The organism is Devosia sp. Z6_126, assembly GCF_058133495.1.
In genome coordinates, this window is record NZ_JBYUNO010000006.1 from 1 (window position 1) to 56,422 (window position 56,422).

Below are 56,422 nucleotides of genomic sequence, written 5' to 3' on the forward strand. Positions count from 1 at the left end.
GCAATGGACCGGCAGAAATTTCGAGCGAGTTTAATCGCGCGAGGCTGCCGAGGGTTGCTTGAAAGCCTTCAAGCGGCTGATTCAACAATGGGGGCCTACGGCTCTGCAGGCCGCGGCGCTTCTCGACGTGTCAAAGGGGCACCTGGGAGCGCATGAAGCAGGAGGGTAAGTGCAAGCCCTCAGCCAGGATCAAGTCACCCGGTCTCCGCAATGCTCGGCATCTACAAGGGGCTTCATCTGTTGATCGCCCATGACATGGCGGATCGCTGGCCCGGATTGCACAACAAAGGCACCGTACTGGGGATGAGCCCAATCGACTCCATGCTCAAAGGCGGAATCCTCCAAATGTTGCGGGCTCGGTGCTATCTCCAGGCCGCCACACGGGGTTGTGATCGGCGTTGGACGGTTGGCCGGTCGTCACAGAGGCTTTTCCCAAGATCATCCAACTGATGAGGACGGCGCGGCTGTGTTGAAGCCGCTTGTCTAGGGCGAGGATGATGATTTTGCCACGCCCAGATCGCAGTGCCCGCTGCCGCTTGGTCTGGAGGGGCAATCCAGAACCAGCGATCGAAGGGTCGCTGTAATGGCTCCGAAACTGACTCCAGGTGGCTATATCGAAGGGCAGGGTAGGGGCCGGAAGCAGACCGGCAGCTTTTGGGCATTGAGGGTGGGATAGCGGCCATCGTTCAGCCGGCTCCTTAGTGGCAGCTGCCGACCCCATTGCTGCCACTGGGGCACAGCTTCCACTGAACCAAAAGCGGTCGTCACAAGCGACAATCATGTCGCTTGTGACGTGTTGCGATGTCAGTGCCCCAAGACTTTCTCCCTGGCACCTGGCTGATCGTGGACGGCAAGCTTGTCCATAGTGGTGGCGCTGGCGTCATTCATGCCTATCACCTCGACCACCGCACCGGCTCGCCGGAACTTGAGCACGGCCATGTCGATAGCGTTTACGCCGGTCAGGTCCCAAAGGTGAGCGGTGGTGAGATCGAGACGGACCTGCTCCACACTCTCTTCGAAGTCCATGGCGGCCAAGAAGTCCTCGGCGCTGGCGAAGAACAGCTGCCCTTCCAAGCGATAGGTGCGGATACCGTCTTCCAACGTGGATGTGACACGAAAGATCTGGGAGACCTTCCAGGCGAAGAAGATGCCCGACAGCAGCACGCCGACACCGACACCGAGCGCCAGGTTGTGCGTGCCGACGACGGTCAGGACCGTCGCGAGCATGACTATGCTGGAGCGACGGGGATGATGGACGAGATCGCGCAGAGAAGACCAGCTGAAGGTGCCGATCGAGACCATGATCATGATGGCGACGAGTGCAGGCATTGGGATCAGGCCGACCCAGTCGCCAAGGACCAGGAGCATGAACAGCAGAATGGCTCCTGCAGCGAAGGTCGAGAGGCGCGTGCGCCCGCCGGACTTCACGTTGATCACCGATTGACCGATCATGGCGCAGCCGGCCATGCCACCGAAGAAGCCTGACGCGATGTTGGCGATGCCTTGGCCGATGCTCTCACGGTTCTTGTCGCTGCCCGTGTCCGTCATCTGGTCGACGATCGAGGCGGTGAGCAGGCTTTCGAGCAGACCGACCGCAGCAACGGCGATGGATGTCGGCAGGATGATCCACAGCGTTTCCAGTGTGAACGGGATGTTGGGCATCAGCAGGGACGGCAAAGCACTCGGCAGTTCGCCCAAGTTGCCGACGATCCGGGTGTCGAGATTGAAGACGATCGCCGCGACCGTAAGAACCAGGATGCAGACCAGTGGTGACGGTATCACGCGAGTGACACGGGGGAACAGGTAGATGATCGCGAGACCTGCGGCGATCATGGCATACGATTGCCAGGAGACGCCGATGATCTCGGGCAACTGCGCCATGAAGATTAGAATAGCGAGGGCGTTGACGAAGCCGGTCATCACCGATCGGGAAACGAACCGCATGATGTAGCCGACGCGAGCGAACCCGGCTCCAACCTAGATCACGCCGGCCAAGATGGAAGCGGCCAGCAGATATTCCACGCCATGCTCGCGGACCAGGGATCCGAAGAGCACGGCAGTGGCGGCCGTCGCTGCCGAGATCATGGCGGGTCGACCGCCGGTCACGGCGATGACCATGGCGATGATCACGGAGGCGTAGAGCCCGACCTTGGGATCGACCCCGGCGATGATAGAGAAGCCAATAGCCTCCGGAATGAGAGCAAGGGCTACGACGATACCTGCAAGCAGATCGCCACGAACGTTTGAGAGCCAGTCACGGCGCAATTTTTGGATGGTTGTCATTGGGGTCCAGACGACAGGATGTTGCGGTCCGCTCGGTGCGGACGGGGACATGGTGCGTTTTCTGGAGTGTCTGGCGGATTGGCGGCCAGAAGAGCCACCCGGGGTTTCACCGGGTCCATTTGAATGATGGCTCTTTGGCCTAAATCGAGGATCAAGGCAAGTCCCGTCGGCGTGGACGTGCCATGCACATCAAAGAACAACCCCCTAAGTTGTTGACGTCCTTTCCATACATCGATAATTCTCGGTTCATGGAATCCACTCACGCTATTGAAGTCTTCGCCGCCTTATCCCAGTCCACCCGTCTGGACGTGTTCCGTTTGCTGATGGAGCACGAACCCCAAGGCCTGCCTGCAGGTGAGATCGCGCGACGCATGGACGTGCCGCAGAACACTATGTCCAGCCACCTGGCCATCCTGACTCGCGCCGGCCTGATCGAATCCGAGCGCCACAGCCGCTCAATCGTCTACCGAGCCGTCGTCGATCGCGTGCGCGAGATCGCGAGCTTTCTGGTGCAGGACTGTTGCGGCGGTCGCCCGGAACTGTGCGAACCCCTAGTCGCTGAATTCACCCCGTGCTGCTCTCCGAAGGAGACGAGCCATGTCTGACCGCGTCTACAACGTCCTATTCCTCTGCACTGGCAATTCGGCCCGCTCCATCCTGGGCGAGGCTATCCTCAACCATGTAGGCAGCGGCCGCTTCCAGGCATACTCCGCCGGTTCGACGCCGAAGGGTGCCGTGCACCCGATGACGTTGGAAACCCTCTGCAAAGTGGGAATTTCAACCGATGGCCTGCGCTCAAAAGCCTGGGACGAGTTCGCGGTGCCGGGCGGGCCCAAGATGGATTTCATCTTCACAGTTTGCGACAACGCCGCCGGCGAGACCTGCCCGATCTGGCCCGGCCAGCCGATGACCGCCCACTGGGGCATCGAAGATCCTGCAGCGGTTGACGGCCCCGAGTTTAAGCAGCGCGCCGCGTTTGAGGATGCCCTGCGGTACCTTCGCAACCGCATCGGCGCCTTCATCAACCTGCCGATCGCCAGCATCGATCGCATGGCGTTGAACTCGAGGCTTGAAGGCATCGGAGCAATGGACGGCACCACCACCAAGTCGTCGAAGGCCGCGTAGAACCATGTCCATCTTCGAACGCTACCTCACTCTCTGGGTCGCGACCTGCATCGTCGTCGGCATCGCCGCCGGGCACTTCTTTCCGGCCGTGTTCCAGGGACTGGGCTCGTTCGAGTACGCTCAGGTCAACATCCCCATGGCGGTGCTGATCTGGCTCATGGTCATCCCGATGTTGGTCCGCATCGATTTCATGAGCCTGCGCCAGGTTGGCTCTTATTGGCGTGGCATAGGCATCACTGTTTTCATCAACTGGGCCATCAAGCCGTTCTCCATGGCTCTGCTCGGCTGGCTCTTCATCGGGTGGCTGTTCCAGCCGTTGCTGCCTGAGGTGCAGATCGACAGCTACATCGCCGGTCTGATCATCCTGGCGGCAGCCCCATGCACAGCCATGGTGTTCGTGTGGTCGAACCTGGTGCGGGGAGAGCCGCATTTTACCTTGTCTCAGGTTGCGCTGAACGATGCCATCATGGTCGTCGCCTTTGCTCCCATCGTCGGCCTGCTGTTGGGACTGTCGGCAATCACCGTTCCATGGGACACTTTGTTGCTCTCGGTCGGACTCTACATCGTCGTGCCGGTTATCGCCGCGCAGCTTTATCGACGCTGGCTGCTGGCCAATGGGGGCATCGACGCCATGAACCGGGTGCTGTCCGTCCTGCAGCCTATATCAATCACCTCCTTGCTGCTGACCTTGGTCATGCTCTTTGGCTTCCAGGGCGAGCAGATCATCGCACAGCCGACCGTCATCCTGCTGCTGGCCGTCCCGATTCTGATCCAGGTCTACTTCAACTCCGGCCTCGCCTATTACCTGAACCGGGTCTCCGGAGAACAGCACTGCGTCGCTGGCCCCTCCGCGCTGATCGGTGCATCCAACTTCTTCGAACTGGCCGTGGCCGCGGCCATCGCCCTGTTCGGGTTCAACTCCGGTGCAGCCCTGGCGACGGTCGTCGGCGTCCTGGTCGAGGTGCCCGTCATGCTGTCTGTCGTCTGGATCGTGAACCGCTCCAAGGGCTGGTACGAACGCGGCCCCGCCGTACGTCACAACACCGAAACGAGGGTCACCGGATGAGCGTCACCATCTATCATAATCCTGATTGCGGAACGTCCCGCAACACACTGGCGATGATCCGCCAGTCCGGCGTCGAGCCAATTGTCGTCGAGTACCTCAAGACGCCGCCGAGCCGCGACCGTATCGTGGAGCTGGTTTCCGCCGCAGGTCTCTCGCTGCGAGATGCCTTGCGCAAGAAGGATACGCCCTTTGAGGAGCTTGGGATGGCCGATCCCGCCAAGACGGATGACGAGCTTCTGGATGCCATAGGGGCAAACCCGATCCTGCTAAACCGCCCCTTCGTGGAGACGCCGATCGGCACGCGCCTCTGCCGCCCATCAGAGGTCGTGCTCGACATCTTGGAGAACCCCGACATCGGCCCGTTCACGAAGGAAGATGGCGAAGTCATCATCGACGCCGAAGGGAAACGGCTTGTCTGATCGGCCAAATATCACCAGCGGCGCCTTCGAGGTGCCGGACTTCTCCAAGCTCAATGCCCCGGTTCTGGACCACAAGCCGCGCATCCTGATGCTCTATGGCTCACTGCGGGAGCGGTCTTACAGCAGGCTTCTGACCTTCGAGGCGCAGCGTCTTCTTGAAGCCCTCGGCGCCGAGGTCCGCATCTTTCATGCCAACGGCCTGCCGTTGCCCAACGATGCGCCCGAAAACCACCCGAAGGTGCAGGAACTCCGCGACGCCATGCTGTGGTCCGAAGGCCAGGTTTGGACTTCGCCGGAACGGCACGGAGCCATGTCTGCGGTAATGAAGTCCCAGATCGACTGGATACCCCTGCCGGGCGGCGCCATCCGCCCGACTCAGGGTCGTACCCTAGCCGTTATGCAGGTCTCTGGCGGATCGCAGTCATTCAACGCCGTGAACCAGATGCGTATCCTGGGCCGCTGGATGCGGATGGTGACCATCCCGAACCAGTCCTCGGTCGCCAAGGCCTTCCAGGAGTTTGACGAAGCCGGCCGCATGAAACCGTCGTCCTTTTACGACAGGGTGGTGGACGTCATGGAAGAGCTGGTGAAGTTCACGTTGATCAACCGCGGCGTCTCCAGCTACCTGACCTCCCGCTATAGCGAGCGCAAGGAAGCAGCAGCCAAACTCGAGGAGCGGGTCGGCCTGAAGTCGATCTAGCAGACTATGGCCGATACCCAACGCTGGTGCCATCTGGGCTCTCGGCGTTACCCGAATTCACCGAGGTCTGGCGCCGCTGTCGTCCAACAAGATCAGTAGCGGCAAGCTCGTTAGTTCGCGGAAGTTGATGTCCGTAATATTTGCGTATCATCGCAAAGCGAACAATCCGTTTTCCACCCCAAAACGAAGTGGGGTAGGGCGCTGCTAACGACCCCATTCAGACCTTCGATATGACATAGCTAAATCCCAAAAACTGCCGCTCGGCAATTTGACCGTCAAGATCGCTGACGGGGGGATAACGTAAGCGATATCTCAGCAGCGGCATGCTATCGATGAAGCGGAAATGCTGTAGGCTGTGAATATCAATGGCCACTGAACAAGGGCGCGGATGACTGAGAGTTACACCATGCTCTTAGCCTCTACGGGAAGAACGATGTCGTCGACAGAATCGAATTTGACGGATGCCGAAGCCGAGGCAGCGCGCTTGGCCGCCGTGAGGCGCTACGACATACTCGACACGCCGCCGGACGGCTCGTTCGACAGGATCACCGCGCTTGCAGCTAGCCTGTTTAACGTGCCGATCTCGATCATCAGCCTAGTCGATACGGATCGGGTCTGGTTCAAGTCCCATCACGGGCTTGATGGTGTCAAGCAGATCGGCAAAGAGCCGGGACTATGCGCATCGGCGATCGTACAGGATCAGGTCTGGGTTCTCGAGAACGCGGCGACAGACGTTCGTTCCCTGGCCAATCCACTGGTCGCCGGAGAGTTCGGTCTGAGGTTCTACGCAGGCGTTCCGCTAACCACGGCAGATGGATTCAAACTTGGCACGCTCTGCGTAATCGATCGCGAGCCACGCCCGGTCACCGAAGAACAGATCAAGCAACTTCGTCATCTTGCTTCGGTTGTCATGGACCAGATGGAACTGCGCCTGGCTGCACGAAAAGCGGTTGCAGAGCTTTCCGACGCACTCGAGACAGCTCGCATGCTCGGGCAGGAAATCGACCATCGCGTGATGAACAGCCTGCAGCTGGTTTCATCCATGCTGCAGCTCCAGGCAAGGCAGGTGGAGGGCTCGCATGCCGCCGAACAGCTTCGTGTGGCGGCTCTGAGAGTTGCGTCGGTGGCCCGGGTACACCAGCATATCTTCAAGAACCAGAGTGCCGGTTCGGTGAATGCGAAGGGTTACATTGAGAATCTCATGGCAGAGCTGCAAGGTACTTTGAACGCGGATGTGCCCATTCTGGTCGATGTACAGCCTGCCTCATTGGCGGCGGACCTGCTCGTACCTCTGGGCCTGGTCCTGAACGAGCTGGTCATCAATGCAACCAAACACGGGGGCGGTCAGATCAAGGTAAGCTTCAAAGAGCCGTCACCCGGAAGGCATAGGCTTTCGGTTGCCAACTCGGGTGACCGCCTGTCCGCGGACTTCAATCCGGCGAATACGAGTGGGCTGGGCATGAAGGTCGTCGTGGCATTGGCCCGTCAACTAGGCGGGACTCTTCAGTTCGGAACTCGGGAAGACGGAGCCGGTGCCAAGTTCTGGATCGATTTTCCAGGGCTGAAAGACACCGTTCACTGACAGGTGGAACAAGATGGCGGAGTGTAGGTAAGCATCGCTTCCCTAATCCATGCATTGTCCTAACACGCCTTGCTGGAGCACGTTATGTCAGACGACTACACGCCATTTGCCTTGGTTTCGGATGACAACGTGCTCATCCGTATGGATGCGGCGCGAATTCTCGAAGACGCCGGCTTCCGGGTCTACGAGGCCGGGGAAGTTGGCGAGGCCCTGGCGATCCTTGAGGAGTCCCACGCCAGCATCCAGTTGTTGTTCACCGATGTGGAGATGCCGCCGGGTGAACTTAACGGTTTCGACCTCGCCCGCACCTGCGCGAAGAATTGGCCGGATATCGCCATCGTGGTTTCGTCAGGTCATCTGAAACCGCAGCCCGGGGACATGCCGGACGGCGCCGTCTTCATCGGGAAGCCCTTCTCGGCAGATGTCGTCTACGACCATCTCCAGGAGATTATGCCGGACGACATCATGCCGGAGCAGCTCAAGAAGGCCGCGAAGCGCGAAAGCTGAACGGCGACGGTAAAAGAGAAAGCCGCCCGCGGTGGGGGCACACCGCCTGCGGCTTTCTTAAACCGCGCTGGAGGGGTATCGTGCGCCGTTTGGCCTGATAATGAGCGACCCGGAATTCGGTTCCTAGAGCGCGTTCAAAAGAGGCTTCTCGGTATCCGTCCCCGCGTGCCGGCTATTGTTCACCTCGCGGCCGACCCGGAAGAACTCAAGCTGGCTGTCGAGATGGTTGTCGATCAGGATCGCCTTGGCATCGTCTCCATTGGCATCGCCCGACAACCAGGCATCGTAGGCGCTCTCCTCGAGGATGACCGGCATGCGGCCATGGATATCGGCGATATGCTCGACCGCCGGCGCCGTGATGATGGTGCAACTGGTGACGCCCAAGTTGTCGTTATGGGCCCACAGAAGTGCCGCATGATCATATCGTTGATCAGCTTCTGGCGCAGCGGACTGACAGAGGTGTTGGGAAGGATCGTGGTCATCGTCGGGCTCCTGGAAATGAAGGAGCCGAATGGAACGCTGGAACGCGGGGGGTGCTCAATCAGGCGATGACTTCAGGGCCTTGCCGCCATGCCACAGCGGCCACCCTCCCGCGCCAGTGGGTTCGTTCTTCCACCTCCCCCCCGTTTCTGCCCTTCCCATAGCACCTGAAGGGCAGGGTACGGGCCGAGAGTGGACGGGCTGCTAACAGACGTTATGAAGAGATAGCTGCCGCATCCAAAAGCGAGTGACGTCAGACCCTACCGCTCCTAAGGGTCTGGTTGAGATTCAGGTCCCTCTGGATGTAGCTACTCCGACACCAACAGAACGCATGGTCATCGTGCGGTGTGAGGATGGCCCGCAAGAAGGGCCGCAAACGTGCGGCTGGTCGCCGTGGCCTGCAAACTTGCCGTTGTGCTCCATGCCATGTGGACCCATGGCACCCTCTTCTGCAACGTCGAGAAGGAGGTGCTCGCCTGACGATGTGATCGCCGACCAGGAAAAACAGCTCTTCGTTGCAGTTTGTCCGGTGCGGACGAAGGAGCCGGGGCAAAGCCGCAAATGTCTGCTGCGCATCATAGCGCGTCCAAAAGCAAGGCACCCCGACCCGATCCGATCAATGCTTGTGGCAGCTCCGGCTGGCGCTGCTATGCCGACCACGAAAAGAACCGTGACCCGCCCAGGACAAAACGCAGTGGAAGAGTAGATTGGAGCTTGACCTCAATGCCCGATTAAAGAAGCGGACATTGAAGGCGGTGCCAAGACACCCTTCGATATGACGCCTCACTGCCCAAGCACGCGTCTCGTGGCACCCGGCTGGTCATAAACAGCGCTCTCTTGTCCATGATCGTGGGTCGCGGAACAGCAGGCGCACCTGCAGTGCGAGTGGGTTACCCTGGCCCCAATGGCAATTCCTGCCCATTCTCGGTGTCCCAGCGGCACCTCACTGACCGAGCCGGCCTGCAACGCCGCACGAAGGGCCCACTGGTTTCCGTTGCAACACCGCCGAGCGTCAAGGTCCGTCTGACTTCGGGACATCCGGAAAGAACAAGTGAACGGATCCGCGCCCTGCCGTCCTTGCGGAACTGATCTGTGCGCTTTAACAAACGTTAAAGGCGGGGGCCTCAATTATGATGCTAGAGAAGATTGCCGCAGATGTCCGTCCGGCTGACGCTGTTATCATCACCATATGGCACTCAGGCGGCCGCACCGTAGCCGACCTCAACTGCAGCTGCCCAGCGGCGGAAGCTTACGCCGTAGCTGAATTCCCGCGTCCTGTTCCTGTTGCCCTGGAGCGCGCTGAGCAGCTTTGCGAACGCTTCAGGCTGCAGCGCATCTGTGTGGTACTGACCGATGATGCGCTGTGGCGGAGTGACTGGGGGCAATTGGTGTCAAGGCCTCAATAGCCCGGCTATTCAGCGCGGGCAGTACAAGGGCCCCGGTGCGGACGCACCGGGGCCCTCTTGTGAGCCAGGAGGTGAGGGAGGAGGCCCTCGGCCAAGCAACAGTCCCGCGACCCCGATGTTCCACTGCAGTTAACGTAGGTGGCGGCCGGCTAATGCCCAGCATCCTGCAAAATTGCGGTGCGTCCGGTTCACCGCAACCCGGACGAACGCTCCGGGCGAGTTCGTTCCAGGTGCAGGTAGTTCGCCCGGAAGTCCGCATAGGCCCTAAGGCGCGGAACATCCAATATCTCAATTTCCGAGGATCTGAAGGTCAGCATGCCCGACTCTCGCAGTTCCCGGAGTGTGCGGTTCACGTGCACTGTCGACAGGCCCATCGTGTCGCCCAGCTCTTCCTGGGTGATCGGCACGGTAAACTTGCCATCAGACACCAGCCCGATAGAAGCCAGCCGGAGGTGGAGTTCGCAAAAAAGATGGGCCAAGCGCTTGTTGGCCTCTCGACTGCCGATATTGACGATCCATTCGCGCAAGGTGGCTTCATCAACAAGCGTTGCCCACCACATGGCCCGCGCAAGAGCGGGTCGCTCCAACAGGCTCAGAATTGTTGAGCGTGGGATAGTTGCAACGGTACAGTCGCTCAGCGTACCAAGCGCGTGATCCATGGCCTCTAGAATGAACACGTGAAGGTCACAGAAGTCACCGGGCACAAGGTATGCCATGATCTGCCGGACCCCTTCGGGGCTCACTTTATAGCGGCAGGCAAAGCCCTCCAGGATAAGGAACACTTTGTCGGGAGCATCGTCCTCTTGGATCAAGTCAGTCCGAGCTGAAACCCTGCGCGTGTTGGCCATTGCGTCAAGCAGGGCCGAGCGGTCATCATCACCAAGTGGCGCAAAATTTTCCAGCTTCCTGATCAGAACATTGATGGGCATGGTTTTCCCGTTTAACGCGCAGGAACCAAAGCGACCCGGATGTGCTGGTACTGATGGTCCCTAACTGAACAGGCTAATCCGGTGGACGTTTGTCTTCAACCGATAGAACTGCATTTCGAGAGAGAGCTTCGCCGGGCTCAGCTGCTGTTTGTCAACGGAGCACTCGCGGCTGTTTTGGTTGAGGTCTATCCCGAAGAGCATTCCACATCGCACCCGGGCAGCATGTGGTTTGTTGAAGCGGCGTTCGGTCGCTGCAAACCGGCCAGAAGCGGCACTCTGTTCGTCACGTTGGAGGATGCTTGCACATGGGCTGGCAAATGCTTCACTGCCCTGGCGAATCAGCGCTAGGCCCGTCTGGCCATATAAGAAGGCTCAATGGACCATATGTTAAGGCCGTCCCCTTGAAGCCTGTTACAAGAGGGTAGCATTCGCCGGTCTCCGGCGCCTCGGCCGAGAGACCTGATCTCATTTGCCACAACGGGAGAAGAGCGGTGTCCAGCCTCGATCAATCCAGCACATCCAATCGCCTCCTGGCAGCTTTGGCTGCCGATGACTTTGCCCGCCTGAGCCCCTACCTGGAGCCGGTCGACCTGCCTCTGCGGTTCGTTATGACCAAAGAGGACGAGGCTATAGCCTTCGTCTACTTTCCTTCTTGCGGCATCGGCTCTGTTGTGGCCTCCTCAGAGGAGCTGGTGTCCGAGATTGGTCTTTTTGGCTGGGATGGCTTCAGCCCAGTGGAAGCAGTCCTCGGTGTGGACCGCAGCAGTCATGACGTCTTCATGCAAAGCGAGGGGGCGGGACATCGGATCAGACGTCAGGACCTGGTCGCGGCCATGGCGGAGCGTCCAGCCATCCAGATCGCCCTGCTGCGCTATGTTCACTGCTTGCACCTACAAACGGCGTTTACGGCGCTATCCAACGCCGTCCATCAAATCGATGAGCGCCTGGCTCGCTGGCTGCTGATGTGTCACGACCGTTCGGAAACCGATGAGATGAAGCTCACCCACGAGTTCCTGGCGACCATGCTTGCTGTACGGCGGCCCAGCGTGACGACGGCCCTGCATGTGCTGGAGGGCAACGGCTTCATCAGAGCTGAGCGCGGTTACATCACCATCCGCCGCCGCGAAGCCATGGAGGCGTTCGCTGCTGCGGCCTATGGCAAGCCCGAGCAGGAATATCTACGCCTGCTCGGGCCGATGCGCAGAGCAACGGCTCCAGCTGGCAGGATTATGCCACGGGCTGAATTGCAAAGCTCAGCGCCAGCTGCAACACAGCTTCGCCTTGCTCGTTCCGCACCCACATCGTGATGTTCTTTTGGGGGTCCCCGCCGGGGATAAAATCCTTGGCCAACTCGGCCATGGTCAGCGAGGCCTCATTGCGGGCCGCCTGATCATCCACCAGGTCAGAGCCGACTTCATCTCTGAACAGGGTTTTACCGTCATCGGTATCGAAAAAGTACATGGGCACGGCGCACTCTCCATCAAGGCGGGAGCGCATGCGTCTCACAGTCACCGATGCCTAGTTCTAGTTGGCGGTAATTGGGTCATTGTACCTGAATTTGCTCACGTCGCCAGCTTTGCCGTTAAAAGTGATGTGCCAGCCGAGCTGAATCCTCGGCCAGCTTGGCCGGAGGTGAGCAAACACTGGGGAGCTGATTGAATCAGTCAAGTAACAGTGGTTCGACATTCGTTTGCTCCCACCAAACTACCTGTTCAACGAGGATAATCGGCGACCGCTTTGAAAGTGATCTATGCGTGCCGGCGCTGCTCCTCAGCTTGACGATGGTGAACCATCGAAGAACCAGCAAACCATAAGGTGACAACAAGCCCGCCTTGGTCATCAACCACTGTCAGTCGCCATTCGTGACCTGAGTGCCAAAAATCAGACGTCAAGCGCGCAACGGCTTCGCTGGCCACCAGCATGGCCTCGCGTTCTGCGGCTGCGTCGTCGGGGAGTTCGCTTCCTTCAGTATCGGGTTGGTAGGAGCCATCATCGATGTGGAAGAAAAAACGAGACATGGAGCTTCCAGGTGGTAGTGGGCACGTTGAAGTACGAAGAACCACGTCCGTGAGGCGTGTAGTAGCAACAGACCACGATTCAATGAGGCCGATCCTTGGTCCACCGCAACAAACGAAACCCGGAAACGATGCTGTTCCGCCGGCGTACACACGAGGTTGTGCAGTGGAGTCCGATCTAGACCGCGCCGCTCACCTACAGCTTTTGACGGTGGTTCGATCAGCGGCTTCTTGGTGGAGGCTTTGGTAGGCAGGATCGATCAATTCTGCGGACGGCGGCCGAGAAGCCATAGAACTACACCTTGCGGCACGCGTCACTCAGCTAGGCGCTGGGGGTTCAGCTTTAAGGTGATGATGGTTCCGGCCTTATCCCAGTCGTATGAGATCGATCCCTGCAGGGGTCCAGATACGCTGCGTTCCACCAGCTTGCTGCCGTAGCCCCCTGGCCCCTCGGGTGCTTCGACCTCCGGACCACCCCTTTCCGTCCACACAATAGTCACAGTGCCATTCTGGGTCGAACACGACACGTCCAGCGTGCCGGCATCTACTGAAAGCGCGCCGTACTTCACGGAGTTGGTCGCCAGTTCATGTACGATGAGTGCTAGCGTTGTGGTGGAGGTCTCCCCAACGCTCATTCGGGGTACGGATACTCTGATGCGACCGCTGAACGCCCCCAAGTCGTCATAAGGGGCGAGCAGCACCGTAAACAGGTCACCGAGGAGCGCCGCAGCGCCCTGGTCTTGACCCGGAACGGGCCGAACCAAGTCATGCGCTCGCCTCAACGCGGTCAATCTCTGGGTGAGTTCACGAGCCATGTCGGTCACCGTCGAGGTGGAGCGAGACGTTATGGCGGTGAGACCTGCGGCGATGGCGAGCAGGTTCTTGACGCGGTGGCTCATTTCTCCAGCGAGAAGCTCCCGAGCTTCCTCAGCTTGCTTCCGACCCGTTGTGTCCATGAAAATGCCGAACATGATCCGTTCGACAATGCCTTCATCGTCGCCTTTCCCACGGGCCGATATCCACCGAATATCGTCCCCCACCATGATGCGAAAGTCGAGTTCATATGGACCGAGTATAGCTCGGGTTGCGGCGAACGCAGCCCTGACCCTGTCGCGGTCAGCGGGGTGGATATGCGCGGAGAGATCTTCAAAATTGACCTCCCGACCTTGCTCCAGCCCCCACAAGTCGTAGGCCGCCTCATCCATGGTCAACGCGTCGCTATCGACGTTCCATGACCACATTGCCACCCCCGCGGCCTCAATAGCGCGGGCAAGGTTTGTTGGTCGGTGTTGACTGGAGTTTGTTTGCTTATGGGGAGGCATTTGGCTTTTCTCTCGGTGGCGAGTTCATCAGAGTTTCTCAACATCGCCGTCATGAATAGGGCGCCGGGAAAGATTGTCGACGGCGGGTTGAATGTGCTTGTTGCCCTCTTTCGACAATTCCAACGCGGCGCAGCTGTAGTACTGAGTTCATTACCTCAACTCGTCAGTCAACTTGCCCAGCGTGAAAGAAGCGCAACAAAAGGTGCAGGCTACCGTTGAGCCACTTCCCCCGGAGGAGGTATAACATGCCCAAGGCAGTTATTTTTGATGTCGACGGAACCCTGATCGATTCCAATGACCTGCATACTCAGTGCTGGGTCCAGACCTTCGGACATTTCGGCCTCGATATCCCGTATGATCAGGTGCGCGGCCAGATTGGCAAGGGCGGTGATCAGCTCCTGCCAGCCCTGCTGCCGGCGGATCTGTTTGAGCAACAGGGTGAAGCTATTTCGAGCTTCCGCAACGATCTGTTCGAGCGCGACTTCCTCTCCCGCGTCCAACCTTTCCCAGGGGTTAAGGCGTTGTTCGAGCGTATTCAGGCCGATGGTGCCGTGATCGTGCTTGCCTCTTCGGGTCTTCAGGTCGAAGTTGATCAGCACGTGGAAATGCTCGGCATCGGCGATATCATCTCTGCTGCAACGACCTCCGATGATGCCGAAAGCTCCAAGCCCGCGCCGGACATCTTCCAAGCCGCTTTGAAGCGCCTTCCCGCGGGGGCAGCAGCCGATGTTTGGGTGGTGGGCGACACCCCCTACGACGCCGAGGCCGCCGGGAAGGCGGGTCTGCGGACCATTGGCCTGCTTTGCGGCGGCTTTCCTGAATCGCTCCTGCGCGATGCCGGCTGCACGGCGATCTTTGGGAGCCCCGAACACCTGCTCGCCAACTACGAAAATTCACCGCTCGCCAAGGATACGCCCGCCTGACCGTACCGCGCTCGGCCGCAAGCGAGGCCCCCCATTGAGGAACTACCAGTGCGCTGCGCTGATCCTTGCCCTGATCGGTCCCGGTGCTCGCTATGAGCAATCATTTCAACGCCCCGGCCTCCGTCCTCCTGTCTGCCTGGGCTTGGCATCGGCCTTTGTCCCGCGACCTGCCGTATTTGTCGGCGGAGCTGTACCCACGACAGGCGGCTGGCGCAGGCGCAGCTGATCCGTTCTGGCGTGCGGAGACAAAAAGGGCCCGTTCTGCCCTTCAAAGTTCAGCGGCAAACGGGAGGTTTGTCGTGGTGGGGCCGGTAGTAGCTTTGGAGCAAATCCAAGGCCGCAGGGTCTCGTGGGACACTAGACGGCCATGGTGCCCGGCCTGGGCTGCTCCGCCGGGAAGGTGGTCCTGGCCGCCGGATCGGCCGTGAACCACTTAGCTGGCTTGCCGCTAATCGAGAAAGTAGCGCCGCATCGGCAATCAAGTCTTATGCGCTCTCGTCCTGAACGCTCAGGAGCTTGGGAATGTGCAGGTATGTGGGATCGAAGTGAGCGAGTGCCTTCAGGCCTTCCATATCGACGATGTTTACCGTTAGGCCGCGCATCTCCACGAGGTTCTTCGCCTTGAGTTCTTGAAGTTTGCAATTGACGTAGACCGAAGGTAGTCCCAGTGCGTCCCCCAGCTCTTGCTGGCTGAGCGGGAGACCGAAGGTCTTACCGTTGGCCACACCGGCTGCCTCGAGTCGCGTAGATAACTCACACAACATATGGGCCATACGTTCCAGCCCAGTAAGACGGCCGAGCGCCAGTTCCCAGGTGCGCAAGGTGGCAGCGGTGATCAGGGTGTAGCGCCAAAACAGGTCCGCGAGAGCGGGCACAGATTTGATAGTCCGACGCAGATCATCGTGAGAGATTGCGGCAACGGTGCTCGCGGTGGTGGCGGCAACCGAAAAGTCGAGCTTGTTGATGAGCAGCGTTTGCAGGTCTGGGACGTCGCCCGGCACGTGAAAGCTGACGACCTGCCTTCTTGCGTCGGGTAGCGATTTGTAGGCGTACAGGAAGCCGCTCATCACCAGCAGGCACTCCTTGGCTTCGTCGCCTTCCCGCAAAATGTCCTGACCGCGCCAGACCTCACGCTTGCGCATCGGCAGGTGCATGAGTTCATTCCGGGCGTCCGCGGTGACCGTTCCGACACTTTCGAGGCGTCGGATGAGAATGCTTGAAAGCTGCCCCCCATCCAATGTTGCCCTCTGAGCGGAGTTGGAATCATACATTGCGGTGCTCCTCCTTTGAGAGCGCAGGGTCGGCAAGAGTTTCTGTGATGGTTCTGACTTCAGGTTCAGGGCGTGTCGTCTACATATGTAGGTCGCCGAGGCTTGCGGTCATTGCCGAATTTGCTTGCGTTGCGTTGAACGCTTAAGATGCGGTAATGCCCAACATCACAGCACCTCTGATCCGGAAACTGGAAAGCCTAGGCAAACTCACCTCTGGTGAGCGCGAGAGCATTGAAGCGATGCCGTTCACGCTGAGAAAGGTGGGGAATGGGGAGGAAATCGCCCGCGAAGGTGACGAGCCTACGCACTGCTGCCTTCTCGTTGAGGGCTTCCTGCAGCGGTACAGTGTGCTGAGCAGCGGTGTTCGCCAGATACTCTCCATCCACGTGGGCGGCGACATTCCAGATCTACAGGGACTGCATCTGCAGACCATGGATCATACACTGGCCTCGGTCGGGCCTAGTACGGTTGCTCTCCTCGCCCACGCCGACATGCTGGAGGTCCTTCGTAAAGCCCCGCGTCTAGTGGGCCTCTTCTGGCGGGACAGTCTTATCGATGCTGCCGTGGCGCGAGCTTGGATAAAGGTGCTGGGTGGTCAGGAGGCGCATGACAAGTTTGCTCACCTTCTCTGCGAGATTTATGTTCGCATGGATGTAGTGGGCCTCACCAAGGATAATTCTTGTCCGTTACCCTTGACTCAAACGCAGCTCGGCGAGGCGTTAGGGATGAGCAGTGTGCATATCTTCCGAACCCTGAAGACGCTGCGGGCTGAAGGTCTCATCGAACACAAGAAGGGGCTGCTGTTCATATTGGACTGGGCTGGCCTCAAGGCCACCGCGGAGTTTGACCCAGCATATCTGAACCTCAGAGAGCCCATAGACATTGAATGAACTACCCTGATCCCCTCAGCAGTCAGCCCGCTCGGCGCTGGCACAAGAGCCTGAAACACGTCGTGGCAAGAAAGCGGTCACTGAAGCTGCATCCTGCCTGAGGCCGAGTTCTTTCCGGTCTCGGGGACCAGTCGCACGCGATGGAACAAGCCGGTCAGGTTTTCCACTGTCGCCTGCCGCTCGGGTTCCTCGCCTGCTAGCACCCGCAGATCATCGGCGAGATGTGTGAGCTTATCAAACAGCTCATCAGCTTCGCCCTCCATGATGCCGGAGGACACAAAACTCCAGGTTTTCAGCATCTGCTTGAAGTCGGCGACCTTGCCCTGGAACGGATCGGGCTCTTCGGCGGTCGTTTGCCGCCGGCTCGGCACGAAGGCAAAGCTGCTGTCCTGGCCGCGGCTCTGGAGGGATGGCGCCGAGCGCATCGGCACGGGGTTAGGCTTGCCGTCGCTCAGATGCAGGTAAGTGGGCGTGAACTCGGCCAGCGCGGCCAGCTCGTCCCATCGATGGACCGTCAGCACCCCATTGGCAAAGTCGATCAGATTGGCAGCCCGCAGCACCATCAGCGTGCGATTGACATGCACCACCGACATGCCTGTCACTTCCGCCAGATGCCGCTGCGACAGCGGGAGGGGACAGCTATTGCCTTGGGCAATGCCGGCGGCTTGCGCCCGGGTCAGCAGCTCGCAAAAAAGATGCCCGAGCTGACCCGCCGCGTTCTTGACGCTGTTGCGCAGCAGCCAAATGCGCAGGATCGAAGCCTGCACCAGGGTTTCACGCCACATGAGCCCTTGCAGGGCGGGGAAGTGCTGGAGCAGTTCGAGGAGCTCGCGCTGCGGCACCAGCCCGACAATGGAAGGCACCAGCGCGGAAAGCCCCTGATGGGCAATCGGCATCTGCAGTGTTTCAAGTCCCGGTGCATCGCCGCGCAGGTACAAACCACTAATCTGGCGGTTGCCGCGCGAATCATCGTTGTACCGCTGCAGCACGCCATCGAGAACCACGACAATGCTGGAGGGGTGCGAGCCTGCCGAGGAGATCTCTTGATTGGCGGCGAGCCGCACGGTGGAAGCGGAAAGGGCCAGCAAGGCGTTGCGCTCGGCGCTGCCGACGGAACCGAACAAGCTGAGGTGAGCCAGCAAAGCCTCGCCGGTGGTGGGCGGGCTTGATGCGTTACGAATGAGCATGCTGCTGCAATCCTTTTGCGATGGCCCCGGCCAGCTCATCGGTAGAGAACGGTTTGGCCAACACCGGCGCATTGCCGCATTGCGCCAATACGTCGGCAGCGTTGTAGCCTGTGGTGAAAACCACCGGAATCTTTCGTTCTTGGCAGGCGGCCGCGACCTGGAGGCTGGTCGTCAAACCAAGATTGATATCGAGAAGTGCAAGGTGTGGTCGGTTAGCGTCGAGAAAGGTCAGCGCGTCAGCTTCGGAATAGAGGATCCCGTCCACAACCCAGCCGAGGTCGGCCGCCATTTCCTCGATCATCATTGCAATCAAGGGCTGGTCTTCAACAATCATCAGTCCAGCCGTGGCCGTCATTGGTGATCTCCTCAGTGAACCGGCTTAGTTAACCCCGATAAACCTGCGTCTGGATTTTGGTCTTCTACCGTACGCTTGAACGACCGTGTGAGCGCGCTGTGGCTGCTGATATTCCAGCGCGAGGCGGTAACGGGAGCTTTGCCCAGGATGGGAGCACGCTCCTCGACTTCCTGCCTGAACATGGCGCTGCGCCGGGCCAGCCGCGGGAGCCTTCGTCTTCAAGGGTATCGGTAGTTCAGCGGTGCACCCGGAACCTCTCCGGACGTGCTGAGGCTTCGCGGTCTCCAGAAAGCCATCCCTTGTTTTCACGCGACAGCGGGCGGAATCCAGGCGACCCATGTCAATCATGCTAACTTGAGCTGGAGGATATCGAACGTTACCGCTCGAGTGGAACGCGCCTTTGGGTCAGAGGGCCCTTGAGCGCCAGACCAACGGCCTCGAGAGCGATGAACAACTAACTTGTGAGCCGAAAGGGTAACCTCGACTCACACGGTGCATTTGGGTCTTGCACGTGCCGCTACACGATCAACTCTGCTGCCGGTCACTTCCGACTGCGGGGCCAACAGGGAGGGTCAGGTGAAAATCTGTATTGTGGGCGGGGGCTTCGGAGGGCTTGCTTGTGCCAAAGAGTTGGGCAGCTCCGAGCACGAGGTGGTGGTCATCGACAAGAGCAACCACAACCTTTTCCAGCCACTCCTTTATCAGGTAGCCACTGGAGCGCTTTCGCCAGCAGACATCGCTGAGCCGATCCGCAAGATCCTGAAGCGCTATCGCAACATCCAGGTGTTGCTGGGAGAGGTGAACAAGATCGAGGTTGGCAAGCACGAGGTTCATCTCCTGGACGGGACATTGGTACGTTATGACCTGCTCGTGCTCGCCACTGGCGCTCGCTACATCTACTTCGGACATGACGAGTGGGCAAAGGAAGCGCCCGGACTCAAAACGATCGACAACGCTCGCACAATCCGCGGCAGGCTGCTGCGGTCGTTCGAGCTGGCGGAATTGAGCGAAGATAAGCAGGAGCAGCAGCGTCTCACCACCACTGTGGTGATTGGCGGTGGTCCAACTGGCGTCGAGATGGCTGGCGCAATTGCCGAGTTGGGTAGGTGGACACTTAAGGACGAGTTCCGCAGCATCGATCCGTCCGAGGCCCGGGTGTTGCTGGTTGAAGGCGGGGAGAGAATTCTTGGCCAGTTTCCCGAGCACCTGGCGCAGTATGCCACTGAGCAGCTGCAGCAGCTGGGGGTTACGGTTTTGACCAAGCGCCGCGTTCGTGACGTGACCTCGAGGGGGGTCATGATTGATGCAGAGTTCGTTCCTGCCGGAACCGTTGTCTGGGGAGCAGGCGTAGGTGCCACTCCGGTAGCCGAGTGGCTCGGTATTGAACCCACTGCAGGCGGGCGCATCGAGGTGGATGAGCGCCTGGCGGTGATGAATATGGAAAATGTCTACGCCATTGGGGACATTGCCGCCTTGCAGCAGGACGGACGAATGTTGCCGGGTCTGGCGCAAGTCGCCAAGCAGCAAGGAGAGTATCTGGGGCGTGCGTTACGGCAAGGACCGGATCGAGCCGCAGGGTTTCGCTTTCGTGACCGCGGCAACACAGCAGTGATTGGCCGGCACGCTGCCATCTTCGATTTTGGGCGCTTTCAGATGAGGGGGCGGCTTGCCTGGCTGCTCTGGGCCTTTGTGCATGTCTACCTTCTGGTCAGCTTCGAAAAGAGGCTGCTTGTCAGCCTGCAGTGGCTGTGGCGGTACGCAACGAGGGCACGGGGCGTGCGGCTTATTCCTTAAGTTGCAGAAAAGCAGGCAGTCCGGATTACACCCTCTTCAGGCCGGTGAACGGCCATGCAGACCGCCAAGTAACGCGCGACTGGGGCGAAATCAGTGGCTTCCACATGTTCGACCAGTTCAAGCCAGTGCTGCCCCAGTATGCCACCGAGTCGCCGCAGGCCAATTTGGGCATTGAGGCTTCCGTTACCGACCGGCAAAGCCGCAAAGCAGTAGAGCAGGCCAGCGCCTCCGGTTCCCACCAAGGCTTCCTGTCCGCAGCCTCGAGAAGGGTGCGCCACGTTCCAGGAAGTGCCAGTTGCCAGGGTGTCAGGGCTGGACCGGTCGTGGTGTCCCACCATGGCGGACCCCTCTCCGTTCATGGTCCAATCCCTGCAAGTTTGCCCGGCGGCCATGGTTCCGTCCGCGTTCGATCCGGTGAGGATGTCGTGCTGATTGGATTCATCTCCCCGTCCGCTGACCACAGCGCCGGTTTCGGTGAGGCCAGTTTCTTTCGTGATGTTGACTGTGTCACTATGAAGTTTAACCAGATCGGCGGCGATCCCTCGGGGTAGCGCCAGGGCCGTGTCTACCCCCGGCGTGGAACAAATAGCCTCCAAGGAGGATTGGTTCTGTTTCAGATGAGGTCAGCCATGCCCAATTCTCCGAAGCACACAGAGAAGAAGAAACCCGACCCCGCCCTCGCCGACGTCGAGCCTGGTAGCGATGCCGATGCGACCCCGGTTGAGGAGCCAACCAAGACGCCTCCCAATCCAAACAAGAAACCCTCGGATCCGTAGCTAGGGCTGGCGCCTGCAAGGTGACCGGGCTTCCCCGGCTGGCACCTGGCCACGTGCACCCGAGCACCGCGTTCGCGTACGCGTACGCTGTTGAGAATGTCCTGTTCTTCGCTACTTCGCAGCGGTTTCACGATAGAACGCCTCATGGATACGAAAAAACTCACCTCGTCAAAGCTGGTTTTGCTACAGGCCTTCCGGGAAGACGAGGCGGGCAAGATGGTGCCGGCGTTCGCGCCCCGTGAGATGCGGAATGAAGCAGCGGCGTACAACGCTGCCGAGCAGCTGGTGCGATCCTATCCGGCGGTGATGGCGTGGACTCAGCTGAGAGAGGCAGGCGATGGTGAGGTTGTGCAGCGGACTGTTGTATTCCGCCACGGGGATGTTCCGGGGATGAGTGAGTGATTGATCGCAGCTCTCAACAGCGAGCGGCTGACTTGATTAGCGACAAGGGACAGAGGTAGGCGGTTGAGCCGAAAGTATCGAGTTGTGGATTGTGCCCCGGCTGAGGGTGCCGCCACGGAGTTCATCCAGAAGGCGCGCTCACCTGAGGAGGCAGCGCGGCTGTCCCTTGGCCTGGATCTGCGCCGGAACGGCGTCCCTGCAAACCTGCGCGTCAAGGTTCTATCTTGAGGCGCCTTCCGGCACGGTGTCACTCTACAGGCTCTACACCGAGAGCTCGGGTGCCACATAGATAGCGCGAAACTTCGGGGCTGAGGCGCCGGTGCCCTCAAGCACATAGGAGTTGGCCATGCCCCGTTATTTCTTCGACACGGACGATGGCACCGAGCTGTTCAGGGACGAGGAAGGCTCTGAGCTTGCGAACGACCAGGCTGCTCGTGATGAGGCGTGGTTGAGCATGGCTGAGCTTGCTAAGGAGTTCATTTCTGGTGGGGTCCCGCAGGAAGCCGCCAAAGCCGCGGGTATATCTGACCCTGACTTGCTAGCAGCCGTCTGGTTTTACCGAGAGTCGCCATGGCGTAATGCCAAATCTACCAACCGCCTCTACTTCCCGAGCTTAGGACATGTCCTTGGTTTTGATGCCTTCCAACTCGTTCCGGATTTGTTGGTTCAGCCGCTCCAGGTCATCGTGGGTGGCCGCCGCGGCTCTACCGGCCAGTATGAGGCAGGCGAGCGTCTGATCGAGCTGGCGAAGGGCACCAAGGACTTCTTCGTGATCGACGGAGCCGGCAATTATGACATGTATCACCGGCCGGACTATATTGATCAAGCGGTGGAGCAGCTTGCGCTGTTCTACGGGCAGCATCTCCCCTTACGGTGAGGACGCACGCATAGCGCCACAAAGGTTGGTGTGCCGGGCTAAGTTAGTTCATTCCGGCACATCGCCGTGGCGGAAGACGACGGATCGTTCCTCAAGCTCGCCACTGGCACCATCGCTCTGCTGAGTCCACGCCATCAACTCTGGATGAACTCAGCGGCTGCGCCCTCAGATGGGCGCAATCCAGCACGGAAAGCAGGTCGCCGAGCAAAGCTGCCGCGGCGTCGGTTTGACCGGGTAATGGACGAACAAGATCATGGGCTCGTCCCAGGGCTGTCAGTCGCTGCGTCAGCTCACGCGCCATGTCGGTGACGGTGGAAGTCGATCGGGAGGTGATCGCCGTCAGACCGGTGGCAATGGCCAGCAGGTTCTTGACGCGATGGCTCATTTCACCGGCAAGGAGTTCTCGTCCTTCTTCGGCCTGTTTGCGGCCGGTGACCTCCAGAAAAACACCGAACATAACACGTTGGACGATACCCTCATCGTCTCCTTTGCCACGGGCCGAGATCCAGCGAAGCTCCTCACCAACCATGATGCGGAAGTCGATCTCATAGGGGCCGAGTATTGCCCGCGTAGCGGTGAAGGCAGCTCGGACCCGATCCCGGTCAGCAGGGTGGATATGGGCGGATAGATCCTCGAACGTGACCTGGGCGCCCCGCCCCAACCCCCATAGGTCGTAGGCCTGGTCGTCCATGGTGAGCGCGTCGCTATCAACGTTCCACGACCAGAGGGCAATTCCGGCAGCCTCCACAGCGCGTGCGAGATTCTTAACATCCCGAAGGAGCGAACTCGATGTCTCGACGGCTTCACTCATATCGCTTCTGACGCCTTTAGGACCTCACTCAGTTCGCGCGTTCTAATGGATAGGCAGCATCATCATAAAGAGCTCGAATCGTAGCGCCCTCGAAACGCTGCTCATTGACCTCGAGATAGGATCCTGCGCGTGCGGCAACAGGCAAGTCCTCGATAACAAACCGGACTGCCTCAGCTGCGGTACTGAAACGACGATACTGAGCCTGGTTGGTCTTGGCGTAACGGCGGCTGAACAGCTCTGCTCGGGCGCCGAAGTTGAAATTTTCCATGATGCGGATTTCCTTGGAAGCGTGAAAAGCCACGCGCCCGGAATGGGTGCGTGGCGTATGCCGGACTGGAATGTAGAAATATTTCCTACGCGGACGCGCTGGGTGCCTCTACCAGTGGGAGGCAAGGCGGGCCCTAATGGGCCCGACCAACGTCAGACCAAGGTCAGACCAAGGTCAGGTTGGTAGCCGAAACCTTGCCGTCGCGGCCGGTTTCGAGTTCGTAGGTAACCTTGTCGTTTTCGTACAGGCCATTGAGGCCCGAACGCTCGACAGCGGAGATATGGACGAATGCGTCCTTCTCGCCGCCTTCAGGCGAGATGAAGCCAAAACCCTTGGTCGTGTTGAAAAATTTCACGGTGCCGTTGATCATTAGATAGTCCTGAAAATGTAGCCCGGAGCTATAGCGAGCGGGCAGATGATCCAGAGGCAATATGCCAATGGATTTCTAAACGTTCGCAAAGTAGGGAGGTAGCCAGGGGCCAGAAGAACCGGCAGATCGGGCAGCCAACGGAGGCTGAAAACGTAGCTCCTTATTGCATCCCCCAGCGGGGGAGTAAAGCGCAAACTGGGTAATCACTCAATCTCTCAGAGATCACCAGGTTACGGCATTGGCCAGCGTCGTAACAATTGGGATAAGCGGCGTTGAACAGCGAGACCGATGGAACGGGTCCTGGCCAGCAGTTGATCAACATGGAAGAGCTGGTGAAAGTTCACGTTGATCAGCCGGGGCGTCTTCACCCTGCCTGGCTTCGCGCTACAGCGAGCGCAAGGAAGCGGCAGCCAAACTCGAGGAGCGGGTCCGCCCAGAAGTCTTCTTAGATTACGAAGGCAGGGTGATCCAAACGTCGAGCCCGCATCAGGAATGGCCGCTATCTGAACTTGCGGACTGCAACCGGACGGACTGTTTCCCACCCCATGGTAGTCGTTCCTGCTCAACGCCACGCCAAACCGTGTCGGTTTCACCCCAGCGATATGCCTGAACTTACAAAATGAAAAACCCCGGTTTTCCGGGGTTTTTCTATACGCTCAACGTTGAGAGCGGAACTGTTGCGTCCTTTCGTTCAACACTAACGGACGCTTCATAACCTTTGGGCGCATCTCATAATGTGAAAAGTGTGCACCCCCGGATGCGGAAACAGGCGGGGCTAATGTGGAAACTGTCCAGGAAACCACAACAGAAAATAAATGGCGTTAGTTTAACTACAACCAGTCGTCGTCCCGCAGGTATCACACTTCAAGCATGTGCCGTTTCGGACCATGGTGAAGTTGTGGCACTCGGTGCATTGGTCGCCGGTATAGCCTTTCATCTGGGCTTCGGCGCGGAGCACGCCCGTGTCCTTGGACGGGGGCGGGGTTGGGATGGGGTGGAGCTCGGCGGCGTTGAGGGCAGTCGGGGTCGGGTCGATCTTGAGGGCCGTGGCCGAGCGCAGCGTGGTCACCGTCGAGGTGGAGGCGGCCGGGGCGGCGTAGTGCGCGGCCTGGGCGGTGGGGACCAGCATCAGCGAGGCGTTCTGGGTGCGGCCACGGGTCATGCCGCGGGACACAAACTTTTCGGCTGGAACCGGTGCCGGGCTGGCGGAAGCCGAGTGGCGCGCATGGTGTTCCTCATCAACGCCACCTGAAAGCGAGGTGGGGCTGTCGGGGTTCACATGGGCGAGGTCGTCGCGGTCGAGATAGGAAACGGCGAGTTCGCGGAACACGTAATCGAGGATCGAGGTCGCGTTCTTGATCCGGTCATTGCCCATCACCATGCCAGCGGGCTCGAAGCGGGTGAAGGTAAAGGCCTCCACATATTCGTCCAGCGGCACGCCATATTGCAGGCCCAGCGAAATGGCGATGGCGAAGTTGTTCATCATGGCACGGAAGGCGGCGCCTTCCTTGTGCATGTCGATGAAGATTTCGCCCAAGCGACCATCGTCATATTCGCCGGTGCGCACATAAACCTTGTGGCCACCGACCACGGCTTTCTGGGTGTAGCCCTTGCGGCGATCGGGCATCTTTTCGCGCGAGCGCACTTCCACTTCACGCTCGATGATGCGCTCGACGATCTTTTCGGCGATCGCGGGGACGCGGGCATCGGCGTTCATGGCGACAAGGTTCTCGACGTGATCCTCGTCCTCATCCTCGTCGGCAGCGGCGAGCACGGAGGAGTTGAGCGGCTGGGAGAGCTTGGAGCCATCGCGGTAGAGCGCATTGGCCTTGAGAGCCAGGCGCCAGGACAGCATATAGGCCTGCTTGGCGTCCTCGACCGTCGCGTCATTGGGCATGTTGATGGTCTTGGAGATGGCGCCCGAGATAAAGGGCTGAGCCGCCGCCATCATCAGGATATGCGATTCCACCGACAGGTAGCGCTTGCCGATCTTGCCGCAGGGGGTGGCGCAATCGAACACGGGCAGATGTTCGTCCCTGAGGTGCGGCGCGCCTTCGAGGGTCATGGCGCCGCAAACATGGATATTGGCGGCCTCGATGTCCTTTTTGGAAAAACCAAGGAAGGGCAGCAGCTCGAAGGAGAAGTCGTTCATCTGCTGTTCGGTGACGCCGAGCGACTTGAGGAAATCGACACCCAGGGTCCACTGGTTGAAGATGAACTTGATGTCGAAGGCAGAGGCGGTCGCAGCGTTGAGCGCGGCGATCTTGTCATCGGTGAAACCCTTGGCGCGCAGCGTCGATGGGTTGACGCCCGGTGCCTGGTTCAGGTTGCCGTGGCCCACGGCATAGGCTTCCATTTCGGCAATCTGGGATTCCGAATAGCCAAGGGTGCGCAGGGCCGGGGGCACGGCACGGTTGATGATCTTGAAGTAGCCGCCGCCAGCGAGCTTCTTGAACTTTACGAGGGCGAAATCGGGCTCGATGCCGGTGGTGTCGCAATCCATGACAAGGCCGATCGTGCCGGTGGGGGCGATCACGGAAACCTGGGCATTGCGATAGCCATGGGCTTGCCCGAGTGCGAGGGCATTGTCCCAGGCGAGCTTGGCGCGTTCGCTGAGGTTCGCATCGATCAGCGAGGCATGGTCGAGCGGCACGGGGGTGATGGAGAGACCCTCATAGCCCTCGGCATTGCCATGGGCAGCGTTGCGATGGTTGCGGATGACGCGCAGCATATGGGGAGCGTTGCGCTTGTAGTCCTTGAAGGGGCCGAGCTCCTTGGCCATCTCGGCCGAGGTGGCATAGGCGACGCCGGTCAGGATGGCGGTGACGGCACCGGCAATGGCACGGCCTTCGGCGGAGTCATAGGGAATGCCCGAGGTCATCAGGAAGCCACCGATATTGGCGTAGCCGATGCCCAGCGTGCGGTATTCGAACGAGCGTTCGGCAATGGAGCGCGAGGGGAACTGCGCCATCATCACCGAGATTTCGAGCACGATGGTCCAAAGGCGGACGGTGTGCTCATAGGCCGAGGTGTTGAACGAGCTATCGGGGTTGCGATAGGGCAGCAGGTTTACCGAAGCGAGATTGCACGCGGTGTCGTCGAGGAACATGTATTCCGAGCACGGATTGGACGCGTTGATCGGGCCGGCCGCAGGCGAGGTGTGCCACTCATTAATGGTGGTGTGGTACTGGATGCCGGGATCGGCCGAAGCCCAGGCGGCATAGCCGACCTGTTCCCACAGATCGCGCGCCTTGAGGGTCTTGGTGACCTTGCCATCCTTGCGAGCGGTCAGGTTCCAGTCGCCATCGGTTTCGACAGCCTTGAGGAAGTCGTCGGTGACGCGGACGGAATTGTTGGAGTTCTGGCCCGACACAGTCAGGTAAGCCTCGGAATCCCAATCGGTGTCGTAGATGGGGAATTCGAGATCGGTATAGCCCTGCTTGGCGAACTGGATGACGCGGTAGATGTAGTTCTCGGGCACCAGCGCCTTTTTGGCGGCGCGCACTTCGCGCTTGAGGGCGGGGTTGAGGGTCACGTCAAAGCAATCGTCACCATTGCCTTCGCAATTGACGCAGGCCTTCATGATGGCCTTGAGGTGCTTGGAGACAGTCTTGGAGCCGGTCACGAGCGCCGCGACCTTCTGCTCTTCCTTGACCTTCCAGTTGATATATTCCTCGATATCGGGGTGATCGATATCGATCACCACCATCTTGGCGGCGCGACGGGTGGTGCCGCCCGACTTGATGGCGCCGGCAGCACGGTCACCGATCTTGAGGAAGCTCATCAGGCCAGAGGAGCGGCCGCCGCCCGAGAGCTTTTCGCCACCGCCCCGGAGCTTGGAGAAGTTGGTGCCGGTGCCCGAGCCATACTTGAACAGGCGCGCTTCACGCACCCAAAGATCCATGATGCCGTTGTCATTGACGAGGTCGTCATTGACCGACTGGATGAAGCAGGCATGCGGCTGGGGATGCTCGTAGGAGCTCCTGGACTGCACGAGCTTGTGGGTGAAGGGGTCCACGTAGAAGTGGCCCTGGCCGGGGCCGTCGATGCCATAAGCCCAGTGCAGCCCGGTGTTGAACCACTGCGGCGAGTTGGGGGCGACGCGCTGGGTCGCGAGCATGTAGCAGAGCTCGTCAAAAAAGGCGCGGGCATCGTCCTCGCTGTCGAAATAACCGCCCTTCCAGCCCCAATAGGTCCAGGTGCCGGCAAGGCGATCAAAGACTTGGCGCGAGTCCATTTCCGAGCCGAAGCGTTCGGCTTCCGGCAGCTTGGCGAGCGCGGCTTCGTCAGGGACGGAGCGCCACAGCCAGGACGGAACGGAGTTTTCCTCAACCTTCTTGAGCGCACGGGCTACGCCGGCCTTGCGGAAGTACTTCTGCGCAATAATGTCCGCAGCGACCTGGCTCCAGGTTGCGGGAATCGCGATGTTCTCGAGCTTGAAAACGACCGAGCCATCCGGGTTGCGAATCTCGCTCGTGGCGGAGCGGAATTCGATTGACGCGTAGCGGTCCTCGGCGGCGGCAGTGAAACGGCGATCGATCTTCATGGTGGCCTCGATTGATGCGGTTTGAGACTGGCGAGCTTAGTGGCCAGACTCCGGTGTTGGGTCATCGATACCATCTCCCGCGAAGCTGTCGACGGGAGAAAATTCGCTAGAGCTTGTGCGTGAGCTGCTGGCACTGATCTATATATAGTACCAGCCTGTGAAAAACGAGGAAAACCGGGGGTTCGCGAAACCGTTATCAAATCGTTAATGGATGATGATAAGGACGCCGCGTTCGGGCTCGATTGAGCGAAGAGTCAGGAGTCCTAAGGGCTTACCAAAATGCCGGCTGGCTGCGACTCTGGACCGCACGGGAGTCAATGGCAAAAAATCGAGCTGTGCGGAGCAGAGGGGGCCTTGTGTTTGCCGAGCGTTCTTGTTCCCCGCACGAAACCCTAGTGTCGCCATATGCAGCATGGTAAAGGCACTGCAGCCCCAACGCGGGCACAAGACTGATGTGGAACGCCCGATGAAAGACTTTCTCCTTGAGATTTTCCGTTGGTGGCACGGCCAGACCTGGGGCACCAGGCTGTGGCTGAAGCGGCACGGCGAGTTCGTGGGAACGGACCAGTTCGGCAACCGCTACTACAAGGACAAGAGGAGCAATCGGCGCTACGTGACCTATAACGGGCCAGCCGATGCCTCGACCATTCCCCCAGGCTGGTATGGCTGGATGCACGGGCGCACGGACCTGCCGCCCACCGAAGACACCTACACCCCCCATGCCTGGGAAAAGCCGCACCAGCGCAACATGACCGGCACGGCCGAGGCTTACCGTCCCGATGGCAGCCTGCTCAAATCGGGCGAGCGTCCCCGGGTGACGGGTGACTATGAAGCCTGGTCGCCTGAATAGGCCGAGACTTTGCGCTTCACTGATTTAGAGCCGCTGCGCCTTTGGCGCCGAATCGCCGTGCTCGGCACCATTCTGGTGCTCGCCGTGCCAGGGTCGGCCGTCGCCCAGCCCATCGCCAATCCGGTCGCGACCTTTGCCGGGCTCGACAAGATCACCGGGCGCATCACGCGCTTTGACGTTTATGTCGACGAAACCGTGCTGTTCGGCGCGCTCGAGATCACGCCGCGCGCCTGCTACAACCGGGCGCCAACCGAAACCCAGCAACGCACCTCTGCATTCTTGGAAGTGGACCAGCGCAGCCTGCAGGGCGTGAGCAAGCGCATTTTCACCGGCTGGATGTTTGCAGACAGCCCGGCGCTCAACGCCGTGGACCATGCGGTTTATGATGTTTGGCTGGTGGAGTGCAAAACCTCCACCGATGTACCGCCGCCAGACGCGCGCTAAGATAGAATTCCCCTGGGCTGCAATTCTTGTGGCGGGCCTGTCGGCTTGGCGGGTCCACGCGCGTCCTGTTCCTGATCAAACCAGGAGAAGATGATGCTGAGCTTGCCGCAGATCGTTGAACGACCTGAACAGGCCTATGCCTATCTACCGTTCCGGGTCCGAATGGATGAGATGAAACTCCCGGCCGACCAGGGATTTCCGAAGCTGTTCGGTTTTCTAGGCGAACAGGGCATCGCCCCCAGCTCTGCGCCCTTTTACAATTATCGCCGCATCAACATGGCCGAGACCCTCGATGTCGAGGCTGGCGTGCCCGTGGCGCAGCCCGGGCAGGAGGCAGACGGCGTAAGGTTCGGCGTGTTGCCGGCGGGGCGCTATGTGACCCTGGACTGGCACGGCCACTACGATGCACTCGAGCAGGTAACGGCCATGCTGATCGGCTGGACGAGGTTGGTGGGCCTCGAGTTCGACATGGTCGAGAAAGCCGAGGGGGATTATTTCGCCTGTCGGCTAGAGATTTACGAGACCGATCCGAGCGAGGTCCCCAACCCGGAGGATTGGGTGACCACGCTGGCGTTCAAGCTCAAGCCCTGACAGTAGTTTCGATGCTGCTGTGGCGGGCAGTCAGCAGGGGGATCACGATCTCCATTACGCCGATCAGCACATGGGGCCACCAGATCCGATCGGCGAAACCGAACAGCCATGGCGAAGCTGCCAGCAGCAGACCGCTGGCAATGTCGAGGCCCAGATGCACCGGCATGGGGATGAGCTTGGCAATACTCAGCTCGTAGCGGGTGAGCAGGCTGTAGATGAGCGCGGTAACGCCCAGGATCATCGGCACCCATTGGGCCGCCGTTCCATCGGCAAAGCCGAGAATATAGGGCGCGAGGATCAGAACAATACCGACGATATAGTCGATGACGCCATGGACGCGAGTTGGAATCATGGTCAGTTCTCCGGTTGTTTGGCGTCAACTGGAGCGGGGGACCTAAGTTCCGCAAGCAGCGCAGCGCTTAGACCATGTTATGGCAGCTGTGCTTGTTGCTTGCCGCTAGAACAGGTTGTCGAGAGCATTGTAGTAGCGGTAGCGGACCTCGTCCCATTCGGCGCCATAGCTGGCGAGGAATTGGGCGACATGTTCCTCGCCAATATTGTACTGGATGCTGCGGCAAGCTAGCGCCAGGTCCTGCCAAAGATCGGCCACGCCCAACCGAGCGCAATCAACCATGCCAGAAAAGCGCCCATCAGACGCAAGGATGTTGGGCGCGCAAGCATCGCCGTGAGTGACGATGCTGTCGCGGCTGGTGGGCTTGTTGCGGTGCAACCAGTCGAGCACAGCCCCTGCGCTCCACCCCTGCTGGTCGGGCCCGAAGTCGGTTTCGTCGACAAGGCCGGCCGCAACCCGAGCCTGCGCGGCGGCGAGGCGCTGATCGAGGCTGTGGTCGAATGGGCAGGTGCGGGGATCCAGGGCGTGCAGCCGCCGCAAGCCTTGAGCGTAGATACGAACAAACTCGGCTTTGTCCACCATCCAATGGGTAAGGTCCTGGCCGGGCACCGCAGTCATGAGCAGCCATAGCCCGCCCTGGGTCTCATCCGTGTCGACGATGCGCGGAGCCTTGAAGCCCATGCGGGTGAGCCAGCCAAGGCGGTCGATCTCCCCAGGCAGTTCCGCCAGCGGATGGTTGGACTCGCTCTTGAGAAAAACCGCGTTGCCATCGCTGAGGGCGATGCGCCAGACCCGCGCACCGGACTTGCCGATGGTGATCGGTGTCCAGTCGCGTGCGGCCAGATCGATGAATTTCGGGGGCAGGTCTGCAGGTATGGTCATTGGCGGTCAATCGCGTGCCAGTCGCCTTGCAGGAGAAGCGCATTGCCCAAGCGCTCCTCGTAATCTGCGCGCGCAATTTCGATGCCGCCGAGCGATGCCAGGTGATCGGTGACGAACTGGGTGTCGAGCAGTGTGAAGCCGCCTGCATTGAGCCGATCCACCAGATGGGCGAGGGCCATCTTGCTGGCATTGGTGGCGCGGTGAAACATGGATTCGCCAAAGAAGGCGCCGCCGATGGCGAGGCCATAAAGGCCGCCCACCAGGTCGGGCCCATCCCACACTTCCACGGTGTGGGCGATGCCGCGACGGAACAGTTCGCCATAAACCGAGCGGATGGTGGCGTTGATCCAGGTGCTGCGCCGATCCTTACCCACGGTGGCACAGCCTTCGATGATGGCGGGAAAATCGGTATCAACGCGGATGGTGAACGGGGATTTGCGGATCGCTTTGCGCAGGCTGGCGGAAAGATGAAAACCATCCAGCGGAATAATGCCGCGCATTTCCGGGCTGACCCAGAACACGTCCTTGTCGGCAGCGTCCTCCGCCATGGGAAATATGCCCGCGCGATAGGCCCGGATGATCAGCTCCGGGGTGATCTCGATGCTGAACGGGTCAGGACGGCGCGGCATTTGTGTGGCTGCAACTCCTGGAGCAGTGTGCCCGCCCCGTGGTTCGAGGCTCGTGAAGAACTCGCACCAGACCATAGCCCCTATAACAGGGCGGTAGAAAAGCCCCCATGGTCAATGCGCCACCCAGCGCTGGACCACGAGGGCTTGAAGTCTAGACCTTGTTGGCGGCGAGGTATTTTTCGAGCCAGTGGATGTCGTAGTCGCCAGCCAGGATTTCCGGCTCCTTGATCAGGCGCTGGAACAAGGGCAGGGTGGTCTTGACACCATCGATGACGAATTCATCGACGGCGCGGCGCAAGCGCTGCAGGCATTCCTCGCGGGTGCGGCCGTAAACAATGAGCTTGCCGATCAGCGAGTCGTAATAGGGCGGGATCTTGTAGCCCTGGTAAACGGCAGAATCGACGCGCACGCCCACGCCACCGGCCGGGTGGTAGAAGGTGATTGTGCCGGGCGAGGGAGCAAAGGTCTGCGGGTCCTCGGCATTGATCCGAACTTCGATGGCGTGGCCATAGAAGTTGATCTTGTCCTGCGTCATCGAGAGCGCCTCGCCCGAGGCAACTCGGATCTGCTCATAGACGATGTCGATGCCGGTGATGCGCTCGGTGACGGGGTGCTCCACCTGAAGTCGGGTGTTCATTTCGATGAAATAGAACTCGCCGTTCTCGTAGAGGAACTCGACTGTGCCTGCGCCGGAGTATTTGAGCTTGCGCATGGCGGCGGCGCAAATCTCGCCGATCCGATCGCGTTCCTCAGGCAGGATTGTCGGGCCGCCCGCTTCTTCCCAGACCTTCTGGTGGCGGCGCTGCAGCGAGCAGTCGCGCACGCCCAGATGAACGGCGTTACCCTGACCATCGCCCAGCACCTGCACTTCGATGTGGCGCGGCTTGCCCAGGTATTTTTCCATGTAAACGGAATCATTGCCGAAAGCGGCCTTAGCCTCCGAGCGGGCCGTGGACCAGGCGACCAGAAGTTCGGCTTCGCTATGGGCGACCTTCATGCCGCGCCCGCCGCCACCGGCGGTGGCCTTGATCAGCACGGGATAGCCGATTTCGGCCGCCGTGGAGATGGCGTCCTCATCGTTCTCGACGGCGCCGGCGGAACCCGGCACAACGGGAATGCCGAGCTCAACGGCGGTCTTTTTGGCCGTAATCTTGTCGCCCATGATCTCGATATGGTGCGCGGAAGGGCCAATGAAGGTGACGTTGTGCTCGGTCAAAATCTGAGCGAAGCGAGCGTTCTCGGACAAGAAGCCATAGCCGGGATGCACGGCATCGGCGCCGGTGATCTCGCAGGCGGCCATGATCGAGGGGATGTTGAGGTAGCTGTCCTTGGCCGCGGGGGGGCCAATGCAGACGCTTTCATCGGCGAGGCGCACATGCATGGCATTGGCATCGGCGGTGGAGTGAACCGCAACGGTCTGGATGCCCAGCTCCTTGCAGGCGCGCAGGATGCGCAGCGCGATCTCGCCGCGATTGGCGATCAGAACCTTCTGGAACACGGGGCCGTCTCCTATTCGATGACGACGAGCGGCTCGCCGTATTCCACCGGTTGCGCGTCCTGCACCAGGATGCGGACAACAGTGCCGGAGCGATGGGCGGGGATCTGGTTCATGGTTTTCATGGCTTCGATGATCAGCAGGGTCTGACCTTCGGTGACCTTGGCGCCCACTTCGGCAAAGGCGGGTTTGCCGGGTTCGGGAGAGCGGTAAGCGGTGCCGACCATGGGCGAAGTCAAGGTGCCGGGATTGGAGGCGAGGTCCTCAACCGCGGCGGGCGCAGCAGCCGGCACGGAGCCGGCAGGGGCCAGCGGAATGGCCACTGCTGGCGCAGGCGCATATTGCGGCGGGGCTGCGTAGGTGACCGTCTCGTTGGCATAGGACCGGGTGACGCGGACGCGGAAATCTTCTTGTTCAATCTCGATCTCGGCGAGATTTTCCTTGTTGAGGAGTTCGGCGATGGCGCGGACCAGATCCTGGTCCACTTGCGATGACTTGCTCATTCTTGTTGGTCTCCCGCGCTTGCGCGTCGATCGTTGTTTACAGTTTTTCGGCCAGTGCCTGGAGCGCCAGCTTATAGCCGAGCGCTCCAAAGCCGCAAAGCACACCCACAGCAACGGCTGAGACAAAGGAATGGTGCCGGAATGGCTCACGCTGGTGAATATTGGAAAGGTGGACTTCGGCTACCGGCAAGCCGACGGCCTTGAGGGCATCGGCAATGGCCAGGCTCGTGTGCGAATAGGCGGCCGGGTTGATCAGGATGGCATCGGCCGTGGCGCGCGCGTCCTGAATCCAGGTGACCAGCTCGCCTTCATGATTGGACTGCCGGAAATCGACGCTGAGGCCGAGTTCGGTAGCCGTATCCCGGCACAGGTTCTCAATATCCTTGAGGGTATTGGAGCCGTAGATGCCGGGCTCGCGGATGCCCAGAAGATTGAGATTGGGTCCGTTGAGTACGAGTACGCGCTTAGCCATGAAGGTCGCCTTTGCACCGGCGGTTGAGGGCCGGAAGATCGTCGGTTACACGACTCGGCGGGAAAAGGCAAAAGGCGGCGTCAGCCTTCACACTGGCTTTCACCACAAGCGCGCATGTTGCGGATGCGGCTGCGCAGCTCGTCAATGCCGATGGCGCCCGGAATGACCTCATTGCCGATGATGTAGGTGGGCGTGCCGGTGATGTTGAGCGCCTGGGCGATTTCGTAGGAGGTCTTGATCGTCTGGGCGACCGTTTCCTCGTTCATCTGCAGCTCAAGGTTGACCGGGCTGAGGCCAAGATCAGCGGCCGCAGCGAGGGCTGCGGTTTTGTCGACCTGGCCGCGCGTGGTGAAGAGGGCCTCGTGGAAGCGCCAATAATCCACATCCTCCCGGCCCACCAGAACGGCGATGCGGGCGGCATCCATCGATTCGTTGGACAGGATCGGGAATTCCTTGAGCACGACACGCAGATTAGGATCTTCGGCCAGAAGCGTGGCGAGGTCGGGCAGGGCACTGCGGCAATAACCGCAGTTGTAGTCGAAGAGCTCGACCAAGGTGACGTCGCCCTCGGGATTGCCGAGTACGACTTGGCCGGGATCGTTGAAGATGGCTTCGCGCATGCTGGCGATGGCCGTGGTGGCTTGTTCGCGCTCGGCGGTGCGCAGCTTGGTGTCGAGAGCGGTCGAGAGGCGCTGCAGGATCGTTGGGTCGCTCATCAGGTAGTTTTCAATGAGCGGGTTGAGCTGGGCAGGATCAAGCTCAGCCATAGCGGGAGCAGCGGCAGGGACCGGTGGTGGAGTTGCGGCCTCGCGCTCGGCGAGGGCCGTATCGACAATGGCGCGAACCGCGACTGCATCGGTTTGTGGAACCGGGCGGCTCCACATGGAGTAGCCCAAAGCGCCAGCCAGGACGCCGACCAGGGCAACAAGAGCAAGGGTGAGGCGAGGCATGGACGACTCCGAAGCAGGACGCTGCGCCTTTTAGCAGACACCAAGCAATATTACAGCGGCGCGTAAACGGCCCGTGGCTGGCGCATCACTTGGTTGAGAGCACGGCCAGAACAGGATAGGCCAAACCCATAGCAGGAGCTCATTCATGTCCGACCCAGCACCAGACGGCTTGATGCCGTTCCAAGCCATGGAAATTCTCAAGCGCGCCAAAGCCATGGAGGCGACGGGCCGGACGGTGTGTCACCTCGAATTGGGCGAGCCGGGCTCGCCGCCGGCGCCGAAGGTGATCGAAGCCGTCACCAAGGCCTTGCCGCAGGCGCAGGGCTATACCAATGCCAAAGGGTTGGCGGAACTGCGCGAGGGACTGTCGGCCTATTACTCGGCCCAGCATGGCCTATCCGTAGATCCGGACCTGATTCTCGCGAGCATGGGGTCATCGGCCGGGTTCATTCTGGCGTTTCACGCTGCTTTTCGGCCGGGGGCTCGCATTGCCATTACCCGGCCCGGCTATCCGGCCTATGTGAACACGCTGCTGGGGCTGGGGTTCGGGGTGGCTGAAATTCCGCTCACCGCTGCCAATGGCTGGCGCCTAACTGGTGCGGAGATTGCCGCCACCCATGCCGCGTCGCCCTTTGAGGGACTGCTGTTTGCGAGCCCTGCCAATCCGACAGGGGCAACGGTGAACCGGGAAGGGCTGCGCGACATCGTTGACACCTGCGCCCGGCTCGGCGTGCGGCTGATCTCGGACGAAATCTATCATGGGCTCGATTATCGCGGACCTTCGGTCAGCGCGCTGGAGCTGACGCGCGACGCTGTCGTGATCAACAGCTTTTCCAAATATTACTGCATGACGGGCTGGCGGATCGGCTGGATGGTGATGCCGGAGGACCTGATCCGGCGTACCGAAATCCTGCAGCAGAATCTGTTTATTTCGGCCCCGACGCTGAGTCAGATCGCCGCTACGGTCGCCTTGGGTGAGCGCGATTATTCGGAAGAGCAGAAAGCGGGTTATGCGGCCAATCGCGGACTGCTGCATGACGGCCTGAGCACGCTGGGCTTTGCCCTTGGCGAGCCCTCGGACGGGGCGTTCTATGCCTATGCAGGGATCGCCAAGTTCTCCAATGACTCCCTGGAGTTCTGCGAGCGGATGCTGGAAGAGGCCGGGGTGGCGATCACGCCGGGCATCGATTTCGACCGCGTCGGCGGACAGGGCTATGTGCGTCTGAGCTATGCCGGTAAACGCGAAAGCATCGAACTGGCGCTGGAGCGGATGGCCAAGGCACTCCGATGAGCGCTGCTATCCCGACGCTCAGGACGGAGCGGCTGTTGTTGCGGGCACCCGAGATGGCGGATTTCGCCAGCTATGCCGCCATGATGGTCTCACGGCGCTCCGTTCATATGGGTGGCCCGTTCGACGAGCGCGGAGCATGGCTATCGTTTTGCCAGGACGTGGCGATGTGGCCCTTGTTCGGGCACGGCGCGCTGATGATTGACCGGCTGGCGGATAGCCGGTGCATCGGGCAAGTGGGCATCAATCACGGCCCGCTGTTTCCCGAAAAGGAACTTGGCTGGCTGCTTTATGCCGGCTTTGAGGGACAGGGCTATGCCAGCGAAGCCGCGGCAGCGCTGCGCGACTGGGCGTTTGCGGAGCTGAAACTGCCCACATTGGTGAGCTACTGCGATCCCGCCAATACAGCATCGCAGGCTGTGGCCAGGCGCCTAGGCGGGGTGGTCGACCCTGCCGCGGCGCGTCAGGATCCGGAAGACCCTGTGTTCCGGTACCGACGGGGGATGTGAAAAAGGCGGCCCGGGGGCCGCCTTTGTTGTTTCTAGCCAAGGCCGAGGCGGCGCTGCCACCAACCGGCTTTCTTCTTTTCAGGCTGCTTGTCCGGCTCACCCTCGGGACGAGGGGTGCTCGAGGAGACTACGACGCCTTCCTCAGGCAGTTCCTTGCGCGTCCGGCGGGTGCGGGCGGGCTCGGCTGAAGCCGAAGCTTCGGGCGCTGCCTCAGCGGCGGGCTCCGGCAGTGGCTCCGCCGGGGCGGCAAGCTCGACTTCGGCCGGGGCCTCGGTCGGTGCGTCTGTTTCCGCAACGGCGACCGGCTCAAGGCCTGGCGCTTCCGATGCCGGTACAGATGGCGCTTCCGCTGCAGCTTCGGAAGCCGGCTCGGTGGCGACAACGGGAGCCGCTTCTTGCACCGTTTCGGGCTCAGCTGCTGCAGCTTCGGCCTTGGGCTTGCGGGCGCGAGGCTTGCGCTTGGGCTTTTCGGGCGCAGCCGCAGCTTCTCCGGTCGCGACGGCAGCAGGTTCAGCGCTTGCGTCGGCTTCGGCCGGCACAGGATCGCTTTCCTCGGTCTCGATGACCTTCTTGCGACGGCCGCGCTTGGGCTTTTCGGCAGGGATTTCTGCCGCCGCTTCCGCTGTTGGCTCCACCGGCACTTCAACCGGAGTTTCAGTCAGGGTCGGCTCGCCCGTGGCGATCTCTTCCTGGGCCAGGAGGGCGTCGGCGACTTCGGCAACCGCTTCCATGCTCAGTTCGGCTTCACCAGCTGGCACAGCTTCTGTGACACCGGCTTCGGCTTCCAGTTCACGCCGATTGCGGCGACCACCACGGCGGCCACGACGGCGACGCTTGCGGCGCTCTTCCTCGCTGCCCTCATCGGCCGTAAAGCCGACGGCTTCACGCACGCTCTCAGGCTCCGCCCCGGCTTCCTCGGCTTCGCTGCTTGCGGCGGAAGCGTCTTCAAGCTCGGCTTCGTCAACGGGCGCAGCCAAACGGGTTTGAGCAGGGCGACCACCATTGTCGTCGCCACGTTCACCACCGCGGCGGCGGCGACGGCGGCGCTTGCGCGAGGGCTCGCCTTCGCCAACTTCGCCAGCCGACACGGGCTGGTCTTCGACCTCGTCAGCCTCGTCCTCGATGATCTCGTCATCGGCATCGTCGATCGTGGCGGTATCGACCCGCACATGCTCGACAGCACGGGTTTCAGCATAGGCGGAAACGCGGGCTTCACCCTTCTCGATGGCGAACTGCTGGCCGGTCATCTTGCCATCGGCGGTGATGGTGATGGAGAGGTTATTGCGCTGCTCCAGCGCGGTCAGGGTTTCGCGCTTGAAGTTGAGGATGTAGAGCGCGACCTCGATGGGCAGCCGGACATTGATGGACTGGCCCTGCTTGCGCATCACATGGTCTTCGATGTGGCGCATGATCATCAGCGCCATGGATTCGGTGGAGCGCACCAGACCCGTGCCGTCGCAGATCGGGCATTTGTGGGTGGAGCTTTCCACCACGCCAAAGCGGATGCGCTGGCGGCTCATTTCCATGAGACCGAAATGGGAGATGCGGCCAACCTGGATGCGGGCGCGATCGTCCTTGAGGCAGTCCTTGAGCTTGCGCTCGACAGCCCGGTTGGATCGGTTCTCCATCATGTCGATGAAGTCGATGACAATGAGGCCGGCAAGGTCGCGCAGGCGGAGCTGGCGGGCCACTTCTTCGGCTGCTTCCAGATTGGTCTGGAGCGCGGTGTCCTCGATGTTGTGCTCCTTGGTGGAGCGCCCCGAGTTGACGTCGATGGAAACCAGCGCCTCGGTCGGGTTGATGACGAGGTAGCCGCCCGACGGCAGGGTCACGGTTGGCGAGAACATGGAATCGAGCTGCGCTTCGATGCCGTATTTAGAGAAAAGCGGCTGATCTTCCTTGTAGAGCACGACGTTCTTGGCGTGGCTCGGCATGATCATGCGCATGAAGTCGCGCGCTTCGATGAAGGCGTCCTCGCCAGCGACGAACACTTCGTCGATGTCCTTGTTGTAGAGGTCGCGAATGGTGCGCTTGATCAGCGAACCTTCTTCATAAACGAGGCAGGGAGCCTGCGACTTGAGGGTGAGCGAGCGCACCGATTCCCAAAGGCGCATCAGATATTCAAAGTCGCGCTTGACCTCGGCCTTGGTGCGCGAAGCACCGGCCGTGCGCAGGATCACGCCCATGCCCTGCGGCACTTCCAGGTCGGAGGTGATTTCCTTGAGGCGCTTACGATCCGCCGCATTGGTGATCTTGCGCGAGATGCCGCCACCGCGAGCAGTGTTTGGCATCAAAACGGAATAACGGCCGGCGAGCGACAGATAGGTGGTCAGAGCCGCGCCCTTGTTGCCGCGCTCTTCCTTGACCACCTGCACCAGCATGACCTGGCGGCGCTTGATCACTTCCTGGATCTTGTAGTGGCGGCGGTTATTGCTCGATGAGCGGCGGCGCTCCGGCACTTCCTCAAGCGCATCGGCACCGCCGACGCTTTCCACCGGCTCGTTATTGGCCGGCGCCTGCTCGATATGGCTGTCGTCGCCCTCGGCAGCGTCGGATGTTTCAGATGTTTCGCCCGCTTCTTCAGCGGGTTCGCTGACGGACTCGGGGGCTGCGCCTTCATCGGCGGCCGCCTCGTCGGAAACTTCTTCCTCCTGCTCTTCGGCGAGGAGGGCTTCGCGATCGGCAACGGGGATCTGGTAGTAATCGGGATGGATTTCGCTGAAGGCGAGGAAACCGTGACGGTTGCCGCCATATTCGACAAAGGCTGCCTGGAGCGAAGGCTCCACGCGGGTGACCTTGGCGAGATAGATATTGCCGCGCAACTGGCGGCGGGTTGCCGATTCGAAATCGAACTCTTCGATGCGGTTACCCGCAGTGACGACGATCCGCGTTTCTTCCGGGTGGATGGCATCCACCAGCATTCTCTTTGTAGCCATTATGAGCTCCGCGCACTCGCGCGCCGACAAGAGGCTGCCCAACAGGTGGCAATCTCCGAGTGGCGCAATGCGAGGCGAGTGGTTTAAGGGGGGTGGCGCGCGGGACCAGGCTGGTCGGGGCGCCGGCAGTGCAGGTCATGGCCGAAAATGGCAGCAAAGCAAAACGGCGACCGGTTTCGTCGATCACACCACGTTCTGTTCGCCTGCGGGCCATATGACCTCTTCCTTTTGGACTGAGTGGGGCAGAGCGCCGGTCCCAGCCGTCCGGTTCATCAGAACCGAAATTCATAGAGAAGCGCTGGATTTGCCGCATCTGATCGGGGTGTCAGGCGTATTCTGCGCCTGTGTCCCGAGCCCTTCCGGCTTACGTTTGCAGTGCCTTAGGGCACCGGAACCGTCATGCAGGAAGCTTGCACTTCACCTCATAGCGTGTAGGGCCGTTGCGTCCGATTAGCAACAGGAAAGTCCCAAACTGCCGAGGGGCCGATCAGCCACCTCAGACGAGCTGTTCTTGGCCATTGGGCCGAAACAGCGCATAAAGGAAATGCCGCAGAATCGCTTCAAAGCGATGGCATCTGCGCGCCTGAATTATAGATAGGGCCTGTCCGCATTTGTTTAAACCCCTCCGTGCGCTCGCGCTGTTCTGCATTCTTTCGGGAGCGTTGGGCGTAGCGCCAATTGCCAGCTTGGCGCAGGAGCCGCCGGCAACGGCAACTCCGGCCGCACCAGCAGCGCTGCCCAATGTGATGGAGGTGCGCGTCAGCTCGACGCCCGAACGCGCGCGGCTCGTGGTTGACCTCGCAGGCCGGACCGACTTCGCCCTGGTCTCGCTGGGCGATCCTAACCGGCTGGCGATCGATGTGCGGGCGGCGACCTTTTCGCTCGCCGAGCCATCCGGCACGCCTGCGGGGGAAGGGCTGGTGTCGGGCTATCTTGTGGAGCAGGCGGCAGCTGACCGGGTCCGGACCACCCTGACGCTGGCTGCTCCGGCCCAAGTCCAGCAAGCCTATGTACTCGATGCCTTCGAGGACCAGCCGGCTCGGCTGGTGGTGGACATCATTCCCGCCACGCCCGAAGAGTTCGCCGCCAATGTGGCGCGTGACATCACCGGCACCACGGAAGCGGCCCCGGCTGCGTCGACGCCTCCAGGGGGCACTGAGCTGCCGGTGGTGACGCGGCCGCTGGTGGTAATCGATCCCGGCCACGGCGGGATCGATAGCGGGGCGGAAACTCCCAACGGGGTCAAGGAAAAGGACATCGTCCTTTCTTTTGCTCTGCGGCTGCAGGAATTGCTGGTGGAATCGGGCCGGTTCGACGTGGCGTTGACGCGCGAGGACGACACCTTCCTGCGGCTTGAGGAGCGGGTGGCGCTGGCCCGGACCAACAAGGCAGATCTCTTTCTTTCCATTCACGCCGACAGTTTCCAGCAGCCCGAAATCCGTGGCGCCAGCGTTTATACACGCGACGAGAATGCCACGGACGTGCTCGACAAGGTCCTGGCGGATACCGAGAACAAGACCGATGTGATCGCCGGCTTTGCGCCCCCGCAAATGGCACCAGAGGTCGTGGATATCCTGGTTGACCTGATGCGCCGGGAAATGCGGGTGCAGTCCTATATGGCCGGGCAGGCCATCGTGCACCAGCTCGAGCCAAGCGTCGCGTTGCGGAAATTTCCGCTGCGGCAGGCCGATTTTTTCGTGCTGCAGGCGCCTGATGTCCCCTCGGTGCTGATCGAGCTGGGCTTTTTGAGCAATGCCACTGACATCGCCAATCTGATGGAGTCGGACTGGCAGGATCGGACCGCCACGGCTCTGGCGCGCGGGATTTCGACATATTTTGACAGCATAGCGCCGCCGCAATGATGTGACTTTGAGGTGACGGCTGCGCGTCCAATGCGGGGTTTGCGCGGTCGTGATCCCCAACACAGCTTACGTCTGCTATGATTCCTGACACATCGGGCCGCAAGCCCTGGAGACTTTTTGTATATGCTGCGCTTGCTTGGCTGGCTGTTTAGTTTTGGAATGTTCGCGGTGCTGGGGGTGCTGGCGCTCGCGGCAGTCTATCTGACCATGGTTACGGCCCAGCTGCCCGATTACACCGTGCTGAAGGACTACCAGCCGCCCGTGACAACGCGCGTGCATGCCGCCGATGGCACGCTCTTGGCTGAATATGCGCGCGAGCGCCGGCTGTTCCAGCCGATCGAGACCGTGCCGCCGCTGCTGGTGAACGCATTCCTGTCGGCCGAGGACAAGGATTTCTACCATCATGGCGGCATCGCGATCGATGGCGTGGTGCGCGCCGTGCGTGACAACCTGCTGCAAAAGCTCGATGGCGGCAGTGGCCCGATGGTGGGCGCCTCGACCATTACCCAGCAGGTGGCCAAGAATTTCCTGCTGAGCTCGGAGCAGACCTGGGACCGCAAGATCCAGGAAGCGCTGCTCGCCGTGCGCATCGAATCGACGTTCTCCAAAGATCGGATCCTCGAACTCTATCTCAACGAGATTTTCCTCGGGCTGAACTCCTATGGCGTGGCTGCCGCGGCGCTGAACTATTTCGACAAGGCGCTCTACCAGCTCACGCTCAGCGAAGCGGCCTATATCGCTGCCCTCCCAAAGGGCCCGAACAATTACCACCCATTCCGGCGACCCGAAGCGGCCGTCCAGCGCCGGAACTGGGTAATCGATCGCATGGTCGAGAACGGCTATGTGACGCCCGAAGAAGCGGCCGCCGCCAAGGCGGAGCCACTCAACGTCATTCCACGGGCCTCGGGCAGCCAGTTGTACTCGGCCGAATATTTCACCGAGGAAGTGCGCCGCGAGCTGGCCAAGCTTTATGGCGAGGACCAGCTTTATGGCGGCGGCTTGTCCGTGCGCACAACGCTTGAGCCCAAGCTGCAGGAATATGCCCGCCGGGCACTGATGGACGGGCTGATCGCGTTTGATCATTCCAAGGGATTTCGCGAGCCGGTTGCCAGCATCGAGATCGGCGAGGACTGGGGCCTGGATGTTGCCAAGATCCAGCCGCTCCGAGACGTGCCGGAGTGGCGGCTTGCCGTGGTGCTGGAGATGAATGGCAACCAGGCCCGGATCGGACTGCGACCCGCAGATGACGTTGACGGCGCCATTTCGGACGAGCGGACGGAAGCTGTGCTGTCCGGGCCCGAGATCAAGTGGGTGTCCAAGCCGCTGTCGAGCATCCTCAAGGTTGGGGATGTGGTTTATGTTTCCCCCGTCGCGGGCAAGGACGGAATTTACACGCTCGAGCAACTGCCCGAGATCGAGGGCGCGTTGGTGGCAATGGACCCGCGCACCGGCCGGGTGCTCGCCATGGTGGGCGGTTTCTCGTTCGCCGAAAGCGAGTTCAACCGCGCCACCCAGGCCCTGCGTCAGCCCGGCTCCTCGTTCAAGCCAATCGTTTATGCAGCGGCGCTCGATAATGGCTATACGCCCGCATCGGTCGTGCTCGACGCGCCAGTAGAAATCCGCAATTCGGATGGCTCGGTTTGGCGGCCGGAAAACTATGCGCAGCAGTTCTATGGCCCGCAAACGCTGCGGCGCGGCATCGAGCGCAGCCGGAACGTGATGACGGTTCGGCTGGCCAAGGACCTGGGCATGCCGCTGGTGGCAGAATATGCGCGCCTGTTCGGCGTTTATGACTCCATGCAGCCCGTGCTCGCGATGGCGCTGGGTGCCGGCGAAACCACCGATATGCGGATGACGGCAGCTTACGCCACCATCGCCAATGGCGGCCGCAAGATCGTGCCGACGCTGATCGACCGCATCCAGGACCGTTATGGTATGACGGTTTACCGGCATGACGAGCGGGTATGCGAAGGCTGCAAGGCGCAGGCCTGGCAGGGGCAGGGCGAGCCGATCATTGTGGATAATCGTGAGCAGGTGCTCGATCCGATGACGGCCTATCAGATCACCTCGATGATGGAGGGTGTCGTGCAGCGCGGCACCGGAACGGCCGCCAAGGCGCTCAACCGTCCGGTGGCTGGCAAGACCGGCACCACCAATGACTACAAGGATGCGTGGTTTGTGGGCTTCACCCCTGAACTGGCGGTCGGGGTTTATGTTGGCTATGACCAGCCGCGTTCCATGGGCTCTTCGGTGACCGGCGGCACGTTCTCGGTCAATATCTTCACCGAGTTCATGCAGAACGCCCTGCGGGGCAAGCCGCCGACGCCATTCAACGTACCCTCCGGCATGGCGACGGCCTGGATCAATCCGAACTCCGGCGTCGAGGCCTATCAGGGTGAATCGGCTATTCTCGAGGCCTTCAAGCCTGGCAGCGGCCCCAATCTGATGACCTCCGTCATCGGCATCGAAAGTGGCGGCTACAACACGGCACAAAGCCAGCAGCCGCAGCCGGGCTATGAGGCTTATCGGCAACCTTATTCGGGTGGTTTCCAGGATTCCCCCGCCCAAGCCATGCCCAGCGGTCGCTTCCAGGAGTATGAGGCACCGCAATCCCTGTCGGAGTAACAGGGGTGACCGGAATCTTGCCGTTTGTCCGCTTTCCCCATCCGGCGCTTTCCGCGCCCGCAGCAACGCGGCCCCTCGACGCACCGATGGAACGGGCAGGGGAGCAATTGCTTGCAGCCGCAGAAGCGGCGAAGGCCTATGGCTTGGCCGCGGCCCATATCGGGCTGAACGAGCCCGTCATCGTGGTAAGCATCGCGGCGGACACGTCACGTCGCGATTATCGGGTGATGTTCAATCCCCGCATTGCCGAGTGTAGCGCTGAGGCGGAAGTCGGCAGTGAGGGTTCGGTATCCTTGCCAGGGATCGAGGTGGCGATCAGCCGGCCGATTTGGGCTGTGATCGAGTACGACACTGCGGCGGGGGATCGAGTGACGCAGCGCTTCGACGGGTTTGTCGCCCGCTGCTGCCTGCACGAGATCGAGCAGATGCAGGGCGTGTTTTTTCTCAGCCACCTGTCGCGGCTTAAGCGCGAAACAGTGCTGCGCCGGTTCAAAAAGGAACAGCGCGCCGGTTGACGTCGCCTCGCTGGCTACTCCGGCATGTTTGGTGGCGCCATGACGATAAAGGGCGTTGTCGCTGGCGTGCCAGGAGGGGCATAGGCAGGCGCTGGTTCGCCCACCGGGCCCAGGGCGACGATATACTGGTAGAGGGAGCGCATTTCCGTTTCGGTGAAATGGCGCAGGTTGAACCAAGGCATGGGCGGCCGAGTCTCGAGTTCAGACAAATACGACACCCATTCATCTTCGCTATGCTCGGCAGCGGTGAGCCGCAGATTGGCGGCATAGGTGGTGCCCCAGGGCCCCTGGTAGCCAAGTGGGCTGCCGATCAGCGCGGTCGCGGGATCGAGTTGACCCCCGTTTTCCGCATAGCCGAGGCTATGGCAATCATGGCACCCACCGATGCGGGCGATCCGCTCGCCATGCTCCACCGATGGCTCCGCTTCCGCAGCCAAAGCGGCGTGCGACAGCAATACCGCGGCCAGCAACACTCCCATGCGTGACATGTCGGCTCCCTTGCGATGTTGAACTTCCCCTGGATCAGCCTTGGCCGGGCGAGGCCGTTTGGCAAGTCCGCTTTGATAGCTCAATGGGTTGATCGGACGGGGGTGGACGGCTACATGAGGCCCCACACAAAAGGATAGTTCACATGCGTGCGGAAATCGAAAAAGCCGTCGCCGACATCGAGCAGGTTTTGGGCCTGCTGAGGAGGCATCTTTGACTGGGATACGGCACAACTTCGTCTCGACGCGCTAACAGCGCAGACTGAATCACCCGACTTCTGGAACGATCCCGAAAAGGCTCGCGTCACCATGCGTGAGCGCGATGAGCTCGACGTGGCGGTCAAGGCCGTGCACGAGCTGGAAAACGGCGTCCGCGACAACCTCGAACTGATCGAGATGGGCGAAGCCGAAGGCGACGCCGAGATCGTCAAGGAAGCCGAAGAGGCAATCTTCGAGCTGCGCATCAATGCGCGCCGCCGGCAGATCGAGACTCTGCTTTCGGGTGAAGTCGACGCAAACGACTGCTATGTGGAAATCCACTCCGGTGCCGGTGGCACCGAGAGCCAGGATTGGGCCAACATGCTGTTGCGCATGTATACGCGCTGGGCGGAACGGCGGAAGATGAAGGTCGAAACCATCGAAATGCATGATGGTGAAGAGGCCGGCATCAAGTCGGCGACCATACTGGTCAAGGGCCATAATGCCTATGGCTGGCTCAAGACCGAAAGCGGCGTGCACCGGCTGGTCCGGATCAGCCCGTACGACTCGGCGGCTCGGCGGCATACCAGCTTTTCGAGCGTCTGGGTTTATCCCGTGGTGGACGACTCGATTGACATCGAGATCCGTGAAAGCGATCTCAAGATCGATACTTATCGCGCGTCCGGCGCGGGCGGGCAGCACGTCAACACCACCGACTCGGCCATCCGCATCACCCACGTGCCTTCCGGCATCATCGTGGCGTGCCAGGCCGAGCGCAGCCAGCACAAGAACCGCGCGACGGCCATGAACATGCTCAAGGCTCGTCTCTATGAAGCCGAGTTGCAAAAACGCGAGGAAGCGGCCAACGCGCAGGCAGCGAGCAAGACAGAGATCGGCTGGGGTCACCAGATCCGCTCCTACGTGTTACAGCCCTACCAGATGGTCAAGGATCTGCGCACAAGCGTGGAAAGCGGCCAGCCCTCCGTGGTGCTGGATGGCGATCTCGACGAGTTCATGGAAGCGGCTTTGGCGCAGCGCGTTGGCGTTGCGACCGATGTTGTGGCGGAAGGCAAATAATGGTTAGCCGAGCAGCGCCTGCAGGCGCTTGCCGGCTTCCATGAACTGCTTGGGATCCATGGCGCGGCTGCCTTGTCGCACTTCAAAATGCAAATGCGGGCCGGTTGACCGGCCCGTAGAGCCAACCTTGGCAATAGGGGTGCCAGTATGCACCTTCTGGCCCTTGCTGGACAGGAAGCCGGAGAGGTGACCATAGCGAGTCACCAAGCCGCTGGGATGAGTGACCTCCACCACATTACCATAGCCAGAGCGCACGCCGACAAAGGTCACCACGCCCTGGCCTGCGCTCAGCACTGTGGTGCCGGAGCGCGCAGCGAAATCGAGCCCGGAATGAAAGGCGCGCTTACCGCTGAAGGGATCGCGCCTGTTGCCAAAGCCTGAACTCTGGCGGTAGGTGCCGGCGATGGGCAGGTGAATGGGCGCGGCACCGATGGAGTCACGCGCCGCCTTGTAGCGCACCAGCGCTGCCATCACCGCGTTGGCATCCTCGATCATCGGCGCTGCGTCGCCGCCGTCACTCGGCGCGAGCAGGGGGCCGCCAACGCCATCAAGCGCGTCGGGCAGGCTGACGCGAATGCCGATCTCGGCCATCTCGTTGACAATGCTGGTCGTCCGCTCGGTAGCGGCCTGGGCGATGCTGGTCATGGCATGCTCGGTTTCACCCATCATTTGGGCAAGGGCACGAGCCGTTTCGTCGATGTCGGGATTTCCGCTGGGGGTGGTAGGCGCCGCCATCGCCAGATCACCCGGACTGGACCCGAGGGCGGCAGTTTCAATGCCAAGCTCGCCGGCTTTGTCGACAAGGACCTTAACCAGTTGATGTTGTTCCAACAGCACTTCCTGTTGCTGCGAAAGTTCCTGCAGTTGCAGGTTGATGTCGCCCGCCTGGGCATAGGAGCGGGAATGGAGACGGTCGACTTCAACACGCAGCTGGGCGATCCGATCCTCATAGGCCTGGATAACCTGTTCGGTTTGGCCGTTGAGGACTTTGGCGATCTCGGGTGAGAACAGCAGGGCAGTGCCGGTCAGGGCATTGCCGGCCAAGAGCAGCGTGAACATGCCGTAGAACCAGAGCGGGCGAATGCCGGCGTGGGGAGCCGTTTTGGGCTTGGCTCGACCCGGCGACGAGAAGCTCGCTCCATTACGCACGCCATACACTCCGCTGATCCATATTTATGGTTAGCGAGTATGATCCTGCATGGTTAAAAAACGGAAAAGCCTCAGCTTTCCGAAGTAATGGGCTGCAAATTTCCGAGAAGGTCGAGAACCTTTTGAGCGTGACCCTTAACGCGCGTGACGCGGAGCACGGCGGCGACCCGGCCATCAGGCGCGACAACGAAAGTGGTGCGTACGAGGCCCATGAATTGGCGGCCATAGAGGCTCTTGAGCTGCCATACCCCAAATAGCTCGATCACGGTCCGCTCGGGGTCGGCGGCCAGCGGCACGGTGAGGCTGTATCTTTCCCGGAACTTGCGATGCGCTTCCACAGTATCCGGCGATATGCCGAGGAGGACAGCACCGCTTCGGGCGAACTCCGGCTCCAGGTTGGAGAACTCGAGGTTCTCCTTGGTGCAGCCTTGGGTATCGTCCTGCGGATAGAAGAACAGGACCACAAACTTGCCGCGGTGATCGGCAAGGTGGAAGGAGGTGCCGTCGTCGAGCGGCAGGGTAAAGTCGGAAGCGGTATCCCCAGGCGCAAGCATGCCGGTTAAATCCTGTTTTCCCCGCTAGATTGTAGCTGCCGGTGCCATATTCCAGCCGGTATCATCGCGCAAGAAGCCGCCACTTGCGGTTGATTCTCAAGAGGCCGGGAGACTAATCGGCCGAGCTTGATCTGGATGTAAGTGAGCGCGTCAACAACCCTCGAAGACACGCCAGGTCCAGCCCCCGCAATGCGGCGTCGGCATCCTATGCGTCTTGCCGCCAAGATGGGCGCCTGGGTGTTGGGCGTGCCAGCCGTCCTGCTGATCGTTCTGTATCTAGTGCTGCTGGTGACCCCGCTGCGGCTGCCATTTGGCGGTGAAGCGGCGCGGGCGCTGGCGCAATCCATTATGCCCCCCACCAGCAAGCTCGATCTGGGGGGAATGGCGCTGGCGCTCGAACGTGGCGTTTGGCCAGTGCTGCAGTTCTCGCCCGTGCTGATGACGGATGCCAAGACCGGAGCCAAGGTCAAGATGGATGCGCTCGAGATCGGGTTCTCGCCGATCCGTGCGCTGGTTGGGCAGCCTGGGGCCACCATCACCATTGTGCGCCCCCACATCCAGATCGTGCAGGACCTGTTTGGGCCACGCACCACGAGCTTTGAGCTAGTGGCCGACGAGCAGGGCGGGACGACTGCAAGGGTGCTGGAGGGGGAGGATGCGTTCCCCAGCGTCGACATTTCCGCCAGTGGCGTCGACGTTCAGGGTGGGTCGGTGCCGCTGCAGTTGCGGTCCGACAATGACTGGCTGATCTACAATCTCGAGGCGAGCGAGAAGGGTGTGGCCGACATTGTGGAGCAGGCGCAACAGGGCCGGTTCTCCAAGCTGACGATCAAGGACGGCACCGTCGAGATGATCGATGCCGTTTACGGGCGGATGCGTCAGTTCAACAGCGTGAACCTCGAGATCGGCCCTACGCCCGGCGGCGAGGACACCAGGGGGACATTCTCGGCGGCCCTGGGAGGACGTACGATGATGGGGAGCCTGTCGCGCACCCTCGACGACAAGGGTGGCTCCCGGCTCGAGGCCGACATTGCCAATATCGATTTTGCGGCCGTGGCCCCCTTTGTCGATGACGCTGAAAGCATCGCGGCCCTGCGGGGCGCGGGTGCGCTATCCATCGATGTGCATTTTGCGCCCGAGACGGGCAAGCTCGTGGACGGCGCGTTCAAGATCGACCTGACGGGCCTCGACATGCGCATCGAGGACGAGTTCTTCCCCGTCGCGAGCTCGATCATGGACGTGACCTGGTCGCCAAAGGACGCCCGGTTCGAGTTGCACGAGGCCGCCTTGCGGATCGGCCAGAGTTCCGCCCGCGTTTCGGGCACGTTTGCGCTCGGCCTGGATGCGGAATTCGGGCCGACGATCGGCATGATGATCAAGGCACGCGAGGTCCGCGTGCACCCCAACGACATGGCGGCACCGGCGGAGCCATTCGACAGCGTCGAGTTCTCGGGCTGGTCGGCGCCACTTTATGGTGCCACGGGCATCGACCGGCTCGTCGCGAAAAAGGGCGCTGCCATCGTCGAAAGCGCCGGCCGGATCGATATTCTCAAGGCCGGCATGGCTCTCGACATGACCATTGTCGGCCAAGGGGTTAGTGCGGACGACCTGAAACGCCTCTGGCCCTATATGCTGGGCACGGAAAGCCGTGACTGGTTTGTGGCCAATGTGAGCGACGGTATGGTGACGCGCGCGCGGCTGAAGTTCAAATTTCCGGTGGGCAGCCTGGAAGTGGGCGGCGAGGACAAGCCGATTTCGCCCGAAGCGATGCAGATCGACATGGTTGGTACCGGCGTCGTGGTCAAACCGGTGCCGGAGATGGCCGATATAGCCATTGACGGCGAAACGCGATTGCAATTAAGCGGCCCCAACCTGACGGTCTCGGCTGGTGGGGGTGCTATCGCGACCAGGGCCGGGCCGATTGCGGTGCGCAACCCGGCCGTGATCATGGACAACTCCAATCCCGCAGAAAGCATTCTCGAGATCTCGGGCGATGTGAGCGCCGGTATTCCCTCCCTGCTTGCCCTGGCCAAGGAACAGCAGCCCGAAATGCTGGCGCGAGCCAGCCTGCCGCTCGATCTTGCCGCGCTATCGGGTCAGATCGATCTGGGGCTTGTGGCAACCATCAAGCTGCCCGATGAAGCAAGCGGCGCGCCGCTGGACCTCGACTATGTGGTCAATGGCAATGTCGCCAATTTCGCCAGCACTCAGGCCATACAGGAGCGCACAATCGGCAACGGGCAGCTGTCCTTCAGCGCCTCGCAGGACGGCTATCAGGTGCAAGGTACCGCTGACATAGACGGTATGGAGGCGCAGCTGGAGATTGCCGGCACGCCGGAAACTCAGCCGGCGTTCCGGCTCGCTTCCACGGTGGAGGTGAAGGACCTGGCCGCCATGGGGTTCGATGCCTCGCCGTTCATGAGCGGGCAGGTTGGCTTTGTGGCGCAGCCGCTGCCGGATGGCTCGCTGCAGATCGCGGTGGACCTCAAGGAGGCAGCGCTCACCATTGGGGATCTGGGGTTGAGCAAGGCTGCCGGCGTCCCTGGCACCTTGCAGACAATCGTCAAGCAAACCGATGGTGTAACCGAGCTATTCGGGATTGATCTGGCTTTTGACACCGTGAAACTCAAGGGCGGCCTCAAGTTCGACGCCGAGGCTGGGCTGCAAAGTGCCGAGTTCATCGATTTCGGCCTCAGCGAGGGGGATGGCGCGCAACTCAAGCTCGCTCCGATCGATGGCGGCTATTCCGTGCAGGTGCGCGGTACCCAATTGGACCTCAAGCCCATGCTGAAGCGCTTCTTCAGCCTGGATGAAGGCACCGGGGGGGTGCAAACCACCGAGTTCGACCAGACGCTGGTGCTCGACGTGGAGCTCGATCGAGCGCTGGGTTATTACGCCACGACCGCCTTCAATCTCGATCTGGACCTGTCCCTGAAGGGCAGCGACATGCGGCGGGCGCGGCTGACGGCGCAGTTTGGTGATGACAACGCCATTTCGGTCACCACCAATCCCGCGCCCAAGGGGCGAACGATGACGGTGGCATTCAGCGATGCCGGAACGATCCTGCGGCTCCTGGGCGTGTATTCACAGCTGGCGGGCGGTGAGGGCAATCTCGTCATGACCACCGACAGCGTGGCAGGTGCCGAGTTCGGCCAGTTGCGCATGCGCGGCTTTTCCATTGTGGACGAGGCCAATGTTGCGCAGGTGCTTGGCAACCACGCGGATTCGCGAGCGGTGATCGCGCGCGGGAACCGGCTGGATTTCGATCGGGGCATGGTCAATTTCGTGCGGCGCTCGGACCGGGTCGAGGTCACCAATGCTGTTTTGACCGGCGATACCGTAGGCGGAACGATGCGCGGCTTCATCTATACCGACCAGCGGCAATACGATCTGGCGGGCACTTATGTGCCGCTATTCGGGCTCAACAGCGCGTTTCAGAAAATCCCGCTGCTCGGGCCGCTCTTGGGCGGACGTGATGGTGAGGGGCTGGTGGGCGTGACCTTTGCAGTCAAGGGACCACTGGCCAAGCCCGATTTCCGCATCAACCCGCTATCAGCGCTGGTGCCCGGAGCCTTCCGCGAATTGTTCGAGTTCCGCTCGCGCGAGCAGCCACGGGTCGACTAAGGCCGTGGGCCCGCCTTGCGCTGCCGCAGCGCCAGCCCGAGGCAAAAGGCAGCGTGGAGAGCCGCGGGTGCAAGCAAGGCGAGCGGGCCCAGGCGCTGATAGGACGCCGCGCCCAAGGCGGCACCCAGCAACAGGGAAAGCCAAACCAGGAGGTGTTGCGTCCATCGCCAGCGCGGGGCCAATTTGTGGATCGCCTTGGCCAGGTCTTGGCCAGCAGCAAACAGGGTACCCGTCACGAAGGTGGCGCCAAGCCGAACGGAGCCGGCCGGGGACAACAAAGCGTTCTGGGCGCCCGCGCCGAAGGCCAAGGGCCCCATCGAGAGTGGCGATTCGGCGCCGGCAAAGTGCAAGGCGATTGCCCCTGTTGTGCTGGAAAACAACAAGGCCGCAACAAGGGCTGGGCCAAAACGCTCGCTTGCCAAAGACAGCAGCGATCCCACCGTGCTGCCAGTGAAAAAAAGCAGCAAGAGGCCCAGCGGCAGCAACGCGGCTGCCGAGGGCGTATCGAGCAGGTAATTGCCCAACTGGGTGGTGTTGCCGCTCATGAACGAGGTGTAGTAGCCACCCAGTTCGATAAAGCCGATCGCATCGATGAACCCGGCCAATCCGGTGAGCAAGAGCCCTTGGCCGAGCTTGGGAGCGGGCGTCACCGGCTTAAAGGCGGCTGGCGATGTCTTGCGCCAGCCCGGCCATTTCAGCGGCGTCAGCAGCACCCTTGCCATGATCGCCCAAGGCCTCGCCCTCATAGACGGGAATGAGGTGGAAGTGCAGGTGAAACACGCTTTGTCCAGCTGGGGCTTCATTGAACTGGACGAGGCGAATGCCATCAGCCCCCGTCGCTGCCTTGAGCGCAACAGCCACCCGCTGCACGATCGGCATCACGGCCGAGAGGGTGGCAGGATCCGCGTCGAGCAGGTTGCGCGAGGCAGCCTTGGGCAGAACCAGCGTGTGCCCGCGTGACTGGGGGAACACATCGAGCATCACCAAGGCGGTGTCGTCTTCGTAAACCTTGTGGGCTGGCATCTCGCCCCGGAGAATGCGGCCGAAGATGTTGCTGGGATCGTAGGCAGTGCTCACGGTGTACCTCGCGGGAGTGGATGGCCTTGGCATACTCCCGGCAAGGTGCTCGGCTCAAGAGCCGAGATCAACCGCCTATTCGGCCGGGGCTGCCTGTCCCGAGCGGCGCTGGAAGAAGCGGAAGCGGAAATAGTTCAGAACCGCGAGGCCGGTAAAGGTGACCGGCACATAGGAAAAGCCGCGGCGAATAAAGAACAGCGTGATGTTGACGGCGGTGGCCGCGCTCATTGCCCCCTTGCCCATTGCGGAGGTAAAGCTCGACGGGACGATGTGACGGTAGAAGACAGCGTCGCAGTGGTAATAATCCAGCGCACGGCGCGCAAAGGCGCGCTTGGACGCCGAATAATCCTTGAGCTCTTCCATGCCCATATCGCCGTGAAACTCGACTTCCGAGCCCACCGCCCAGACTTCGGGCGGGGTGAGCCTGTCTTTGCCAAGGGCGGTGAAGAGCTCGACCAGATCGGTAAAGGTGACGAAATTGGCGTTCCAGCAATCCTGCGACTTGGCGCCATGGGCGAGCACCAGCACCTCGGCGCGTTCAAGCTTTTCGCGCATGCGGTCATAGTCGCCGGCTGAAAAATCGGTGCCTGACTTGGCGGTTTCCACAAGACCACCCAGATCGGTCAACTTTGCCACCATCGCCGAGCCATAAGACCCGCTGGCGCCGGTAACGAGAAAGCGGCGACCCTTGATCTGGCAAGTGGTGCCGAACAGCAGGTCGAAGATGTTGGCGAAGGACGAAAAGAAGTTATGCGGGTAGACGTGGTGCATGGCGTGGTAGTTGTTGTCCACCCAGAGCAGACCCTGCTGGGCACCGACGCGATCCATCGCCATGTGGTTGTAGTCGAGCCCTTCCTCGCGGAAGGTCATCACCAGCATGATGGTACGAATGACAGCCACAAGCGCTATGGGCGGCCAAGGGAAAACGAGCAGGAACAGCGCGATCCCCAGCATCGAGGTCGCGTATTCCGGCAGGATGTGAAACCAGATATTGGCCCGGGCATAGGCCGGATTGATCTTCATATCGAGGTCAAGAAACTTGTGATGCACCCAGTGCCAGGACGAGAAGGTGCGCAAGAGCTTGAACCGCGAGGTTTCCCAGCGATGCAGCAACCAGTGCAGCGCATCGAAGAGGGCGGTGGAGAACACGAAGGTGACGCCGGCCTGGAGAATAAAGACGAAAGCGTCAGAGATATTCATGCGGATTCCTGCAGGGAGCGTTAACCTACATAGCCTCCGGTGTCGGCTAAGTCCAAGGGGCATCCTGCCGCGCTAGCGGTCGGTGCGCTCGCCCTTGCGGAACGGAGTGTAGGTGTCCAGCGCTTCCTGCTCGCGCGCGACCGAAGCGCGCTCATGCTCGAGGAAGTCGGCAATGGCCCCGCGTAGGCCAGGATGAGCGATATAGTGCACGGAATAAGTGGTGGCGGGAGCATAGCCGCGGGCGAGCTTGTGTTCGCCTTGGGCCCCGGCTTCCACCACAGCCAGCTTGTGCGCGATGGCGTAATCGATCGCCTGGTAGTAACAGAGCTCGAAGTGGAGGAACGGCACGTCGCGGGTGGCACCCCAGTTGCGACCGAAGATGCGATCATGGCCAAGGAAGTTGATCGCGCCGGCGATTGGGGTGGGGCCGTCATAGGCCAGCATCAGCACGATGCGGTCGGCCAGGGTTTGACCAAGCAGGGAAAAGAACTTGCGATTGAGGTAGGGCCGGCCCCATTTGCGCGCCCCGGTATCCTCGTAAAAATCGTAGAAGGCGTCCCAGTGATGCTCCTGGAGGTCAGAGCCCGTCAGCCACTTGACCGCTAGGCCATCGGCAAGCGCATCACGGCGCTCCCGCCGGATGGTCTTGCGCTTGCGCGAGGAGAGGGTTTCGAGAAAACCCTCGAAACTGTCGAAGCCCTGGTTGTGCCAGTGGAACTGGGTGTCGAGGCGCTTGAGCCAGCCAGTTGTTTCCACCAGATCGGCCTCGGCTTCGGGCACGAAGGTCATGTGCACCGACGAGGCGTCGCGCTGGCTGGCGAGTTGCTGAGCGGCGGAAAGCAGCGCCGCCTGTTCCTCAAGGCTGCCGCTCGGCACCAGGAGCTTGGGCGCGGTGGCCGGGGTAAACGGCACCGAACATTGCAGCTTGGGGTAGTAGTCCCCGCCCGCGCGCTCGAAGGCATTGGCCCAGCCGTGGTCGAAGACATATTCGCCCATGGAGTGGGACTTGAGAAAGAGCGGCATCAGCCCAACGGGCTGGCCCGCGCTGTTGGCCAGCAGGATGTGCTGAGGTTGCCAGCCGGTGCGGGCAGTGGCACAGCCGGATTGTTCGAGGGCCAGGAAGAAGGCGTGGCTCAGAAAAGGGTTATCCGCCACCCCATCCGAGGACGGCACAAGGCTGTTCCAAACCTCCGCCGAAATGCCGGCGGTGGTTGGATGGATAGTGGCGGTATAGCCGGGATCAGGCAAGGTCCGGGTCGAAGCCTTCAAAGACGATTTGGTCGATATGGGGCCGGGCGGCTTCCCATTCCTGTTTAGACCGGATCGTCCAGCCGGTCACCGGTTTGCCGAGCGCTCGCCAGAACTTGATCGCGGGCAGCTCCAGCGCGTCCTTGGCACAGGAGATGAAATCGAACTGAGTTTCATGCCAGTGCAGCAGATGGCGCAGGGTCCAGCGCTGCTCTGCCGTGTAGTTCTGCTCGGCTTCGGCCCCTTCATAGTTGTAGGTGATGATGCCGCGCGGCCCGGAAAAACCGAACTGACGGATCTGGGTGATCAGGTTGGGGTCGAAGGACTCGACGGTTACCGGGCCGGCATAGGACTTCAAGGCTTCGGCCGCCGCGCGGGCGAGCAACTGGGTGCCGGCGCTGTCGGCCTGATGCTTGAGCTCGATCTGCAGCAGCGCACGGCCATTGATCTGTTCAAGGAACTCGGCAAAGCGCTGGGGCCGATCACCGGCGGCGCTGTCGAGTAAGGGGATCGCGGTGAGTTCGGCGGCAGTGAGCTCACTGACCGCACCGGTGCGTCCGGTGAGGCGCTCAAGCTTGCTGTCATGGAACAGCACCGGCACGC

52 protein-coding genes, 2 pseudogenes and 1 other annotated feature (1 of these 55 cut by a window edge) are annotated in these 56,422 nt (G+C 61.0%); of the genes and pseudogenes, 25 read left to right on the plus strand and 29 right to left on the minus strand.

The window, feature by feature from the left end:
- Positions 1–804: 804 nt before the first annotated feature.
- Positions 805–2,283: pseudogene (locus AC3YOG_RS19150) on the minus strand (SulP family inorganic anion transporter).
- A gap of 64 nt (positions 2,284–2,347) precedes the next feature.
- Positions 2,348–2,403 (minus strand) — a sequence feature (sul1 is cis-regulatory element that is thought to sense ions involved in sulfur or methionine metabolism; They are found in Alphaproteobacteria).
- 128 nt (positions 2,404–2,531) lie between these two features.
- Between AC3YOG_RS19150 and AC3YOG_RS19155 the strand changes: the two are divergent.
- From AC3YOG_RS19155 to AC3YOG_RS19185, 7 genes are all read left to right on the plus strand, one after another.
- Positions 2,532–2,888: an ArsR/SmtB family transcription factor gene (locus tag AC3YOG_RS19155; protein ID WP_489936350.1), complete on the plus strand. Its 357-nt coding sequence runs from the start codon at positions 2,532–2,534 to the stop codon at positions 2,886–2,888.
- Entirely contained in the window at positions 2,881–3,408 is a 528-nt protein-coding gene (locus tag AC3YOG_RS19160; protein WP_489936252.1) for an arsenate reductase ArsC, read from the plus strand. Before AC3YOG_RS19155 ends, AC3YOG_RS19160 begins: the two co-directional genes overlap by 8 nt.
- Positions 3,409–3,412: 4 nt before the next feature.
- Positions 3,413–4,474 carry an ACR3 family arsenite efflux transporter gene (arsB, locus tag AC3YOG_RS19165; RefSeq protein ID WP_489936253.1) on the plus strand — a complete coding sequence of 354 codons (1,062 nt, stop codon included), beginning with the start codon at positions 3,413–3,415 and terminating at the stop codon, positions 4,472–4,474.
- Positions 4,471–4,893: an arsenate reductase (glutaredoxin) gene (arsC, locus tag AC3YOG_RS19170; protein ID WP_489936254.1), complete on the plus strand. Its 423-nt coding sequence runs from the start codon at positions 4,471–4,473 to the stop codon at positions 4,891–4,893. Before arsB ends, arsC begins: the two co-directional genes overlap by 4 nt.
- Complete coding sequence (gene arsH, locus AC3YOG_RS19175) at positions 4,850–5,593, plus strand: arsenical resistance protein ArsH (RefSeq protein WP_489936255.1); 744 nt, start codon at positions 4,850–4,852, stop codon at positions 5,591–5,593. Before arsC ends, arsH begins: the two co-directional genes overlap by 44 nt.
- A gap of 388 nt (positions 5,594–5,981) precedes the next feature.
- A complete protein-coding gene (locus tag AC3YOG_RS19180; protein WP_127754824.1) occupies positions 5,982–7,175 on the plus strand; it encodes a histidine kinase dimerization/phosphoacceptor domain -containing protein in 1,194 nt (397 codons plus the stop codon).
- An 84-nt stretch (positions 7,176–7,259) separates the two neighbouring features.
- On the plus strand, positions 7,260–7,682 hold the full coding sequence (locus tag AC3YOG_RS19185; protein ID WP_127753243.1) for a response regulator: 423 nt from the start codon (positions 7,260–7,262) through the stop codon (positions 7,680–7,682).
- Between the two features lie 123 nt (positions 7,683–7,805).
- Here AC3YOG_RS19185 and AC3YOG_RS19190 read toward each other — a convergent pair whose 3' ends face one another.
- Positions 7,806–8,195 carry an SOS response-associated peptidase family protein gene (locus AC3YOG_RS19190; RefSeq protein ID WP_489936351.1) on the minus strand — a complete coding sequence of 130 codons (390 nt, stop codon included), beginning with the start codon at positions 8,193–8,195 and terminating at the stop codon, positions 7,806–7,808.
- Between the two features lie 1,561 nt (positions 8,196–9,756).
- Complete coding sequence (locus tag AC3YOG_RS19195) at positions 9,757–10,497, minus strand: Crp/Fnr family transcriptional regulator (RefSeq protein WP_489936256.1); 741 nt, start codon at positions 10,495–10,497, stop codon at positions 9,757–9,759.
- 491 nt (positions 10,498–10,988) lie between these two features.
- Here AC3YOG_RS19195 and AC3YOG_RS19200 point away from each other — a divergent pair, with 491 nt between their 5' ends.
- Positions 10,989–11,804, plus strand: coding sequence for a Crp/Fnr family transcriptional regulator (locus AC3YOG_RS19200; RefSeq protein ID WP_489936257.1), 816 nt, complete (start codon positions 10,989–10,991; stop codon positions 11,802–11,804).
- Here the strand turns inward: AC3YOG_RS19200 and AC3YOG_RS19205 are convergent.
- The 3 genes from AC3YOG_RS19205 to AC3YOG_RS19215 form a co-directional block, all read right to left on the minus strand.
- Entirely contained in the window at positions 11,725–11,958 is a 234-nt protein-coding gene (locus AC3YOG_RS19205) for a DUF6894 family protein (protein ID WP_489936352.1), read from the minus strand. The genes AC3YOG_RS19200 and AC3YOG_RS19205 overlap by 80 nt on opposite strands.
- 287 nt (positions 11,959–12,245) lie before the next feature.
- Positions 12,246–12,515, minus strand: a complete 270-nt coding sequence (locus tag AC3YOG_RS19210) for a DUF6894 family protein (RefSeq protein WP_489936258.1) — start codon at positions 12,513–12,515, stop codon at positions 12,246–12,248.
- A gap of 311 nt (positions 12,516–12,826) precedes the next feature.
- Positions 12,827–13,753: a sensor histidine kinase gene (locus tag AC3YOG_RS19215; protein WP_489936259.1), complete on the minus strand. Its 927-nt coding sequence runs from the start codon at positions 13,751–13,753 to the stop codon at positions 12,827–12,829.
- Between the two features lie 81 nt (positions 13,754–13,834).
- Between AC3YOG_RS19215 and AC3YOG_RS19220 the strand changes: the two genes are divergently transcribed.
- Both AC3YOG_RS19220 and AC3YOG_RS19225 read left to right on the plus strand, forming a co-directional pair.
- Positions 13,835–14,053, plus strand: coding sequence for a hypothetical protein (locus AC3YOG_RS19220; protein WP_489936260.1), 219 nt, complete (start codon positions 13,835–13,837; stop codon positions 14,051–14,053).
- A 26-nt stretch (positions 14,054–14,079) separates the two neighbouring features.
- Positions 14,080–14,757 (plus strand): HAD family hydrolase, encoded by a 678-nt coding sequence (locus AC3YOG_RS19225; RefSeq protein WP_489936261.1) that lies wholly within the window; start codon positions 14,080–14,082, stop codon positions 14,755–14,757.
- 485 nt (positions 14,758–15,242) lie between these two features.
- On the opposite strand, the gene AC3YOG_RS19230 is transcribed toward AC3YOG_RS19225, so the two are convergent.
- Positions 15,243–16,028 (minus strand): Crp/Fnr family transcriptional regulator, encoded by a 786-nt coding sequence (locus AC3YOG_RS19230; protein WP_489936262.1) that lies wholly within the window; start codon positions 16,026–16,028, stop codon positions 15,243–15,245.
- A gap of 155 nt (positions 16,029–16,183) precedes the next feature.
- Here AC3YOG_RS19230 and AC3YOG_RS19235 point away from each other — a divergent pair, with 155 nt between their 5' ends.
- Complete coding sequence (locus tag AC3YOG_RS19235; RefSeq protein ID WP_489936263.1) at positions 16,184–16,918, plus strand: Crp/Fnr family transcriptional regulator; 735 nt, start codon at positions 16,184–16,186, stop codon at positions 16,916–16,918.
- Positions 16,919–16,995: 77 nt separating this feature from the next.
- Here the strand turns inward: AC3YOG_RS19235 and AC3YOG_RS19240 are convergent, their stop codons facing one another.
- Positions 16,996–18,105, minus strand: coding sequence for a Crp/Fnr family transcriptional regulator (locus AC3YOG_RS19240; RefSeq protein WP_489936264.1), 1,110 nt, complete (start codon positions 18,103–18,105; stop codon positions 16,996–16,998).
- The gene (locus tag AC3YOG_RS19245; protein WP_489936265.1) at positions 18,092–18,460 is read right to left on the minus strand and encodes a response regulator; all 369 of its coding nucleotides are present in this window, start codon (positions 18,458–18,460) and stop codon (positions 18,092–18,094) included. Before AC3YOG_RS19245 ends, AC3YOG_RS19240 begins: the two co-directional genes overlap by 14 nt.
- Positions 18,461–19,036: 576 nt before the next feature.
- On the opposite strand from AC3YOG_RS19245, the gene AC3YOG_RS19250 reads away from it, so the two are divergent.
- From AC3YOG_RS19250 to AC3YOG_RS19265, 4 genes are all read left to right on the plus strand, one after another.
- The gene (locus tag AC3YOG_RS19250; RefSeq protein WP_489936266.1) at positions 19,037–20,254 is read left to right on the plus strand and encodes an NAD(P)/FAD-dependent oxidoreductase; all 1,218 of its coding nucleotides are present in this window, start codon (positions 19,037–19,039) and stop codon (positions 20,252–20,254) included.
- A gap of 104 nt (positions 20,255–20,358) precedes the next feature.
- On the plus strand, positions 20,359–20,805 hold the full coding sequence (locus tag AC3YOG_RS19255; RefSeq protein ID WP_489936267.1) for a hypothetical protein: 447 nt from the start codon (positions 20,359–20,361) through the stop codon (positions 20,803–20,805).
- A gap of 369 nt (positions 20,806–21,174) precedes the next feature.
- On the plus strand, positions 21,175–21,432 hold the full coding sequence (locus AC3YOG_RS19260) for a hypothetical protein (RefSeq protein ID WP_489936268.1): 258 nt from the start codon (positions 21,175–21,177) through the stop codon (positions 21,430–21,432).
- A 346-nt stretch (positions 21,433–21,778) separates the two neighbouring features.
- Positions 21,779–22,309 (plus strand): DUF6894 family protein, encoded by a 531-nt coding sequence (locus AC3YOG_RS19265; protein ID WP_489936269.1) that lies wholly within the window; start codon positions 21,779–21,781, stop codon positions 22,307–22,309.
- Positions 22,310–22,490: 181 nt separating this feature from the next.
- Here AC3YOG_RS19265 and AC3YOG_RS19270 read toward each other — a convergent pair.
- The 4 genes and pseudogenes from AC3YOG_RS19270 to AC3YOG_RS19285 form a co-directional block, all read right to left on the minus strand.
- A pseudogene (locus tag AC3YOG_RS19270) lies at positions 22,491–23,120 on the minus strand (HWE histidine kinase domain-containing protein); the annotation flags it as partial.
- A 28-nt stretch (positions 23,121–23,148) separates the two neighbouring features.
- Positions 23,149–23,388, minus strand: a complete 240-nt coding sequence (locus AC3YOG_RS19275; protein ID WP_489936270.1) for a hypothetical protein — start codon at positions 23,386–23,388, stop codon at positions 23,149–23,151.
- A 163-nt stretch (positions 23,389–23,551) separates the two neighbouring features.
- Positions 23,552–23,758: a cold-shock protein gene (locus AC3YOG_RS19280; protein ID WP_172122093.1), complete on the minus strand. Its 207-nt coding sequence runs from the start codon at positions 23,756–23,758 to the stop codon at positions 23,552–23,554.
- An 826-nt stretch (positions 23,759–24,584) separates the two neighbouring features.
- On the minus strand, positions 24,585–28,304 hold the full coding sequence (locus tag AC3YOG_RS19285; protein WP_489936271.1) for a vitamin B12-dependent ribonucleotide reductase: 3,720 nt from the start codon (positions 28,302–28,304) through the stop codon (positions 24,585–24,587).
- A gap of 466 nt (positions 28,305–28,770) precedes the next feature.
- On the opposite strand from AC3YOG_RS19285, the gene AC3YOG_RS19290 reads away from it, so the two are divergent.
- The 3 genes from AC3YOG_RS19290 (at position 28,771) to AC3YOG_RS19300 (ending at position 30,189) form a co-directional block, all read left to right on the plus strand.
- On the plus strand, positions 28,771–29,154 hold the full coding sequence (locus tag AC3YOG_RS19290; RefSeq protein ID WP_489936272.1) for an NADH:ubiquinone oxidoreductase subunit NDUFA12: 384 nt from the start codon (positions 28,771–28,773) through the stop codon (positions 29,152–29,154).
- Positions 29,155–29,163: 9 nt separating this feature from the next.
- Positions 29,164–29,598: a DUF2155 domain-containing protein gene (locus AC3YOG_RS19295; RefSeq protein ID WP_489936273.1), complete on the plus strand. Its 435-nt coding sequence runs from the start codon at positions 29,164–29,166 to the stop codon at positions 29,596–29,598.
- 93 nt (positions 29,599–29,691) lie between these two features.
- Positions 29,692–30,189, plus strand: coding sequence for a GyrI-like domain-containing protein (locus tag AC3YOG_RS19300; RefSeq protein ID WP_489936274.1), 498 nt, complete (start codon positions 29,692–29,694; stop codon positions 30,187–30,189).
- On the opposite strand, the gene AC3YOG_RS19305 is transcribed toward AC3YOG_RS19300, so the two are convergent.
- The 7 genes from AC3YOG_RS19305 to AC3YOG_RS19335 all read right to left on the minus strand — a co-directional run bounded on the left by AC3YOG_RS19305 (position 30,179) and on the right by AC3YOG_RS19335 (position 35,472).
- Positions 30,179–30,541, minus strand: a complete 363-nt coding sequence (locus tag AC3YOG_RS19305) for an SPW repeat domain-containing protein (RefSeq protein ID WP_489936275.1) — start codon at positions 30,539–30,541, stop codon at positions 30,179–30,181. The genes AC3YOG_RS19300 and AC3YOG_RS19305 overlap by 11 nt on opposite strands.
- 105 nt (positions 30,542–30,646) lie before the next feature.
- A complete protein-coding gene (locus AC3YOG_RS19310; RefSeq protein WP_489936276.1) occupies positions 30,647–31,423 on the minus strand; it encodes an APH(3') family aminoglycoside O-phosphotransferase in 777 nt (258 codons plus the stop codon).
- A complete protein-coding gene (gene aat, locus AC3YOG_RS19315; protein WP_172123424.1) occupies positions 31,420–32,052 on the minus strand; it encodes a leucyl/phenylalanyl-tRNA--protein transferase in 633 nt (210 codons plus the stop codon). The genes AC3YOG_RS19310 and aat overlap by 4 nt, the downstream gene beginning before the upstream one ends.
- A 151-nt stretch (positions 32,053–32,203) precedes the next feature.
- Positions 32,204–33,550, minus strand: coding sequence for an acetyl-CoA carboxylase biotin carboxylase subunit (gene accC, locus AC3YOG_RS19320; RefSeq protein WP_127753207.1), 1,347 nt, complete (start codon positions 33,548–33,550; stop codon positions 32,204–32,206).
- Between the two features lie 11 nt (positions 33,551–33,561).
- Entirely contained in the window at positions 33,562–34,050 is a 489-nt protein-coding gene (gene accB / locus AC3YOG_RS19325) for an acetyl-CoA carboxylase biotin carboxyl carrier protein (RefSeq protein WP_489936277.1), read from the minus strand.
- 37 nt (positions 34,051–34,087) lie between these two features.
- A complete protein-coding gene (gene aroQ / locus AC3YOG_RS19330) occupies positions 34,088–34,522 on the minus strand; it encodes a type II 3-dehydroquinate dehydratase (RefSeq protein ID WP_127753205.1) in 435 nt (144 codons plus the stop codon).
- An 80-nt stretch (positions 34,523–34,602) separates the two neighbouring features.
- Complete coding sequence (locus AC3YOG_RS19335; RefSeq protein WP_489936278.1) at positions 34,603–35,472, minus strand: DsbA family protein; 870 nt, start codon at positions 35,470–35,472, stop codon at positions 34,603–34,605.
- A gap of 145 nt (positions 35,473–35,617) precedes the next feature.
- Here AC3YOG_RS19335 and AC3YOG_RS19340 point away from each other — a divergent pair, with 145 nt between their 5' ends.
- Both AC3YOG_RS19340 and AC3YOG_RS19345 read left to right on the plus strand, forming a co-directional pair.
- The gene (locus AC3YOG_RS19340) at positions 35,618–36,763 is read left to right on the plus strand and encodes a pyridoxal phosphate-dependent aminotransferase (protein WP_489936279.1); all 1,146 of its coding nucleotides are present in this window, start codon (positions 35,618–35,620) and stop codon (positions 36,761–36,763) included.
- Positions 36,760–37,269, plus strand: a complete 510-nt coding sequence (locus AC3YOG_RS19345) for a GNAT family N-acetyltransferase (protein WP_489936280.1) — start codon at positions 36,760–36,762, stop codon at positions 37,267–37,269. The genes AC3YOG_RS19340 and AC3YOG_RS19345 overlap by 4 nt, the downstream gene beginning before the upstream one ends.
- A 32-nt stretch (positions 37,270–37,301) precedes the next feature.
- Here the strand turns inward: AC3YOG_RS19345 and AC3YOG_RS19350 are convergent, their stop codons facing one another.
- A complete protein-coding gene (locus AC3YOG_RS19350) occupies positions 37,302–40,205 on the minus strand; it encodes an Rne/Rng family ribonuclease (protein WP_489936281.1) in 2,904 nt (967 codons plus the stop codon).
- Between the two features lie 611 nt (positions 40,206–40,816).
- Between AC3YOG_RS19350 and AC3YOG_RS19355 the strand changes: the two genes are divergently transcribed.
- From AC3YOG_RS19355 to AC3YOG_RS19365, 3 genes are all read left to right on the plus strand, one after another.
- On the plus strand, positions 40,817–42,067 hold the full coding sequence (locus AC3YOG_RS19355; protein ID WP_489891178.1) for an N-acetylmuramoyl-L-alanine amidase: 1,251 nt from the start codon (positions 40,817–40,819) through the stop codon (positions 42,065–42,067).
- A 123-nt stretch (positions 42,068–42,190) separates the two neighbouring features.
- On the plus strand, positions 42,191–44,692 hold the full coding sequence (locus AC3YOG_RS19360) for a penicillin-binding protein 1A (RefSeq protein WP_489936282.1): 2,502 nt from the start codon (positions 42,191–42,193) through the stop codon (positions 44,690–44,692).
- 5 nt (positions 44,693–44,697) lie between these two features.
- Complete coding sequence (locus AC3YOG_RS19365; protein WP_489936283.1) at positions 44,698–45,207, plus strand: peptide deformylase; 510 nt, start codon at positions 44,698–44,700, stop codon at positions 45,205–45,207.
- Between the two features lie 14 nt (positions 45,208–45,221).
- Here AC3YOG_RS19365 and AC3YOG_RS19370 read toward each other — a convergent pair whose 3' ends face one another.
- A complete protein-coding gene (locus tag AC3YOG_RS19370; RefSeq protein ID WP_489936284.1) occupies positions 45,222–45,695 on the minus strand; it encodes a hypothetical protein in 474 nt (157 codons plus the stop codon).
- 143 nt (positions 45,696–45,838) lie between these two features.
- On the opposite strand from AC3YOG_RS19370, the gene prfB reads away from it, so the two are divergent.
- Positions 45,839–46,967 (plus strand): peptide chain release factor 2 gene (gene prfB / locus AC3YOG_RS19375; protein WP_127753197.1). Its coding sequence is split into 2 segments (ribosomal slippage): positions 45,839–45,907 and positions 45,909–46,967, totalling 1,128 coding nucleotides; the frame shifts between segments, so codons are not numbered across the junction.
- Positions 46,968–46,970: 3 nt separating this feature from the next.
- Here the strand turns inward: prfB and AC3YOG_RS19380 are convergent.
- Both AC3YOG_RS19380 and AC3YOG_RS19385 read right to left on the minus strand, forming a co-directional pair.
- The gene (locus AC3YOG_RS19380; RefSeq protein WP_489936285.1) at positions 46,971–48,125 is read right to left on the minus strand and encodes a M23 family metallopeptidase; all 1,155 of its coding nucleotides are present in this window, start codon (positions 48,123–48,125) and stop codon (positions 46,971–46,973) included.
- A 62-nt stretch (positions 48,126–48,187) separates the two neighbouring features.
- A complete protein-coding gene (locus AC3YOG_RS19385; RefSeq protein WP_489936286.1) occupies positions 48,188–48,670 on the minus strand; it encodes a peroxiredoxin in 483 nt (160 codons plus the stop codon).
- Positions 48,671–48,877: 207 nt separating this feature from the next.
- On the opposite strand from AC3YOG_RS19385, the gene AC3YOG_RS19390 reads away from it, so the two are divergent.
- Positions 48,878–52,294 (plus strand): hypothetical protein, encoded by a 3,417-nt coding sequence (locus tag AC3YOG_RS19390; RefSeq protein ID WP_489936287.1) that lies wholly within the window; start codon positions 48,878–48,880, stop codon positions 52,292–52,294.
- Here the strand turns inward: AC3YOG_RS19390 and AC3YOG_RS19395 are convergent.
- The 5 genes from AC3YOG_RS19395 to AC3YOG_RS19415 form a co-directional block, all read right to left on the minus strand.
- Positions 52,291–53,016, minus strand: coding sequence for a YoaK family protein (locus AC3YOG_RS19395; protein WP_489936288.1), 726 nt, complete (start codon positions 53,014–53,016; stop codon positions 52,291–52,293). The genes AC3YOG_RS19390 and AC3YOG_RS19395 overlap by 4 nt on opposite strands.
- A complete protein-coding gene (locus tag AC3YOG_RS19400; protein ID WP_489936289.1) occupies positions 52,949–53,404 on the minus strand; it encodes an HIT family protein in 456 nt (151 codons plus the stop codon). The genes AC3YOG_RS19395 and AC3YOG_RS19400 overlap by 68 nt, the downstream gene beginning before the upstream one ends.
- A gap of 42 nt (positions 53,405–53,446) precedes the next feature.
- The gene (locus AC3YOG_RS19405) at positions 53,447–54,571 is read right to left on the minus strand and encodes a hypothetical protein (protein WP_489936290.1); all 1,125 of its coding nucleotides are present in this window, start codon (positions 54,569–54,571) and stop codon (positions 53,447–53,449) included.
- A 72-nt stretch (positions 54,572–54,643) separates the two neighbouring features.
- Positions 54,644–55,819, minus strand: a complete 1,176-nt coding sequence (locus AC3YOG_RS19410; protein WP_489936291.1) for a GNAT family N-acetyltransferase — start codon at positions 55,817–55,819, stop codon at positions 54,644–54,646.
- Positions 55,812–56,422: the 3' portion of a glycerophosphodiester phosphodiesterase family protein gene (locus tag AC3YOG_RS19415; RefSeq protein ID WP_489936292.1), read on the minus strand. The gene runs 151 nt beyond the window's last position; only the last 611 of its 762 coding nucleotides appear in the window; its start codon lies beyond the right edge, outside the window — the gene reads right to left on this strand; it ends in the stop codon at positions 55,812–55,814. Before AC3YOG_RS19415 ends, AC3YOG_RS19410 begins: the two co-directional genes overlap by 8 nt.

Excerpts from the sequence above, each read along its gene's own strand:
- AC3YOG_RS19155 (WP_489936350.1), top strand. The coding sequence starts at position 2,532 with ATGGAATCCACTCACGCTATTGAAGTCTTCGCCGCCTTATCCCAGTCC.
- AC3YOG_RS19160 (WP_489936252.1), top strand. The coding sequence starts at position 2,881 with ATGTCTGACCGCGTCTACAACGTCCTATTCCTCTGCACTGGCAATTCG.
- arsB (WP_489936253.1), top strand. The coding sequence starts at position 3,413 with ATGTCCATCTTCGAACGCTACCTCACTCTCTGGGTCGCGACCTGCATC.
- arsC (WP_489936254.1), top strand. The coding sequence starts at position 4,471 with ATGAGCGTCACCATCTATCATAATCCTGATTGCGGAACGTCCCGCAAC.
- arsH (WP_489936255.1), top strand. The coding sequence starts at position 4,850 with ATGGCGAAGTCATCATCGACGCCGAAGGGAAACGGCTTGTCTGATCGG.
- AC3YOG_RS19180 (WP_127754824.1), top strand. The coding sequence starts at position 5,982 with ATGACTGAGAGTTACACCATGCTCTTAGCCTCTACGGGAAGAACGATG.
- AC3YOG_RS19185 (WP_127753243.1), top strand. The coding sequence starts at position 7,260 with ATGTCAGACGACTACACGCCATTTGCCTTGGTTTCGGATGACAACGTG.
- AC3YOG_RS19195 (WP_489936256.1), bottom strand. The coding sequence starts at position 10,497 with ATGCCCATCAATGTTCTGATCAGGAAGCTGGAAAATTTTGCGCCACTT.
- AC3YOG_RS19205 (WP_489936352.1), bottom strand. The coding sequence starts at position 11,958 with ATGTACTTTTTCGATACCGATGACGGTAAAACCCTGTTCAGAGATGAA.
- AC3YOG_RS19210 (WP_489936258.1), bottom strand. The coding sequence starts at position 12,515 with ATGTCTCGTTTTTTCTTCCACATCGATGATGGCTCCTACCAACCCGAT.
- AC3YOG_RS19215 (WP_489936259.1), bottom strand. The coding sequence starts at position 13,753 with ATGTGGTCATGGAACGTCGATAGCGACGCGTTGACCATGGATGAGGCG.
- AC3YOG_RS19225 (WP_489936261.1), top strand. The coding sequence starts at position 14,080 with ATGCCCAAGGCAGTTATTTTTGATGTCGACGGAACCCTGATCGATTCC.
- AC3YOG_RS19230 (WP_489936262.1), bottom strand. The coding sequence starts at position 16,028 with ATGTATGATTCCAACTCCGCTCAGAGGGCAACATTGGATGGGGGGCAG.
- AC3YOG_RS19235 (WP_489936263.1), top strand. The coding sequence starts at position 16,184 with ATGCCCAACATCACAGCACCTCTGATCCGGAAACTGGAAAGCCTAGGC.
- AC3YOG_RS19240 (WP_489936264.1), bottom strand. The coding sequence starts at position 18,105 with ATGCTCATTCGTAACGCATCAAGCCCGCCCACCACCGGCGAGGCTTTG.
- AC3YOG_RS19245 (WP_489936265.1), bottom strand. The coding sequence starts at position 18,460 with ATGACGGCCACGGCTGGACTGATGATTGTTGAAGACCAGCCCTTGATT.
- AC3YOG_RS19255 (WP_489936267.1), top strand. The coding sequence starts at position 20,359 with ATGTTCGACCAGTTCAAGCCAGTGCTGCCCCAGTATGCCACCGAGTCG.
- AC3YOG_RS19260 (WP_489936268.1), top strand. The coding sequence starts at position 21,175 with ATGGATACGAAAAAACTCACCTCGTCAAAGCTGGTTTTGCTACAGGCC.
- AC3YOG_RS19265 (WP_489936269.1), top strand. The coding sequence starts at position 21,779 with ATGCCCCGTTATTTCTTCGACACGGACGATGGCACCGAGCTGTTCAGG.
- AC3YOG_RS19275 (WP_489936270.1), bottom strand. The coding sequence starts at position 23,388 with ATGGAAAATTTCAACTTCGGCGCCCGAGCAGAGCTGTTCAGCCGCCGT.
- AC3YOG_RS19280 (WP_172122093.1), bottom strand. The coding sequence starts at position 23,758 with ATGATCAACGGCACCGTGAAATTTTTCAACACGACCAAGGGTTTTGGC.
- AC3YOG_RS19285 (WP_489936271.1), bottom strand. The coding sequence starts at position 28,304 with ATGAAGATCGATCGCCGTTTCACTGCCGCCGCCGAGGACCGCTACGCG.
- AC3YOG_RS19290 (WP_489936272.1), top strand. The coding sequence starts at position 28,771 with ATGAAAGACTTTCTCCTTGAGATTTTCCGTTGGTGGCACGGCCAGACC.
- AC3YOG_RS19300 (WP_489936274.1), top strand. The coding sequence starts at position 29,692 with ATGCTGAGCTTGCCGCAGATCGTTGAACGACCTGAACAGGCCTATGCC.
- AC3YOG_RS19305 (WP_489936275.1), bottom strand. The coding sequence starts at position 30,541 with ATGATTCCAACTCGCGTCCATGGCGTCATCGACTATATCGTCGGTATT.
- AC3YOG_RS19310 (WP_489936276.1), bottom strand. The coding sequence starts at position 31,423 with ATGACCATACCTGCAGACCTGCCCCCGAAATTCATCGATCTGGCCGCA.
- aat (WP_172123424.1), bottom strand. The coding sequence starts at position 32,052 with ATGCCGCGCCGTCCTGACCCGTTCAGCATCGAGATCACCCCGGAGCTG.
- accB (WP_489936277.1), bottom strand. The coding sequence starts at position 34,050 with ATGAGCAAGTCATCGCAAGTGGACCAGGATCTGGTCCGCGCCATCGCC.
- aroQ (WP_127753205.1), bottom strand. The coding sequence starts at position 34,522 with ATGGCTAAGCGCGTACTCGTACTCAACGGACCCAATCTCAATCTTCTG.
- AC3YOG_RS19335 (WP_489936278.1), bottom strand. The coding sequence starts at position 35,472 with ATGCCTCGCCTCACCCTTGCTCTTGTTGCCCTGGTCGGCGTCCTGGCT.
- AC3YOG_RS19340 (WP_489936279.1), top strand. The coding sequence starts at position 35,618 with ATGTCCGACCCAGCACCAGACGGCTTGATGCCGTTCCAAGCCATGGAA.
- AC3YOG_RS19345 (WP_489936280.1), top strand. The coding sequence starts at position 36,760 with ATGAGCGCTGCTATCCCGACGCTCAGGACGGAGCGGCTGTTGTTGCGG.
- AC3YOG_RS19350 (WP_489936281.1), bottom strand. The coding sequence starts at position 40,205 with ATGGCTACAAAGAGAATGCTGGTGGATGCCATCCACCCGGAAGAAACG.
- AC3YOG_RS19360 (WP_489936282.1), top strand. The coding sequence starts at position 42,191 with ATGCTGCGCTTGCTTGGCTGGCTGTTTAGTTTTGGAATGTTCGCGGTG.
- AC3YOG_RS19370 (WP_489936284.1), bottom strand. The coding sequence starts at position 45,695 with ATGTCACGCATGGGAGTGTTGCTGGCCGCGGTATTGCTGTCGCACGCC.
- AC3YOG_RS19385 (WP_489936286.1), bottom strand. The coding sequence starts at position 48,670 with ATGCTTGCGCCTGGGGATACCGCTTCCGACTTTACCCTGCCGCTCGAC.
- AC3YOG_RS19390 (WP_489936287.1), top strand. The coding sequence starts at position 48,878 with ATGCGTCTTGCCGCCAAGATGGGCGCCTGGGTGTTGGGCGTGCCAGCC.
- AC3YOG_RS19395 (WP_489936288.1), bottom strand. The coding sequence starts at position 53,016 with ATGGCAAGGGTGCTGCTGACGCCGCTGAAATGGCCGGGCTGGCGCAAG.
- AC3YOG_RS19400 (WP_489936289.1), bottom strand. The coding sequence starts at position 53,404 with ATGCCAAGGCCATCCACTCCCGCGAGGTACACCGTGAGCACTGCCTAC.
- AC3YOG_RS19405 (WP_489936290.1), bottom strand. The coding sequence starts at position 54,571 with ATGAATATCTCTGACGCTTTCGTCTTTATTCTCCAGGCCGGCGTCACC.